Source organism: Providencia sp. PROV116 (genome assembly GCF_028482485.1).
Classification (GTDB): Bacteria; Pseudomonadota; Gammaproteobacteria; order Enterobacterales; family Enterobacteriaceae; genus Providencia; species Providencia rettgeri.
The window spans coordinates 1-57,671 of sequence record NZ_JAMPQO010000014.1; the positions used below are offsets into that span (position 1 = coordinate 1).

54 protein-coding genes, 2 tRNA genes and 1 pseudogene (1 of these 57 running past the window's edge) are annotated in these 57,671 nt (G+C 40.5%); 23 read left to right on the top strand and 34 right to left on the bottom strand.

Translation table 11 applies throughout. The annotated features are described in order from the left end of the window. Positions 1–7: 7 nt before the first annotated feature. The 13 genes from PSE72_RS09830 to gpt all read right to left on the bottom strand — a co-directional run bounded on the left by PSE72_RS09830 (position 8) and on the right by gpt (position 14,561). Positions 8–100: transfer RNA gene (locus PSE72_RS09830), tRNA-Ser, on the bottom strand. Between the two features lie 437 nt (positions 101–537). After that, the gene (gene csrA / locus PSE72_RS09835; protein WP_004264815.1) at positions 538–723 is read right to left on the bottom strand and encodes a carbon storage regulator CsrA; all 186 of its coding nucleotides are present in this window, start codon (positions 721–723) and stop codon (positions 538–540) included. Between the two features lie 228 nt (positions 724–951). Continuing rightward, a complete protein-coding gene (gene alaS / locus PSE72_RS09840) occupies positions 952–3,579 on the bottom strand; it encodes an alanine--tRNA ligase (protein WP_115166713.1) in 2,628 nt (875 codons plus the stop codon). Positions 3,580–3,905: 326 nt separating this feature from the next. Continuing rightward, positions 3,906–4,973, bottom strand: a complete 1,068-nt coding sequence (gene recA, locus PSE72_RS09845; protein WP_004914068.1) for a recombinase RecA — start codon at positions 4,971–4,973, stop codon at positions 3,906–3,908. A 104-nt stretch (positions 4,974–5,077) separates the two neighbouring features. After that, positions 5,078–5,581, bottom strand: coding sequence for a nicotinamide-nucleotide amidase (gene pncC / locus PSE72_RS09850; protein ID WP_196718531.1), 504 nt, complete (start codon positions 5,579–5,581; stop codon positions 5,078–5,080). A gap of 14 nt (positions 5,582–5,595) precedes the next feature. Continuing rightward, positions 5,596–6,798, bottom strand: a complete 1,203-nt coding sequence (gene lplT / locus PSE72_RS09855) for a lysophospholipid transporter LplT (RefSeq protein WP_004914071.1) — start codon at positions 6,796–6,798, stop codon at positions 5,596–5,598. A gap of 1 nt (position 6,799) precedes the next feature. Then, entirely contained in the window at positions 6,800–8,947 is a 2,148-nt protein-coding gene (aas, locus tag PSE72_RS09860; protein ID WP_115166712.1) for a bifunctional acyl-ACP--phospholipid O-acyltransferase/long-chain-fatty-acid--ACP ligase, read from the bottom strand. A 140-nt stretch (positions 8,948–9,087) separates the two neighbouring features. After that, on the bottom strand, positions 9,088–9,585 hold the full coding sequence (gene aroL, locus PSE72_RS09865) for a shikimate kinase AroL (RefSeq protein WP_004914075.1): 498 nt from the start codon (positions 9,583–9,585) through the stop codon (positions 9,088–9,090). A 127-nt stretch (positions 9,586–9,712) separates the two neighbouring features. Next, positions 9,713–10,966 carry a glutamate-5-semialdehyde dehydrogenase gene (gene proA, locus PSE72_RS09870; protein WP_115166711.1) on the bottom strand — a complete coding sequence of 418 codons (1,254 nt, stop codon included), beginning with the start codon at positions 10,964–10,966 and terminating at the stop codon, positions 9,713–9,715. Positions 10,967–10,968: 2 nt separating this feature from the next. Further along, complete coding sequence (proB, locus tag PSE72_RS09875) at positions 10,969–12,072, bottom strand: glutamate 5-kinase (RefSeq protein ID WP_272690961.1); 1,104 nt, start codon at positions 12,070–12,072, stop codon at positions 10,969–10,971. Positions 12,073–12,188: 116 nt separating this feature from the next. Continuing rightward, on the bottom strand, positions 12,189–12,590 hold the full coding sequence (gene crl / locus PSE72_RS09880) for a sigma factor-binding protein Crl (RefSeq protein ID WP_109911974.1): 402 nt from the start codon (positions 12,588–12,590) through the stop codon (positions 12,189–12,191). 71 nt (positions 12,591–12,661) lie between these two features. Beyond that, positions 12,662–13,912 (bottom strand): esterase FrsA, encoded by a 1,251-nt coding sequence (gene frsA / locus PSE72_RS09885; protein WP_004914084.1) that lies wholly within the window; start codon positions 13,910–13,912, stop codon positions 12,662–12,664. 184 nt (positions 13,913–14,096) lie between these two features. After that, complete coding sequence (gpt, locus tag PSE72_RS09890) at positions 14,097–14,561, bottom strand: xanthine phosphoribosyltransferase (protein WP_004914086.1); 465 nt, start codon at positions 14,559–14,561, stop codon at positions 14,097–14,099. A gap of 435 nt (positions 14,562–14,996) precedes the next feature. Between gpt and pepD the strand changes: the two genes are divergently transcribed. Continuing rightward, complete coding sequence (pepD, locus tag PSE72_RS09895; RefSeq protein WP_004914088.1) at positions 14,997–16,457, top strand: beta-Ala-His dipeptidase; 1,461 nt, start codon at positions 14,997–14,999, stop codon at positions 16,455–16,457. A gap of 210 nt (positions 16,458–16,667) precedes the next feature. Here the strand turns inward: pepD and dinB are convergent, their stop codons facing one another. Then, positions 16,668–17,723: a DNA polymerase IV gene (gene dinB, locus PSE72_RS09900; protein WP_115166710.1), complete on the bottom strand. Its 1,056-nt coding sequence runs from the start codon at positions 17,721–17,723 to the stop codon at positions 16,668–16,670. Between the two features lie 284 nt (positions 17,724–18,007). Between dinB and PSE72_RS09905 the strand changes: the two genes are divergently transcribed. Then, positions 18,008–18,922, top strand: a complete 915-nt coding sequence (locus tag PSE72_RS09905) for a glycerophosphodiester phosphodiesterase family protein (protein WP_004914092.1) — start codon at positions 18,008–18,010, stop codon at positions 18,920–18,922. A gap of 574 nt (positions 18,923–19,496) precedes the next feature. Then, complete coding sequence (locus PSE72_RS09910; RefSeq protein WP_217007902.1) at positions 19,497–19,664, top strand: hypothetical protein; 168 nt, start codon at positions 19,497–19,499, stop codon at positions 19,662–19,664. A gap of 335 nt (positions 19,665–19,999) precedes the next feature. Here PSE72_RS09910 and nqrM read toward each other — a convergent pair whose 3' ends face one another. The 8 genes from nqrM to PSE72_RS09950 all read right to left on the bottom strand — a co-directional run bounded on the left by nqrM (position 20,000) and on the right by PSE72_RS09950 (position 27,354). Further along, entirely contained in the window at positions 20,000–20,227 is a 228-nt protein-coding gene (gene nqrM, locus PSE72_RS09915; protein WP_004914094.1) for a (Na+)-NQR maturation NqrM, read from the bottom strand. A 17-nt stretch (positions 20,228–20,244) separates the two neighbouring features. Then, positions 20,245–21,276 (bottom strand): FAD:protein FMN transferase, encoded by a 1,032-nt coding sequence (locus PSE72_RS09920; RefSeq protein WP_042851653.1) that lies wholly within the window; start codon positions 21,274–21,276, stop codon positions 20,245–20,247. 239 nt (positions 21,277–21,515) lie between these two features. Further along, positions 21,516–22,742: an NADH:ubiquinone reductase (Na(+)-transporting) subunit F gene (nqrF, locus tag PSE72_RS09925; protein WP_004264766.1), complete on the bottom strand. Its 1,227-nt coding sequence runs from the start codon at positions 22,740–22,742 to the stop codon at positions 21,516–21,518. A gap of 15 nt (positions 22,743–22,757) precedes the next feature. Beyond that, on the bottom strand, positions 22,758–23,354 hold the full coding sequence (gene nqrE / locus PSE72_RS09930; RefSeq protein WP_115166709.1) for an NADH:ubiquinone reductase (Na(+)-transporting) subunit E: 597 nt from the start codon (positions 23,352–23,354) through the stop codon (positions 22,758–22,760). 4 nt (positions 23,355–23,358) lie between these two features. Further along, positions 23,359–23,988: an NADH:ubiquinone reductase (Na(+)-transporting) subunit D gene (locus PSE72_RS09935; protein ID WP_004914102.1), complete on the bottom strand. Its 630-nt coding sequence runs from the start codon at positions 23,986–23,988 to the stop codon at positions 23,359–23,361. After that, positions 23,981–24,775 (bottom strand): Na(+)-translocating NADH-quinone reductase subunit C, encoded by a 795-nt coding sequence (locus tag PSE72_RS09940; RefSeq protein ID WP_004914104.1) that lies wholly within the window; start codon positions 24,773–24,775, stop codon positions 23,981–23,983. The genes PSE72_RS09935 and PSE72_RS09940 overlap by 8 nt, the downstream gene beginning before the upstream one ends. After that, the gene (locus tag PSE72_RS09945) at positions 24,768–26,006 is read right to left on the bottom strand and encodes an NADH:ubiquinone reductase (Na(+)-transporting) subunit B (RefSeq protein ID WP_004914105.1); all 1,239 of its coding nucleotides are present in this window, start codon (positions 26,004–26,006) and stop codon (positions 24,768–24,770) included. The genes PSE72_RS09940 and PSE72_RS09945 overlap by 8 nt, the downstream gene beginning before the upstream one ends. Positions 26,007–26,010: 4 nt before the next feature. Then, positions 26,011–27,354, bottom strand: a complete 1,344-nt coding sequence (locus tag PSE72_RS09950) for a Na(+)-translocating NADH-quinone reductase subunit A (RefSeq protein WP_115166708.1) — start codon at positions 27,352–27,354, stop codon at positions 26,011–26,013. A 416-nt stretch (positions 27,355–27,770) separates the two neighbouring features. On the opposite strand from PSE72_RS09950, the gene PSE72_RS09955 reads away from it, so the two are divergent. Then, entirely contained in the window at positions 27,771–28,508 is a 738-nt protein-coding gene (locus PSE72_RS09955) for a L,D-transpeptidase family protein (protein WP_109911969.1), read from the top strand. On the opposite strand, the gene PSE72_RS09960 is transcribed toward PSE72_RS09955, so the two are convergent. Together PSE72_RS09960 and lpcA are read right to left on the bottom strand one after the other, a co-directional pair. Then, the gene (locus PSE72_RS09960) at positions 28,479–29,246 is read right to left on the bottom strand and encodes a class II glutamine amidotransferase (RefSeq protein ID WP_004914108.1); all 768 of its coding nucleotides are present in this window, start codon (positions 29,244–29,246) and stop codon (positions 28,479–28,481) included. The genes PSE72_RS09955 and PSE72_RS09960 overlap by 30 nt on opposite strands. A 28-nt stretch (positions 29,247–29,274) precedes the next feature. Then, complete coding sequence (gene lpcA, locus PSE72_RS09965; protein ID WP_004914109.1) at positions 29,275–29,853, bottom strand: D-sedoheptulose 7-phosphate isomerase; 579 nt, start codon at positions 29,851–29,853, stop codon at positions 29,275–29,277. 390 nt (positions 29,854–30,243) lie between these two features. Here lpcA and fadE point away from each other — a divergent pair, with 390 nt between their 5' ends. Continuing rightward, positions 30,244–32,709 (top strand): acyl-CoA dehydrogenase FadE, encoded by a 2,466-nt coding sequence (gene fadE, locus PSE72_RS09970; protein WP_115166707.1) that lies wholly within the window; start codon positions 30,244–30,246, stop codon positions 32,707–32,709. 55 nt (positions 32,710–32,764) lie between these two features. Here the strand turns inward: fadE and PSE72_RS09975 are convergent, their stop codons facing one another. Together PSE72_RS09975 and lysA are read right to left on the bottom strand one after the other, a co-directional pair. Continuing rightward, on the bottom strand, positions 32,765–33,628 hold the full coding sequence (locus tag PSE72_RS09975) for a hypothetical protein (protein WP_238563095.1): 864 nt from the start codon (positions 33,626–33,628) through the stop codon (positions 32,765–32,767). A 152-nt stretch (positions 33,629–33,780) separates the two neighbouring features. After that, complete coding sequence (gene lysA / locus PSE72_RS09980) at positions 33,781–35,040, bottom strand: diaminopimelate decarboxylase (protein ID WP_198641889.1); 1,260 nt, start codon at positions 35,038–35,040, stop codon at positions 33,781–33,783. 126 nt (positions 35,041–35,166) lie between these two features. Here lysA and PSE72_RS09985 point away from each other — a divergent pair, with 126 nt between their 5' ends. Next, positions 35,167–36,102, top strand: a complete 936-nt coding sequence (locus tag PSE72_RS09985) for a LysR family transcriptional regulator (RefSeq protein WP_198641888.1) — start codon at positions 35,167–35,169, stop codon at positions 36,100–36,102. Here PSE72_RS09985 and PSE72_RS09990 read toward each other — a convergent pair. After that, positions 36,076–36,996 carry a LysR family transcriptional regulator gene (locus PSE72_RS09990; protein ID WP_217007900.1) on the bottom strand — a complete coding sequence of 307 codons (921 nt, stop codon included), beginning with the start codon at positions 36,994–36,996 and terminating at the stop codon, positions 36,076–36,078. The two genes, PSE72_RS09985 and PSE72_RS09990, sit on opposite strands and share 27 nt — an antisense overlap. Before the next feature lie 132 nt (positions 36,997–37,128). Here PSE72_RS09990 and PSE72_RS09995 point away from each other — a divergent pair, with 132 nt between their 5' ends. After that, positions 37,129–38,001 (top strand): MBL fold metallo-hydrolase, encoded by an 873-nt coding sequence (locus PSE72_RS09995; protein WP_115166705.1) that lies wholly within the window; start codon positions 37,129–37,131, stop codon positions 37,999–38,001. 172 nt (positions 38,002–38,173) lie between these two features. After that, positions 38,174–38,818, top strand: coding sequence for a DsbA family protein (locus PSE72_RS10000; protein WP_004914127.1), 645 nt, complete (start codon positions 38,174–38,176; stop codon positions 38,816–38,818). A 57-nt stretch (positions 38,819–38,875) separates the two neighbouring features. On the opposite strand, the gene PSE72_RS10005 is transcribed toward PSE72_RS10000, so the two are convergent. Further along, a complete protein-coding gene (locus tag PSE72_RS10005) occupies positions 38,876–39,685 on the bottom strand; it encodes a prepilin peptidase (protein ID WP_254178905.1) in 810 nt (269 codons plus the stop codon). 279 nt (positions 39,686–39,964) lie between these two features. Between PSE72_RS10005 and rsmE the strand changes: the two genes are divergently transcribed. The 9 genes from rsmE to hemW all read left to right on the top strand — a co-directional run bounded on the left by rsmE (position 39,965) and on the right by hemW (position 46,793). Continuing rightward, on the top strand, positions 39,965–40,696 hold the full coding sequence (gene rsmE / locus PSE72_RS10010; protein WP_115166703.1) for a 16S rRNA (uracil(1498)-N(3))-methyltransferase: 732 nt from the start codon (positions 39,965–39,967) through the stop codon (positions 40,694–40,696). Between the two features lie 9 nt (positions 40,697–40,705). Then, positions 40,706–41,653, top strand: coding sequence for a glutathione synthase (gene gshB / locus PSE72_RS10015; RefSeq protein WP_004914137.1), 948 nt, complete (start codon positions 40,706–40,708; stop codon positions 41,651–41,653). Positions 41,654–41,788: 135 nt separating this feature from the next. Further along, complete coding sequence (locus PSE72_RS10020) at positions 41,789–42,352, top strand: YqgE/AlgH family protein (RefSeq protein WP_198641887.1); 564 nt, start codon at positions 41,789–41,791, stop codon at positions 42,350–42,352. Further along, positions 42,352–42,771, top strand: a complete 420-nt coding sequence (ruvX, locus tag PSE72_RS10025; protein WP_004914142.1) for a Holliday junction resolvase RuvX — start codon at positions 42,352–42,354, stop codon at positions 42,769–42,771. The genes PSE72_RS10020 and ruvX overlap by 1 nt, the downstream gene beginning before the upstream one ends. A gap of 147 nt (positions 42,772–42,918) precedes the next feature. Continuing rightward, complete coding sequence (locus tag PSE72_RS10030; protein ID WP_272690954.1) at positions 42,919–43,611, top strand: YggS family pyridoxal phosphate-dependent enzyme; 693 nt, start codon at positions 42,919–42,921, stop codon at positions 43,609–43,611. A gap of 14 nt (positions 43,612–43,625) precedes the next feature. Beyond that, positions 43,626–44,447, top strand: a complete 822-nt coding sequence (proC, locus tag PSE72_RS10035; protein WP_213942808.1) for a pyrroline-5-carboxylate reductase — start codon at positions 43,626–43,628, stop codon at positions 44,445–44,447. Positions 44,448–44,466: 19 nt separating this feature from the next. After that, the gene (locus PSE72_RS10040; protein WP_115166701.1) at positions 44,467–45,051 is read left to right on the top strand and encodes a YggT family protein; all 585 of its coding nucleotides are present in this window, start codon (positions 44,467–44,469) and stop codon (positions 45,049–45,051) included. Between the two features lie 16 nt (positions 45,052–45,067). Then, complete coding sequence (rdgB, locus tag PSE72_RS10045; protein WP_115166700.1) at positions 45,068–45,661, top strand: RdgB/HAM1 family non-canonical purine NTP pyrophosphatase; 594 nt, start codon at positions 45,068–45,070, stop codon at positions 45,659–45,661. Next, positions 45,654–46,793 carry a radical SAM family heme chaperone HemW gene (hemW, locus tag PSE72_RS10050; RefSeq protein WP_217007899.1) on the top strand — a complete coding sequence of 380 codons (1,140 nt, stop codon included), beginning with the start codon at positions 45,654–45,656 and terminating at the stop codon, positions 46,791–46,793. The genes rdgB and hemW overlap by 8 nt, the downstream gene beginning before the upstream one ends. A gap of 160 nt (positions 46,794–46,953) precedes the next feature. Here hemW and PSE72_RS10055 read toward each other — a convergent pair whose 3' ends face one another. The 5 genes from PSE72_RS10055 to trmB form a co-directional block, all read right to left on the bottom strand. After that, the gene (locus tag PSE72_RS10055) at positions 46,954–47,904 is read right to left on the bottom strand and encodes a siderophore ABC transporter substrate-binding protein (protein WP_004914159.1); all 951 of its coding nucleotides are present in this window, start codon (positions 47,902–47,904) and stop codon (positions 46,954–46,956) included. 211 nt (positions 47,905–48,115) lie between these two features. Beyond that, positions 48,116–48,847 carry a DUF2884 domain-containing protein gene (locus tag PSE72_RS10060; protein ID WP_004914162.1) on the bottom strand — a complete coding sequence of 244 codons (732 nt, stop codon included), beginning with the start codon at positions 48,845–48,847 and terminating at the stop codon, positions 48,116–48,118. Between the two features lie 23 nt (positions 48,848–48,870). After that, entirely contained in the window at positions 48,871–49,797 is a 927-nt protein-coding gene (gene glsB, locus PSE72_RS10065) for a glutaminase B (RefSeq protein ID WP_115166699.1), read from the bottom strand. 110 nt (positions 49,798–49,907) lie between these two features. Further along, a complete protein-coding gene (locus PSE72_RS10070) occupies positions 49,908–50,240 on the bottom strand; it encodes a YggL family protein (protein ID WP_115166698.1) in 333 nt (110 codons plus the stop codon). Continuing rightward, positions 50,240–50,959 (bottom strand): tRNA (guanosine(46)-N7)-methyltransferase TrmB, encoded by a 720-nt coding sequence (trmB, locus tag PSE72_RS10075; protein ID WP_109911959.1) that lies wholly within the window; start codon positions 50,957–50,959, stop codon positions 50,240–50,242. The genes PSE72_RS10070 and trmB overlap by 1 nt, the downstream gene beginning before the upstream one ends. A 289-nt stretch (positions 50,960–51,248) precedes the next feature. Between trmB and mutY the strand changes: the two genes are divergently transcribed. The 6 genes and pseudogenes from mutY to PSE72_RS10105 all read left to right on the top strand — a co-directional run bounded on the left by mutY (position 51,249) and on the right by PSE72_RS10105 (position 56,161). After that, on the top strand, positions 51,249–52,301 hold the full coding sequence (gene mutY / locus PSE72_RS10080; RefSeq protein WP_004914178.1) for an A/G-specific adenine glycosylase: 1,053 nt from the start codon (positions 51,249–51,251) through the stop codon (positions 52,299–52,301). 10 nt (positions 52,302–52,311) lie between these two features. Continuing rightward, positions 52,312–52,581: an oxidative damage protection protein gene (locus PSE72_RS10085; RefSeq protein WP_198641881.1), complete on the top strand. Its 270-nt coding sequence runs from the start codon at positions 52,312–52,314 to the stop codon at positions 52,579–52,581. Positions 52,582–52,635: 54 nt separating this feature from the next. Further along, positions 52,636–53,709, top strand: coding sequence for a membrane-bound lytic murein transglycosylase MltC (mltC, locus tag PSE72_RS10090; RefSeq protein ID WP_115166696.1), 1,074 nt, complete (start codon positions 52,636–52,638; stop codon positions 53,707–53,709). Positions 53,710–53,893: 184 nt separating this feature from the next. Beyond that, positions 53,894–53,969: transfer RNA gene (locus PSE72_RS10095), tRNA-Phe, on the top strand. A gap of 296 nt (positions 53,970–54,265) precedes the next feature. Beyond that, positions 54,266–54,918, top strand: a pseudogene (locus PSE72_RS10100) (IS6 family transposase). 226 nt (positions 54,919–55,144) lie between these two features. Then, complete coding sequence (locus PSE72_RS10105; protein WP_004905208.1) at positions 55,145–56,161, top strand: linear amide C-N hydrolase; 1,017 nt, start codon at positions 55,145–55,147, stop codon at positions 56,159–56,161. Positions 56,162–56,212: 51 nt separating this feature from the next. Here the strand turns inward: PSE72_RS10105 and PSE72_RS10110 are convergent, their stop codons facing one another. After that, positions 56,213–57,671, bottom strand: partial view of a TolC family protein gene (locus tag PSE72_RS10110; RefSeq protein WP_004905211.1) — the 3' portion only. The gene runs 26 nt beyond the window's last position; 1,459 of the gene's 1,485 nt are visible here — the last part of the coding sequence; the start codon falls outside the window, past its right edge; the stop codon is at positions 56,213–56,215.

The window sequence follows — 57,671 nt, forward strand, 5'->3', positions numbered from 1 at the left end:
TCTAAAATGGCGGTGAGGGAGGGATTCGAACCCTCGATGCAGCTTTTGACCGCATACTCCCTTAGCAGGGGAGCGCCTTCAGCCTCTCGGCCACCTCACCATATTTTAGTTACACACAATTTGTTTTTTCAAACATCTCGTTGCTGTGTGGCGCACATATTACTTTCCTAGACTTAGAAGTCAAACAATTTTTCCAAACTTTTTGCATTCCGGTGTCTGTTTGCACATTTCACAAGCAAGATGATTAGTTTAACACCGAAAAAGATATATTTCAGCCCCTATGACACTAACTTTATAAACAAAAATACTGGAAAAAAATTATTCTACAAATGAATAAAAATGTGTTCACAGGATTGATTAGCCTATACTTCAAACAAAAGGAAACAAAATTTCAGAACAAGAGAACCGAAAACTAAACAATAATGTGAGTTTGATGCTAGAGAGGTATAAAAATGAAAGGATATTTTTAGAATATAATATGAGTAAGACAAGCGCCCATTCTTGCTGTGTGGTCAATCATTGGACGCTTATTCATTATTATTGATTATCTGGTTGAGTCTTTTCAGCCTGGATCCGTTGATAAATTTCTTCACGGTGAACAGAAACTTCTTTTGGCGCATTAACACCAATACGAACTTGGTTGCCTTTGACACCCAATACAGTAACTGTTACCTCATCGCCTATCATGAGTGTTTCACCAACTCGACGAGTCAGAATAAGCATTCTTTGCTCCTTGAAATATTAAAAGAGTCGGGTCTCTAGGTATCCCCCGCTATTGTCCATCACACACCGTGAAAACGTAAAGCAATGACATTCACCTAAAGCATTGATGCCATCAATACAAGCATTCTAATTATTTACAAGCAAAATATAGCACTACAAACGATACATTAACAATGCCGCAACAGATTAAAGTTGCCTCATCTTTTAATGAGGCAACTTTGTAAGTGCTTACAGGCGTGCTTCAACCCATTCTTCGACACTCGCCATAGCAGTAGGTAATGCGTTAACGTCAGTACCTCCTGCTTGAGCCATGTCTGGGCGGCCACCACCTTTACCACCAACCTGACCTGCAATGTGGGAAATCAAGTCACCTGCTTTAACTTTAGCAGTTAAATCATTAGTCACCCCAACAATCATACTGACTTTATCACCACTTGTTGTTGAAAGCACGATAATCGCTGATTTCAACTGATTTTTAAGGTCATCAACCATAGTTCTCAACAACTTAGGATCAGTATCTCCTAATTGAGTCACTAATAATTTGATGCCTTTCACGTCTTTCGCTTTGCTACTTAGTGAAGCACTTTCTTGAGATGCTTGTTGATCTTTTAGTTGCACAATTTCTTTTTCGAGCTGGCGAGATTTATCTAATGCCGCTTTCACTTTCTCGACAAGGCTATTCATATCACCTTTAACCAAGTGTGCAATTGCTGAAAGTTGCTCTGATTGATTGTGAATACTTTCAATTGCTGTAGTGCCTGTCGTCGCTTCAATACGACGAACACCCGCAGCCGTACCCGATTCACTCAGAATACGGAATAAACCAATATCTCCGGTACGACGCGCATGGGTACCACCACATAATTCGATAGAAAAATCACCCATACTCAGAACACGTACACGCTCTTCATATTTTTCACCAAATAATGCCATAGCGCCTTTTGCTTTTGCACCTTCTAAATCCATTAGTTCGGTTTCAATTTCTGAATTTTTACGGATTTGTGCATTCACAATATCTTCTACTTGGCGTAGTTGGTCTTGTGTCATCGCCTCAAAATGAGAGAAATCAAAACGCAAGTATTTATCATTAACCAATGACCCCTTTTGAGAAACATGGTCACCTAATACTTGGCGTAGTGCCGCATGCAGTAAGTGCGTTGCTGAGTGATTTAAACGTATAGCATCACGTCTAGCGCTATCCACGAAAGCGGTAATTTTATGGTTAACAACGAGTGATCCCGCTTCAACCTTACCAATATGCCCAATCGCTTGACCATATTTTTGCGTGTCAGTAACTTTAAAGCTCGCACTATCATTATTTAAATAACCAGTATCACCGACTTGCCCACCAGACTCTGCGTAAAATGCTGTTTTGTCTAGTATAACTAAGCCTTCTTCACCAGCATTCAAGCTATCTACAGGCTGGCCATCTTTATATAATGCAGTAATAGTAGCTTGTTGCTCATCATATTGATAACCGGAGAATTCACTGCGCTTATCAACTTTAATTAAAGAGTTATAATCTGCCCCAAAACCACTGGATTCGCGCGCACGACGACGTTGGTCCTCCATCGCTCGCTCAAAACCTTCTTCGTCGACTTTAATATTGCGTTCACGGCAAACATCTGCCGTTAAATCGATTGGGAAGCCATAAGTGTCATATAAGCGGAATGCGGCTTCACCGTCCAGAGTATCCCCTTTCAGTGAGGCAAGCTCTTCATCTAATAATTGAAGACCACGTTCTAAAGTACGAGCAAATTGTTCTTCTTCGGTCTTGAGAACTTTTTCGACCATTGCTTGCTGGCGTCCAAGTTCATCAGCCGCGGACCCCATGACGTTAATCAGTGGCGCCACTAATTTATAGAAGAAGGTATCTTTGGCACCAAGCATATAACCGTGACGAACAGCACGACGGATAATGCGACGCAGAACATAACCACGGCCTTCATTTGATGGAATAACACCATCACTAACAAGGAATGCACAAGAACGAATATGGTCAGCAATAACACGTAATGATTTATTTTCTAAATCTGTCGCACCTGTTGCATTAGCAGCAGCAGCGATGAGATCGCGGAAAATATCAATTTCATAGTTTGAATTAACGTGCTGCAATACTGCAGAAATACGCTCTAAGCCCATTCCTGTATCGACTGAAGGTTTTGGCAGAGGCTCCATTGTCCCGTCAGACTGACGGTTAAATTGCATGAAGACCAAGTTCCAAATTTCAATATAACGATCACCGTCTTCTTCTGGGCTTCCTGGAGGTCCACCCCATATGTGGTCACCATGATCATAGAAAATCTCGGTACATGGGCCACAAGGACCGGTATCACCCATCTGCCAGAAGTTATCTGACGCATATGGCGCGCCCTTGTTATCACCGATACGAATAATACGCTCAACTGGAACACCAATTTCTTTGTTCCAAATGTCATAGGCTTCATCATCAGTTGCGTAAACGGTCACCCACAGCCTTTCTTTTGGTAAGTTAAACCATTCTTCGCTAGTCAATAATTCCCAAGCAAAACGGATTGCGTCATGCTTAAAGTAATCGCCAAAGCTAAAATTGCCTAACATTTCAAAAAATGTATGGTGGCGAGCGGTATAGCCCACATTTTCTAAGTCGTTATGTTTACCACCCGCGCGCACACAGCGCTGCGCGGTTGTCGCTCGGGAATATGCTCTTTTATCCAGACCAAGAAATACATCTTTGAACTGGTTCATCCCTGCGTTTGTGAACAATAGTGTAGGGTCATTATTTGGCACTAGTGAACTACTAGAGACCACTTGATGACCTTTTGTATGAAAAAAGTCGAGAAACGCTTGACGGATCTCAGCGGTGCTTTTACTCATATTTATCCCGATATCAAGCTGGAAACAGAATTACGAATTGTTGAGATGGAATGTAACATCACCTCTAATCAACTCTCCGATTAAAAAGTGACTGATAAGATAAAGTCTCTTTGTGCAGAAGTAAAATATAGATACATCCATTCGCAGCTTTCATTGTAAAGCGTCTAGATATTTTCTGAAAGTATGTTTATACCTTGCACTGGTGTATTTTTCCACAGAAAAACTGTTCAATAAACTATTAATGTAATAGGTTTAAAACAAAACAGGCGCAACCACATCAGCGGAGCGCCTATAATTTACTTGCTAATCAATAAACTAGATTGATATTAAAATTCTTCTGGTGTTTCTTCTTCATCAGAATCATTGATAAAATCTGTTGCCGCACTGCTAAATTCACCAGTGTGGTTTAATAACATTTCACGCAGTTTGGTATCAATTTCTTGAGCGACTTCAGGGTGCTCTTTTAAATAATTTGTTGAATTAGCTTTACCTTGGCCAATTTTATCGCCGTTATAGCTATACCAAGCCCCTGCTTTTTCAATTAATTTGTGTTTTACACCCAAATCAATTAACTCGCCGAAGGTATTAATACCTTCACCATACAAAATTTGGAATTCAGCTTGTTTAAATGGTGCTGCAACTTTGTTTTTCACCACTTTAACACGAGTTTCACTACCGACGATTTCCTCGCCATTTTTCACTGCACCAATACGACGGATATCTAAACGAACAGATGCATAAAATTTTAATGCATTACCACCCGTTGTTGTTTCTGGGTTACCAAACATAACACCAATCTTCATACGAATTTGGTTGATAAAGATCAGTAGGGTATTAGATGTTTTTAAGTTACCCGCTAACTTACGCATTGCTTGGCTCATCATACGAGCAGCTAAGCCCATATGTGAATCACCAATTTCACCTTCAATTTCTGCTTTTGGTGTTAACGCAGCAACGGAGTCAACGATGATTACATCAACCGCACCTGAGCGAGTTAATGCATCACAAATTTCTAGCGCTTGTTCACCGGTATCAGGTTGAGAACACAGTAAGTTATCGATATCGACGCCTAATTTTTTAGCATAGATAGGGTCTAAAGCGTGTTCAGCATCGATGAAAGCACACGTTTTACCGCTACGTTGTGCTGCTGCAATAACTTGCAGGGTTAGTGTTGTTTTACCTGAGGATTCAGGGCCGTAGATTTCAACAATACGACCTAGTGGCAAGCCACCAGCACCCAATGCAACATCAAGGGATAAGGAGCCTGTTGAGATAGTTTCAACATCCATAGAGCGGTCTTCACCAAGACGCATAATGGAACCTTTACCAAATTGCTTTTCAATTTGGCCTAATGCTGCTGCAAGTGCTTTTTGTTTGTTTTCATCAATAGCCATGTTTACTCCCTAAGTGCAATGATTTGACCACTGCAAATAAAACGATTGAATTCGGTTTGTTGAAATTGATTATACTGTATAATCATACAGTATCAAGAAAATTTTTAATTTAACTGCTTTAAAAGTGTTTCAAGTATATAAACTGTTGATTGAAAACGAACTTCGTTTCGGTTTCCTTGAAACACTCTATGTTGTGTTGTGACAAATACCGTTTGGTCTGCCTGTTTTTGCGCAAAACCAAACCATACCGTACCAACAGGTTTTTCTATACTACCGCCCCCAGGGCCTGCAATTCCACTAACTGAAACAGCGAAATCTGCACAAGCTTCTAGCAAAGCGCCTTCCGCCATTTCAGTAACAACTTGTTGGCTTACAGCGCCATACCGTTGTAAAGACTCGCTCTTAACACCAATCATTTGATGCTTTGCTTCATTACTGTATGTCACAAAACCGCGCTGAAAGTAATCTGAGCTACCCGAGATATCGGTTAAAACCTTCGCAACCCAGCCCCCAGTACAAGACTCAGCGGTTGTGACTGTTTTACCCTGTTCTTTCAGTTTCAGTCCAATCTGAATACTCAGTGTTTCAAGCCGTTTCTCATCTATCATGATGCTATCTACCTTTATGCCATTTTTTTACGAGCGCGATCCCAAACCCATAAACCCGCAATCGCAATTGCAAATACAGCACCAAAACCAATACCTGCATTCACAACGGATAAACCTGCTTTGATAGCGAGTGAGTACAAGCCTAACATAATCAGCATTGCACTATTTTCACCTAAATTTTGTACGGCGATCGCATTCCCTGCGCCAACGGTTTCCTTCCCTTTTTCTTGCAATAATGCATTCAATGGAACGACAAATAAACCGCCAAAAATCCCAAGGATAATTAAAATAAAATAGGATGGAATAATGTTAGTTTGCAAGGAAAGTAACACTACCATCACACCTATAATAACTCCCGCAGGGATGCATCGATAAACCGTTTTTAAGGTAATAAATTTGGCAGCAAGCCCCGCACCTGCGACTATCCCCACCGCAACCATCGCATTTAGAATGGTTGGTGTGGTGTTGTCTTGTAACCCCAACGCTACAGGCACCCATGCAACGAGCAGAAAACGCAACGTTACCCCGGCTCCCCAGAACAAGCTAGTTCCGACTAGTGAAAAACGACTCTCTTGATTCGCCCATAGCACACGGCAAGCACTGAAAAAAGACGCCATCAACAGCTTAAGATCCCAACCTTTTCCAGGCCTCGCCGCAGCTAAGTGTGGGATGAAAAAATTCGCAATAACGGCTAACGCATACAGTGCAGCGCATGTACCTAACGCTAAGATTAAGTTAATATCGGACAGCATTCCTCCGACAACTGACCCCACTAAAATGGCTGCAATTGTTGAAGCCTCCATCACACCATTGGCCTTAACAAGGTTATCGCCGCCAGTGAGTTCACCGAGAATACCGTATTTAGCCGGTGAATAGGATGCTGCACCAATCCCCACTAACCCATAGCAAAGGAATGGGTTTAGGCCAAAACAAATCCCTAGTGCTCCAATAAATTTAAAGATGTTAGAAAACAACATCACTCGGCCTTTTGAAAACCTATCCGCGATTTGCCCAACAAATGGCGCTAAAATGATGTAAGTAAAAACAAACACCATTTGCAAGATAGGGTGACTCCACTCGGGGTAAAATTCGGCTTTGAGCTGGGCTAATATGGCAAATAATAATGCATTATCCGCAAATGCAGAGAGGAACTGTGAAGCCAGTACTGCTTTCATACCTCGGCTCATTAGCGGTGAATTGGAAGTGCTTTCTTGCATATTATTCATCCTTTAATGCCATTTGCTTTAATGTAACAAAATCCGTTTTACCACTACCTAGCACTGGCAACTCTTTAACAAAACGAATATCGCGTGGAACCGCTAACTCGGTTAACCCTTTGCTTTTGGCTGCACTGGATAATGCGCTACGGTCTAATTCTTTATCTGTTGTGAACAAAACAAGCGCTTCACCTTTACTGCTATCTGGCTTTGTAACCACACCGTGATTTGCATTGGGAGAAAGAGATGCCACCATTTGCTCGATACTTTCGAGGGAAACCATTTCGCCTGCAAGTTTAGCAAAACGTTTAACACGGCCTTTTATAGTACAGAAATTTTTATGGTCTAATTCAACGATATCACCAGTGTCGTACCAACCTTCCTCTATTTCACCTTGTGCATTTTCAGCTTGTGGTGTTTCAAGGACGCCTGGGGCTTCAACGCGCAAATACCCTTTCATAATATTTGGGCCTTTAAGCTGTAATTTGCCACCTTGTTCAATTCCGGAAATTGGAATAATTCGCGCTTCCATTTCAGGTAAAATTTGCCCAACAGAACCTTCTTTCGCGGCCATAGGGACATTGATTGATACAATTGGTGCACATTCAGTGACCCCATAACCTTCAAGAATTCGGATGCCAAATTTATCAAACCAGATTTTTTTCGTTTTATCCGATAATTTTTCTGCACCGGCAACCACATAACGTAAACGTGCGAAATCATACTGATGAGCAAACCGTGCGTAGTTGCCTAAAAAGGTTGATGTTCCGAATAATACGGTGCAGTTTTTGTCATAGACTAATTCAGGAATGACTCGGTAATGCAATGGGCTTGGATAAAGGAAAACTCGGCTTCCTGAAAATAGAGGGATAAATAAACCAACCGTCAAACCAAATGCGTGAAATAACGGCAGTGACGACATAAAACGGTCACGTGGGGTGAAATCAGCGATCGTTTTTATTTGTTCTACGTTTGCCATCAAGCTAGCATGGCTGTGAACAACACCTTTTGGTGTACCTTCAGAACCAGATGTGAATAAAACAACGGCTTCATCAGACGGTTTACGGGGAAGAATGGCTTTTTTAGGGTTGAATAAGTGTTTAATAATCCATAATTTATCTTGCCATGTTACCGTATCTTTTAAATCTTCAAGATAAATCCAACTTGCTTCTGGCACTTGTTCTGGAATATGCGTTAAGTTGCCTTTTTCCAAAAATTGGCGCGAAGTAAAGACTACTTTCGCTGCAGAGGCTTTTAACGCGTTACTAATACCGTGACTGCCCGCTGTGTAATTGAGCATAGCAGGTACTCGGCCTCTCATTAAAGCACCGAAAATTGCAGCCGCGGTGACTGTCGCATTTGGCAATAATAGGCCAACTCTTTCATTTTCATGTGTATAGCGTTCAATAATACGACCAACCCCTAAGGTTTTTTTCAATAGGGATTGATATGAGTCTTCTTTAAATGCGATGTCCTCGATACAAGGCGTACGGCGCCCAAAAAACTGAACACTTTGAATAAATTCTTCAACTAATGTGACTTGTGGTAAACAAGACATACGAGCAGATTTCATGATTTGATACAGGTGTTCACCAGCCAGAGCTCGACGCTCTACAGCCTTAGGTGCTTCAGGCATTGGGATAGCTTGTGCCGGCAAGATATGCAATGTGATCTTCGGAAACCATTTTAATGGAAAAATGCCTTTCAGACGCCCAAAATGGCTATATTGAGCCCCTTCTATACGAATAGGAACAACTTTTGCTCCGGACTTTGCGGCCACAAAAGCCGCTCCTTCGTATATTTTCATTAAAGAGCCATGAACCGAAATTCGGCCTTCTGGAAAAATAACTATCGGGCGCCCTTTTTCTACCTCTTTAACTAGATGACGAATACCTAGAGGGTTGGCAGGATCAAGAGGGACAATATCTGCATAGGGCTTAAGGCGCTTCACCATTTTTGGTGTGGCAAATGTTGAATAAACAGCAAATACAGGTTTAACAGGTAAGAAAAGTGCGATTAATACACCATCAAGGAAAGAAACATGATTAGGTGTAATCAAACATTTATCTTGATTAAACTCTTTCGCATCGCCAATAACTTGCACGCGAAACAAAAATTTAAGTACTGTTTTGACTATCTTTGCCAACATAATGAGTCCCTATACTATGATTATATTTTTATATATTTGTGTGATACAACTATACCTTTAGTGACATCTATCTTACTGAGCTACTCCCTTTGCTCTAATTAGTATATTCCGAAAACACCGCAGGCTTATTAGTCATTAGTTTAAGTTAAATCATTAAGTTGTGCGATGATATCGTCGACAGGCTGCGCAGCATCAATAATATGGTGAGCAGTCGCACGGTAGATAGGTTCCCTTTGTTGCATCACTTCTTCAATTTCTTCAATTAAAGATTTCCCGGTCAAACTTGGTCGTTGATCCGCTTGTGGCTCTGCTGCAAGGCGTTTTGCTAAAACTTCAGGATGGGTATTTAAATAAATAACAGTGCCGTTATTACGCATAATTTGCTGATTTTCTTCTGCGAGAACCAGGCCTCCGCCAGTAGAAACAATCATATTATTTTGCTTAATCGACTTAAGGACGTCAGTTTCTAGCTGACGAAAGTAATCCCAACCGTGCTGTTCAACAATTTCAGCGATACTTTTTCCTGCTTTTTCTAAAACCAATTTATCTGTATCAACAAATTGATAGCCTTTAGATTCTGCAAATTTTTTACCAATTGTGGTTTTACCCGAACCTCTTGGACCGATAATGTAAAACATTAAATTTCATCCCATCATCATGAATACTAAGCAATACTGATTACAAATTTGCTTATGATAAATTGCCTAATTAGACAAATAAAAAAAGAAAGCCACACAAGTGTGGCTATCTCATCATTTTTACTCATTATGGACGACTCAAAAAGTCGCCATATCCGATCCATTTATACGTTGTTAGTGCATCTAACCCCATAGGGCCACGTGAGTGTAATTTCTGCGTACTTACTGCGACCTCTGCACCTAAACCAAACTGCCCACCATCAGTAAAGCGAGTGCTTGCATTAACATATACCGCTGCTGAATCTACACATTGAACAAAATAGCCAGCTTGATGAATAGATTCTGTCAAGATAGCATCAGAATGCGCAGTACCATACTGGCGAATATGGTCAATAGCTGCGTCAATGTCATCCACAATTTCTACGTTAAGATCCAGTGATAACCACTCATCGACAAGGTTTTCAGGTTTTACATCAACAATTTTCGCTGGGCCTTGTTTTAGTAATGGAAGTGCTTTTTTACTCGCATGCAGTGTGACTTGTTGCTGCGCCATTTTTTCACTTAAAAACGGTAGGAACTCAGTCGCAATCTCTTTATGAACTAATAATGTTTCAAGTGAATTACAGGCACTTGGGCGCTGAACTTTCGCATTAATAATCACATCAATGGCTTTATTAAAATCCACCGATTTATCAACAAATGTATGGCAAACGCCAATTCCCCCGGTAATTACCGGGATCGTGGATTGCTCACGACATAATTTATGTAACCCTGCACCGCCACGAGGGATTAGCATATCAATGTAACGATCTAATTTGAGTAATTGTGCAACTAATTCACGGTCCGGATTATTAATAGCTTGTACGGCATCTGCTGGCAAGCCGCTATTTTCCAATGCTTTTTGAATAACTTCCACTACAGCAAGGTTAGTATGATGCGTCTCTTTCCCGCCACGCAAAATGACCGCATTACCTGTTTTTAAACATAACGAAGCCACATCAACGGTAACATTAGGGCGAGCTTCATAAATAACGCCAACAACTCCCAATGGAACACGGCGACGTTGTAAATTTAAACCGCTATCCAATTGGCTTCCATCAATGATTTGCCCAACAGGATCAGCTAATTGACATACTTTTCTGACATCATCAGCAATACTTTTTAAACGCTCTGGCGTCAATAATAATCGGTCTTGTAACGCCTCACTCATACCGCTTGCTTTTGCCTGCGCCATGTCTTTTTGATTCGCTGCCAGTATAACTGCATTATCTTGTTCTAGTAGATCTGCAATTTGTAATAGTGCTGCATTTTTTTGTTTGGTACTTAACTGAGCTAATTGCCATGAAGCAACTCTTGCTGCCTTACCCATTGTCTCTAACATAATTAACTCACTATCATATCATCACGATGAACAGCCACAGAACCGTGTTCATAACCAAGTATTTTACTGATTTCTTGTGAATGGTGCCCAGCAATCATTCTCAGTGCATCACTGTTATAATGGCTGACCCCATGAGCTAGGTCTTTTCCTGCCATATTACGAATACGGATCACTGCGCCTCGAGAGAAATCGCCTTCAATCTTTTTAATTCCTTTTGGCAACAATGAACTCCCTTTTTCCATAATTGCCAGTTGTGCACCATCATCAATGTAGACATCCCCAGCGGCTGGAGCACCGAAAATCCAACGTTTACGATTTTCCATTGGATTTTTTTGCCCATAAAAACGGGTACCAACTGGAAGATTTTCAATAACCGCATTAATAACATCGGGTTTATTGCCTGCTGCAATGATAACATCAATTCCTGCGCGGCCCGCGACATCTGCTGCTTGTAATTTAGTTGCCATTCCACCGGTTCCTAACCCGCTAACGCTTCCCCCCGCCATTTCACGAAGTTCATCATTGATACCATACACTTCGGATATCAATTTTGCATTTGGATTACTGCGTGGGTCAGCATCATATAAGCCTTCTATATCCGTGAGTAATAGCAGTTTGTCGGCATCGCCAAGAATCGCGGCCAAAGCGGATAGATTGTCATTATCACCGACTTTAATTTCTGCGGTAGCAACGGCATCATTTTCATTAATAACTGGAATGATTCCGTTATCTAACAGAGCTTGCAAGGTATCTCGTGCATTTAAGAAACGTTCTCTGTCTTCTAAATCGGCTCGTGTTAGTAACATTTGCCCGATATGAATACCATAAATGGAGAATAACCGTTCCCATAACTGAATTAAACGACTTTGACCGACCGCCGCAAGCAACTGTTTAGATGCTATGGTAGCCGGCAGTTCGGGGTAATTTAAATGTTCGCGACCCGCGGCAATTGCCCCAGAAGTCACAATAATAATGCGATGCCCTTTTTCATATTGCTGCGCGCATTGCCTGACAAGCTCAACAATATGAGCTTGATTTAAACGGCGCGAGCCCCCTGTTAATACACTGGTCCCTAATTTAACTACCAGCGTCTGGCTATTTTTCATCATTTTTCTGCCATTAGGATTAATAAACCAAAAAGTAGGTATCATTTTTATCAGGAGAAGCGCGTTATGCCAACAAGCATAACGCAAAATTCAACAAAAGTTGGTTTAAAACAAATTTATGCGCTTAATTCCAGTTTTAATTCTGCCATTAGCGGGGAGGGAAAGAGGCTTAACTCAAGTTCAGATAATTGTTTTGCAAGGGCTTGGTGAAATGACACTAAATTTTGCTCGGTCGCTTCAATGGTTGCCGCATCTTTTAGTGCTTTGACTTGCCAACTACCATGACTGTTGTATAGGCCAAAATGATAAATAAATTCAAAGCCCTTATCAGTTGCTACCAATTTTAGCCACCACCCCCAAAATTCGCGTTTTTCTGGGGCAATATTTGCATTCACGCAAACAACGAGGCTATCAAATATATAACAGCCATTTAAACATTGTTTTTCACGTAAATAAGGTCCTATCGAAGCAAACTTCTTTAAATACTTTCCATTTGAGTAATCAGTCGGTAAAGCCATGTTAAGGATCTCCTTCTTGGGAAGATCCCTTTTTAACAAATGGGTAAAAATAAGCAAGTTATTAAATAAAATTAAAGTATTTTTGCTTTTAACCAATTAGTAGTTTCACTTAACGCCTTTTCAAAATTAGCAAAAACAGGCTGGCTTGGTAGCATTATCGTATCAGCATCCATCGAAGAGCGTCGAATTAAATCAGATTCGGCTTTAGGGCTATAAATATCATCTTTGAGGCTAACCGATAACATTGGGACTTTACTGCGTCGCCCTAAAAGCCCTTGATTTTTAAGTGAATAACAACTTAACTCATGGCGTAAAGCAGAGCCATCAACTTGATAAATACCCAAACGACTGGCGAACACATCCAGAACCATTCGAGGAATATCCTGCTGATATTTCTCTTCATGCAATAAACTGTGCACAATTGGCCCTATGACAGCGACTGCTTTAATCTTATCTGGACACATATAAGCTAATCTTAATGCTATATTTGCGCCAAAACGCATACCCACGATACCAAAACGCGTGTGGTCAATCCAAGCGATATCCCCAATCTGGCGAACAATTTGCTCATGTAGGGTGCTTGTTTCCTGTGTAAGCTTTTGTTTTACCGAATAACCAATAGATGGCATATCCAGTGTTAGCATCGCAATACCGAGAGGCTCGAGGTAGTCACGAAAATAGCGGCAAAAATCAATTTGTAAGCTATCTAACATGCCGCAAATCATCACGGTCGGGTAAGGCCCTTGACCATGTGAAGGAATATGTAAAAAGCCACAGACTTCTTTTCCACCATCAACTTTAAATGGAATTTTCTTTAAGCGATATTGAGAAAATTTTGCTGCGCTATCATACGCTTTACAAGCCAACAAAATAGCTTGGTCAGCCAGCTCGTCACCTTTAATAAAAGGATAAGCTGCAATGCTGTACAAATTAGCAGAACGCAACCAAGCATCCCCTGCTTCTGCACCTTTTTCAAACTCTAACGCTTTTTGCTGCCAATGCATGGCTTGCTGGGACCATTCAAAACACCAGTTTCCACGACGATTACCAATGACTGTATCCAATAAATTATCATCACTACGCTCAGCATCTGAGATAGCAATACGGCTTAGCACCTCTTCAATTTCTAAGGCGTCTATTCCCCGCCAAATCCACATTAAGCGGTTAATCATACGGTACCACCCCGCATGGTGAGACCCACTTAACACACTATGTTCTTTAATTTGAGAAATTGTTTGAGATGAATAAGAGACTAATGTTGACGTTTCAACTTGTCTGACTTTAGGTTTGAAAAGTTTTTCTGAAAGGTTTTGCTGAGTCATCCCTATTTCCTTGTCTATCAGAGTTGAATTTGGCCAAAAATAAAGGGAATGCAAAAATGCACTCCCCAAATTATATCGTGTTTAGCTTAAAAATTTTAGGTATTAATGTGTTTTTGCAATCAATAAATTCTATAACACTTTATAATTACAATGTTTTTACCTAAAGCTCGCGTAAAACACAGATTTATTTATCTTGTTCACACAATGGTTTAACAAAAACGACGCCCATATCCCATGGCTGTTCGATCCATGTGTCTTGTGGAATATCAACTACGTAGTCATCCACTAATGGACGCCCTGCAGGTTTTGCAAAAATAGTAACAAAGTGGGCTTTAGGGTACATGTTACGGATAGCTTGAGCTGTGCCGCCTGTATCCACCAAATCATCAATGACAATATAGCCTTCACCATCACCTTCAGCACGTTTAATCACGGTTAATTCGCGCTGGTTGTCATGGTCATAGCTAGAAATACAAACGGTGTCAACGTTACGAATACCAAGTTCGCGTGCTAGAAGTGCTCCAGGAACAAGGCCACCACGGCTAACCGCGATAATACCGGTCCATTGCTCTACTGGTAATAAACGTTGTGCGAGTTTACGGGCATGTATTTGCAACATATCCCACGTTACGACATATTTTTCGCTCATAAAATTCGGGTCCCGACTGCTGAGTAAATCTGAAATGTGTCTTGCGGAAAAAAGGTTGCGCGAGATTATAGTGATTTGGCCGGTTAAAAACCAGTAAAAAGCACCATTCGACATTAATTATTATCATTTACACTGTCCATTGCTCAAAAGAAAGTGTTATCCTGAGTTTATCAGCAATGCATCATTTAATTTTGCATATCAAGCTAGTAACTAACATAACTCAACTAAAAATCTCTGAGGTAATTTGAGTTGCTCAGTCAATAAAACTAGTGATGCCATACCCCAAGGAAATTAAATATTTTCCCTAAATAATTTGGGTTGTGGCTAGGCGGCAAATGAGAAAATCCCTAGGAGCATACATAAGTATGTGACTAGGGTTTACGAGTGAAGCCAACAACGCTACAACTCAAAATATGACGGGAAAAGGAGAAAAACGTGTCTGAACTTGCTATATTATCCCCCCAACCACTATGGGACATCTTCGCGAAAATCTGTTCTATCCCGCACCCTTCATACCACGAAGAAGCCTTAGCCGCACATATTGTTGATTGGTCAAAACAAAAAGGCTTTCACGTTGAACGTGATGAAGTGGGTAATATTCTGATCCGTAAACCTGCAACCCCTGGTTATGAAAACCGCAAAGGCGTTGTTTTACAAGCTCACTTAGACATGGTGCCACAGAAAAATAACGACACGGTACATGACTTTAAAACAGATCCAATTCGTCCATATGTTAATGGTGAATGGGTCACCGCTGAAGGAACCACTTTAGGTGCTGATAACGGCATTGGCTTAGCTTCTGCGTTGGCTGTTCTTGCTGATGATAGTGTTGAGCATGGGCCAATGGAAGTTCTTCTGACCATGACTGAAGAAGCCGGCATGGAAGGTGCGTTTGGCTTGAAAGCAGGCTGGTTACAAGCCGATATTCTGATTAACACCGACTCAGAAGAAGAAGGTGAAATTTACATGGGTTGTGCTGGTGGGGTTGACTTTACCTCTACGTTTGACCTGACGCGTGAAGCATTACCACAAGGCTATAAAACCTTCACAATGACCCTAAAAGGCCTAAAAGGTGGGCACTCTGGTGGTGATGTACATTTAGGCTTAGGTAATGCCAATAAGCTGTTAGCACGTTTTCTAGCTGGCCACGCAGAAGATTTAAACCTAAAACTATTAGATTTCAGAGGTGGTACTGTTCGTAACGCCATTCCTCGGGAAGCTTACGCCATTATTGCCGTTCCTGCGAACAAAGTCGCGGAGTTAACTGCCCTAAGAGCTCGTTATGAAGATATTCTGAAAAATGAACTAGCCGTCGTTGAGCCTAACCTTGTTCTGCTACTAGATGAAACGCAAAGCGAATTAAAAGCACTTTCTGATGACTGCCAAAAACGTTTTGTTTTCTTCTTAAATGCGGCGCCAAACGGTGTGATCCGCATGAGTGATGTTGCCATTGGCGTGGTTGAAACGTCACTTAATGAAGGTGTTGTACGCCTAACTGAAGATAAAGCAGAAATTATCTTCCTTGTTCGTTCACTTATCGATAGCGGTAAAAACTACGTTGTTAACATGCTGACATCTATCAGTAAATTAGCACAAGCCCAATACCGTGCAGAGGGTAGCTACCCAGGTTGGCAACCAGATGCAGACTCACCAGTAATGCATTTAGTCAGCGATACCTACAACAAGCTGTTCGGTAAAATCCCTAATGTCATGGTGATCCACGCAGGCCTTGAGTGTGGTCTATTCAAAAAACCTTACCCAGACATGGATATGGTTTCAATTGGGCCAACTATTCGCGGTGCACACTCCCCTGATGAACGTGTACACATTGCAAGCGTTGGAGAGTATTGGAAATTATTAACTGCGGTTTTAAAAGCAATTCCAGTCAAAGAATAAGCAATTAATTGTTATGAAACACCCATCATGCGATGGGTGTTTCACACTGCTGATAAACATATTATGTTTGGCGGCAAGTCTAATAGGTTTTGAAAATAAATGAGGAAAATCAAATCATTGATTTTCGTCTGATAACACAAAGCGGGAAAAACCACGCTTTTATCCCGCTTTGTTAACAACCTCAAACACCCATCATGCGATGGGTGTTTTTTATAATTCAAGTAATAATTGCCTTTCAAGCTGCGGGCTTTGCAGCATCACATGCAAACCAACTAACCGAACACCACGCCCTAAGCGGCGATTATCCCAAACTTGTTTCGCTATCTGGACTAAATCTTGTTTATTAAGAATTGGGTATACGTGTTCTTGTGTTGTTTGCTGAAAGTCTGCAAATTTAAATTTTACACCTTGACGAGCAATACGCAGATCTGGTTTTACCTTCGCTAGACGTAATTGTAGTTCGTCATAGAGTTTATCAAGCAGAGGAAGACAATCGCTCCATTGATATATATCTTCTGCAAGGGTGCGTTCAACCCCTACCGACTTTCTGAGTCTATCAGGGTTAATAGCACGCTCATCGATACCATGGCATCGATCCCAAAGTACCTGCCCGAATTTACCCATGCTTTTAACCAATGTAACAACATCATATTTTTGGACGTCAGCACAAGTGAGTAACCCCATATCCGCTAATTTCTGAGCGGTTACCTTACCCACGCCAGGAATTTTTTTAAGGGGCAAGCTAAGAATAAATTGATCCATATTTTGCGGCGTGATCACGAATTGGCCATTGGGTTTATTCATATCTGAAGCTATTTTCGCCAAAAATTTTATTGGCGCTATCCCCGCTGAAGCGGTTAATTGCAGTTCATCAAAGATTTGCTGGCGAATGGCCTTAGCAATTAGCGTTGCAGAGCCATGTAATTGCGTACAATCAGTGACATCCAAATAAGCTTCATCAAGAGAAAGTGGTTCTATGAGGTCAGTATAGCGAGCAAATATTTTTCGAATATACAGGGAGGTTTCTTTGTAAAGTGCCATATGCCCAGGAACCACTTTCAAGTGAGGGCAAAGCCTAAGTGCAATCGCAGTAGACATCGCACTGTGAACACCGTAGCGACGGGCTTCATAATTTGCAGTACTAATAACGCCTCGGCGATCTGCGCTTCCCCCCACTGCAATGGGGACATTACGAAGGCTTGGGTCGTCACGCATTTCGATCGCTGCATAAAAGCAGTCCATATCAATATGAATAATTTTACGCACGGGTTAACTCTGCCAATCAAACACCTGATTAAATATACAGTATTTTTATTAGCCATGCAATTATTGTCACATCACCATAAAATTGACGAATGAAAAAGCTAACTCCATGATAATTAGGTAATTCATATTATTGCAATAATCATCTGCCAAGCTATCCAACTCTAGATTCGATTTAAAGTTTGTCTTAAAAATAAGTATTACTACTTACTTTTAAACAAAAAAGTAATAAAAAGAGTTGTTTTACCAACAACAATACCTTGAAAAACTATTTATGGATCATCTCTATGGCAATGATATCAACATCAAAATATGTTAAATTTATGGCTCCTCTCATTATGCTGCTTGCTAGCCAAACAGTTTTCGCACTATCCCCTAATTTAGCGCTATCCCCTAAAATTGTAGCTCACCGTGCAGGAACAGCAGATGCACCAGAAAATACAATTTATGCCATTGATTTAGCCAAGCAAAATAATGCCGATGCTATTTGGCTTACCGTTCAACTTAGTAAAGATAATCAATTAGTCCTATATCGTCCGAGTGATCTAGATTCATTGACGGACAAAAAAGGTAACGTATCTGCTTATACAGTAGAACAACTCAATCATGTCAATGCTGCTTATAAGTTTAGTCAAAAACATAATCAGCAATTCCCCTTACAAAAAACAACTATCACTACACTAGAAAATATTCTGCAAAAATACCCAGACACAACTTTCTACGTAGATTTAAAATCCCCTGACGCCAACCCTGATATTCAAGCAAAGGCGATTTTAGCTCTCTTAGATAAAACTAATGCATTTAACCAAGTACGTTTTTATTCCACTAATGATGAATTTTTAAAAGCACTCAAATCCCTTTCTCCAAAGATCCCATTATTTGAAAGTCGTGATGAGACTCGCACCCTGTTGGCAAATGTCGTGATGAACCATCAATGTTCAATAGAAAATGACAAAACAACAACTCGCTGGTATGGCTTTGAACTACATCGTAAAGTTGAAGTAGTCGAAAAATATACATTAGGTGAAGCTCGCTCACCAGCGACCCTTTCATGGGATAAAGAAGCCATCGATTGTTTTAGAAAAAATGGCAATGCTTATATCATTGTCTTTGGCGTTAATAATGAAAGTGACTACCAACTCGCAAAAGAAATTGGTGTGGATGCTGTAATGGTTGACTCACCTGAAGCGTTCAAAAAATAATATTTATTTAACTAAGCTACTTATTTTTTATCTCGTTATTAAAATTAAGTAGCTTATTTGATTTTTAATTAATCAGTTTTATTGTGATTCCTTTCATTAAAAAGTAACAACCTATATTAATTACACCTTCAGTAAAGAAGATCATGATAAATCTTCACTAAATATTATTTTTCATAATTAATATTACAAAGAGGGAGATATGGCTAAATCATCTGGAACTATTTCTATTGAAAATAAGTAGAATCAAGATATTAAAAAAGTAGAAATCATTTATCACTGTACTGAAGATGAATATGATAAATTTTTTTACCTACAATATACCCGATAACCATATAAACAAAAAACACATTCAGTATTTCATATAGTTATACTGGATTAAGTGCTTGGATAGGTAATATCACTACTAAAGATAGGAAAAAATGGAGCAGTGGTAGTTTCTTAAATTGCAATGCAAATAAGGCTTAAAACTGCCAAATCGTTATTAGCTTTGATGGTAATAAAAAAGAAATGACCGTTTGCTACCCGAGCTTTAACATGTGCTCAAAAGAAATAGTTCAAATTGGGAGTGTGTCTGATGAAGAATAAAATTAACGCATCGTTTTTTAAACTAACATTTGAGAATTATTGGGGGGAACATCTAATACAAGTTGGTATTGATATGGACCCAGACCCTTATCATCCTAGTAAAACTTATTTTCAAGATGACGGTGATATATCAATAAAAAACATTGAAAATAAATAACATATAACGTTTAAAGAGCAATTTTATTACTCTTTAGAGGATATACATTACTGGAGAATTTTTTTATCACGAAGTATGGGCAAACTTGGGTATCTGAATATGGTTTCTCATGTCAAATAAAACCCGAAGATAACCACACTGTTATTATTAGGGTTAATGGTGATTCTAAAAGAATGTATGTCTCATTTCCCAATTCAAATTCTTGCTCAACAGCTCTTAGTAAAGCTCAGTAGCTTCATAAAATAAAGAATAAGTGAATTAACCTTCTATTTGTAAAAAGCCTTAATCTCTATCAACTTCGCTAATTGAGATTAAGGCCAAATATAAGTACTAATTTAAATAATACGGTTTTTATCCAGTAATTTTTGACGGGCTTCTTCACGCGCCATACGTTTTTTACGTGCATCACAAGGCTCAGGGCAATCACACACCTTTTCAACACCAATACTGCTTAACCCGCCGCAGCTACCTTGGATACTCTTACGTTTAATAATATACCCAAGTGACATACCTAAAAAGGCCAGCAAAAACAGTGCAAAGGCTGCAATAAAAATATTCAGCATTTTTTATCCTCCTACAACTACTGTTTTTTGGTTAAAAATGGTTCGAATGCCTTAGTATAGCGCTCTTCAAAACCTTTATCTGTCTTAACAATCATAAAAACAGGAATATTCATTTTTTCAGCTAAAGCAAAGCCAACTTCAGGCCCTAAAACATTTAGTCCTGTAGATAAGCCATCAGCACTCATGCAATTTTCTGCAATTACTGTAATAGAGACTAAATTATGTGTGATTGGTTTTCCTGTTTTTGGGTCTATCGTATGAGAAAAACGAACGCCATCTTGCTCGAAGTAATTACGGTAGTCCCCTGATGTAGCGATAGAGCGGTCACCTGGTTCAATAATCTCTTGTGCTGTTTGGCTGACACCATCCGATGCGGGTTTTTCTATTGCGATACGCCATGGCACTTCTTTACCATTTGTTCCTTTCGTACGCACTTCACCACCAATATCAACCATATAATTATTGATACCTAATGATTCTAAATATTCAGCAACAACGTCGACACCATAACCTTTCGCAATGGAGGAAAGATCGACATATAGCTCAGGGATTGTTTTAATTAAGTTATTATCTTGAACAGCGAGTTTTTCGATACCAACCCATGCTCTGCGCTTAGCCAATTCTTCATCCGAAGGTGCTTTAGTGACTCTTCCTTCAGGGCCAAACCCCCATAAATTAACTAAAGGCCCAACCGTTACATCTAATGAACCATCTGTCAGCTTATTAATTTCAATGGCTTTTTTAACTACAGTTGCCGTTGCTGCAGAAACAGGGAACGGTGTATTGACTTCTTTAAACTGATTAAAACGACTTAATTCTGAGTCTGGGCGATATGTTGACATTTGGTCGTTAACTTCTTCCAAACGTTTATCTATTTCGGCTTGAATTGCTTCAGGCTTTGGCTCCGAAGAATCTGTGACATATTTAACCGAATAATACGTACCCATTGTTTGCCCCTGAAGATTCTGTTGTTCAGGTCCACCACAGGCAGTAAGAAACAGTGCTGCAACAAATAGCAGTACCGAGGTATAAATTCTTTTACTTAGCATAATTTTCTCCGCGTCAATCATGAGCGCATTTTGTTAAGGCCGCCCAGACTATTAACACACTTTACATCGTCACCCATGCAGAGAATGTTCCAGTCAAAATAATCATAAACCTACCTATTAACCGTTAACTCATTAGCGCTTAATAGATTTACTAAATCACAAAGAGGGAAAATATTTTCCCTCTTTAAAGTGTTACTGTCTACTGACTTTGATAAGCCTAATAAAATCAGCTAAGTTGCTTAACCACCGAAGTCATCCAATAGGATGTTTTCGTCTTCAACACCAAGGTCTTTCAACATTTTGATCACGGCAGCATTCATCATTGGAGGCCCACACATGTAGAACTCACAATCTTCTGGCGCTGGATGGTCTTTTAAGTAGTTTTCATATAAGACATTATGGATGAAACCGGTATAACCATCCCAATTGTCTTCAGGCATAGGGTCTGAAAGCGCTACATGCCATGTAAAGTTTTCATGTTCTGCTGCAAGTTGGTCAAAATCTTCAGTGTAGAACATTTCACGAACAGAACGCGCACCATACCAGAAACTAATCTTACGTTTAGAATCTAAGCGGCGCAGTTGGTCGAATATATGAGAACGCATTGGTGCCATACCCGCACCACCACCGATAAACACCATTTCCGCTTCCGTTTCTTTAGCGAAAAACTCACCAAACGGCCCAGAAATAGTCACTTTATCCCCTGGCTTTAATGACCAAATATAAGAGGACATAATTCCTGGAGGGACATCAGGATTACGAGGTGGTGGCGTAGCAATACGCACGTTTAGCATGATAATGCCATACTCTTCCGGGTAGTTTGCCATCGAATAGGCGCGAACAGTTGGTTCTTTAACCTCAGACACATAACGGAACAGGTTAAATTTATCCCAATCTTCACGATATTCTTCTGGTACATCAAAATCTTCATATTTGACGACATGTGCCGGGCATTCAATCTGAATAAAGCCACCCGCACGGAAAGGAACGACCTCTCCTTCTGGAATTTTCAATTTCAGCTCTTTAATGAAAGTTGCTTTGTTATCATTAGAAATAACTTCACACTCCCATTTTTTCACGCCAAATATTTCTTCTGGAAGCTCAATTTTTAAATCTTGCTTAACGTTGACCTGACACGCTAATCGGCAGCCTTCTTTTGCTTCACGTTTGTTAATGTGAGAAAGCTCAGTAGGCAGAATATCACCACCACCTTCTTTGATTTTCACACGGCACTGACCACAAGAGCCGCCACCACCGCACGCTGATGAAACAAAAATACCTTGGTTTGATAACATGCCTAATAGCTTGTCACCCGCAGGAGCTTCAAAACTTTTGTCTGGATCGCCATTAACTTCAACTTTGATGTTCCCTGTGTTGACTAGCTTGGATTTTGCAAACAGGATTAAGCCTGTCAGCACCAAGACAATCAGGGTAAACATCACGACACCTAAAATAATAATTTCCATGAATTCTTCTCGCCTTTATAGCTGCACACCGGAGAAGGACATAAAGCCCAATGCCATTAAACCGGTTGTCACAAAGGTGATACCTAACCCTTTTAGACCCGATGGAATATCTGAGTACTTCATCTTCTCTCGAATAGCTGCCATCAATACGATTGCGAGCATCCAACCGATCCCCGAACCGAACCCATACACAATCGATTCGCTAAAGTTATAATCACGCTGAGCCATGAAAGAAACACCACCGAAAATGGCACAGTTAACGGTAATCAATGGCAAAAAGATACCTAACGCGTTATACAGTGACGGGAAGTAGCGGTCTAAAATCATTTCAAGAATCTGAACTAACGCGGCAATAACACCGATAAAAGTGATGAAGTTCAAGAAGGATAAATCGATACCTTCAGCAATCGCACCATCACGCAATACTAAGTTGTATACCAAGTTATTAGCTGGGACAGAAATCCCAAGAACTACCGTTACAGCGATACCCAGTCCAAAAGCAGTTTTTACATTCTTCGATACCGCAAGGAAGGTACACATTCCCAAGAAAAATGCTAATGCCATATTTTCAATAAAAATGGCTTTAACAAACAGGCTAATATAGTGTTCCATGTGATTAGTCCTTCTCTACCTGAGCTGGTTTCAAGGTACGTAACCCCCAAATCAGCATACCGATGATAAAGAATGCACTTGGCGCGAGGAGGAACAGGCCATTTGGCATGTACCAACCACCGGTTTGTAGTGATTCAAAAACTGTGATACCAAACAATTTGCCGGAACCAAATAACTCACGTAAAAAGCCGACTAAAACAAGGATCACACCGTAACCTAGACCATTACCAATACCGTCCATGAAGCTTTCAATTGGTGGTGCTTTCATTGCATAAGCTTCAGCACGCCCCATTACGATACAGTTAGTAATAATCAAGCCAACAAATACAGAAAGTTGTTTTGATATTTCATAGGCATATGCACGTAAAATTTGGTCAACCACAATAACTAAAGAAGCAATGATTGCCATTTGAACGATAATACGTACGCTGCTCGGAATATAATTCCTGATGAGTGAAATAAAGAAGTTAGAAAATGCCGTCACTAAGGTTACAGCAATCGTCATAACGAGTGCTGTTTCTAACTTCGTTGTCACTGCCAGTGCAGAACAAACCCCTAATACCTGTAAAGCAATTGGGTTGTTATCCAATAACGGTCCAAGTAGGACGCGTTTTACTTCTTTTGAATCAGCCATTATTCAGCGCTCCTTCACGTACTTTTTTCAGGAACGGACCAAAACCGTTATCCCCTAACCAGAAATCAAACATATGCTGGATTCCGTTTGATGTTAGAGTCGCACCTGAAAGGCCGTCGATACCGAATGGGTTATCTGTCGCACCACCGCGCACGATTTTAATTGCCGGAACCCCCTGCTCATTGAACAGTTTTTTACCGGGCCATTGGGCTTTCCACTGAGGGTTATCAACCTCACCGCCCAGCCCTGGTGTTTCACCATGTGCATAGTAAGTAATACCACGAGAGGTGACACCATCTACATCTACCGCAATAAAGGCATACATGACAGACCACAAACCAGAGCCGTAAACAGGTAAAATAATTTGTGATACTTTTCCAGCTTCATCTTTAACTAAATAGATTTCAGCGCTATTGGCACGACGGCGAATTTTTGCAATATCTTCTGCAGGAGAGAGTGCAATACTCGTTTCTTCGCTGCGTAGCTCGCTATTTAAGTCATAACGGCTAGTGCTATCAGATAATTCATTAGTTTTAAAATTCAAAAGTTTAGGTTCGATACGATCCTTATATACATCTTGAACTTCCTCAGCGGTCATTTTAGGTTGCAGCAAGCCAGCAACACTTAAAATATTACGTTGAGTATCTAACTGAATCTGTTCTTGCTGCTGTGGTTTTAGACCAACTGCAGCCCCTGCGACGACAATAGAGCAAACTAGGCAAAGAATAAAAACAACTAGAAATGTTCTGCCGACGCTATCGTTATTCATTGGTTTTTCATTAGCCACGAGCTTTTCTCCGCTTAATATTTGCTTGAACGACCAGATAGTCAAACAGAGGAGCAAACAGGTTGGCGAATAGGATCGCCAGCATCATCCCTTCTGGATAAGCTGGGTTAACAACCCTGATAAGAACACACATTACACCGATCAGAATGCCGTACGCCCATTTACCTTTGTCTGTGAAAGACGCTGATACTGGGTCTGTCGCCATAAAAATCATACCAAATGCGAAGCCACCAAGTACCATGTGCCACCACCATGGCATGGCAAATAACGGGTTAGTATCAGAGCCAATAGCATTGAATAGGTAGGACATTGCAATCATACCAACCATCACGCCAGCAACAATACGCCATGATGCGATACGGAAGAACATGATAAGAGCGCCACCAATAAACAACATCAGTGTTGACACTTCACCAATTGAACCTGGCATATTACCTAAAAAGGCTTGCATCCAAGTAATAGGTTCATGAGTCACCGTGTTCATTAGGGCATGCTCACCACCGGTTGCCCATTGTGATAATGGTGTCGCACCAGAGAAGCCATCTGCTGCAGTCCAAACTAAGTCACCTGATATTTGAGCAGGATAAGCAAAGAATAAGAAAGCACGGCCAGCTAATGCTGGGTTTAAGAAGTTACGCCCAGTACCGCCAAAAATTTCTTTCGCAACAACAACCCCGAAAGTGATACCTAATGCAGCCTGCCATAAAGGAATGGTTGGTGGCACAATCAAGGCAAATAGGATCGAGGTAATAAAGAAGCCTTCGTTAATTTCATGGCCGCGGATCATGGCGAATAAGACTTCCCAGAAACCACCGACTAAGAAAACGACAGCATAAATAGGAAGGAAATACACTGCACCTAGCAGCATTTTACTTCCCCACCCTGCATCCATCGAAAGTGATGCACCTAGAAACTGTGCTAAGCTATAATGCCAATCACTCGCGAGAACTTGCTGTAACTCCGCCCCGCTATATAATTGGTGCAAAGCTGGGATGGCTTGGTTACCAACGTTATACATTCCCCAGAACATCGCTGGGAAAACCGCTAGCCACACCAATATCATCATACGTTTCAGGTCGATGGTATCCCTGACATGAGAACGCCCTTTTGTTACCGTACCCGGCGTATAAAAAACAGTCGAAACTGCTTCAAATAACGCATAGTATTTTTCTAACTTTCCACCGGGCTCAAAATGGTGCTCATACTTTTCAAATAAATTTTTCAGACCCATGGAATCACCCTTCTAGCTCAATCTTGGTCAGAACATCACGTAGCACTGGACCATATTCATATTTCGCTGGGCAAACATAGGTACATAAACCTAGATCTTCTTCGTCCAACTCTAAACAGCCCAATTCTTGTGATGTATCAGTGTCTCCAGCGAGGAGATCGCGCAACAAATGAGTGACCATGATATCGAGAGGCATGACTCGCTCGTAATTACCAATTGGTACCATCGAACGCTCACCGCCGTTCATTGTCGTTGTGAAATTAAAACGTTTATTTTTCAGGAAGTGCCCGATTGTGGTACGCGTAATCGTAAACTTATTAACACCAGGCATAATCCAGCCAAATAACTCTTTATTGCGACCTTCGGCTAACACTGAAACTTGATTGTGAAAACGACCAAGATAGTGATGAGTATCATCACATGTCACGCCCCAAAGGACTGAACCAGAAATAATACGATTTTCACCCGCTTTAAGCTGACCTTGTGTTAATTCATATAAATCAGCACCTAGACGAGTACGCAGAAGACGAGGCTTTTCAACTTGTGGCCCTGCTAATGAAATCACGCGGTCTGTATATAGGTGACCCGTAACAAATAGCTTACCAATAGCAATAACGTCTTGGTAATTAAGGCTCCAAACTTTTTTCTTGATGCTAACGGGTTCCAAGAAATGAATATGAGTTCCCACTAAACCTGCAGGATGCGGCCCTATAAATTGGGTATAAGAAATTTGGTTATGAGCCGTATTCTTCGGTAAGTCTCCCTCTCCATGACAAACATGGATTTTACCTTCTGTTAAACGGCTTAGAACCAAAAGCCCATCGTTAAATGCTTGTTCTTGCTCTTGAATAACTAAAATAGGATCCGCTGCAAGTGGATTGGTATCCATTGCAGTAACAAAAATAGCGATAGGTGAAGAACCCGGTTGTGGAGAACGGCTAAATGGACGCGTTCTTAAAGAAGTCCACAAACCCGATTTTATCAAGTTTTCTTCGACTTGCTGTTGCGTTAATGTAGATAGCTCATCACGAGTATAAGCTGAAAAAGTTTCTTGTTCATCGCCATCAATTTCGATGACAACAGATTGAAGCACACGACGCTCACCACGATGAATAGCAACAATTTTACCGCAGGCTGGGCTTGTAAATAAAACCCCTGGGTTCTTTTTATCTTCAAAAAGAACCTGTCCTTTAACTACACGCTCACCTTCTTTAACCAGCATCGAAGGACGCATTCCGACATATTCCTCACCTAGCACAGCTACGTGTTGAATTTTCGGGCCGTCTTCTATCACTTGGGCTGGCTCACCTGCAATAGGAAGGTTGAGGCCTTTTTTAATTTTAATCATAAGATCTGCACAAGTTTATCAGTTAAACCCTAAGCTAACGATTCAGCAATGAATGATAGCGACTCATTAAATAAAAAATAGCTCAAGCAATAGGCATCACTTAAGCAGGTATTCTCACATAATTGTTACTAAATTTTATCTTCTGCCAACCATAATTTTATCAGTTCCCACTCTCTATGTCCGGCTATAGAAGTGACATAGTTCAAGCAAATTGCATTAATATTTAAATTTTTTTGTTAACAATTCGATATTATCGATATTTAAGCTCACATTTATCGATCATTGTTCATTATTTAAACAATAAAGGTTCATTTAAAAACTATTAACAAACTATATTAATTTTCGATTTACTCGTCTAGAATGCATAAAATATGTACTCTTTTTATTCAATAACATTTTCTTGATATGGCTTAGATATGAAATTAAGTAAATTTTTTAGTGCAATTTTCTTATTTGTACTCATATATTCTCCTGTTATTCAGGCGAGTAACTATTCATTTCTACTTAATAATAACGTATCGGATAGCCCAAACTCATCTATTTTTATTCAAATATTTAAGCAAGAAGGTTTATTAGAACTCTATCAAAAAACGCCATCAGGAAAATATAAACTGTCGAAAACTTACCCAATTTGTAAGTTTTCTGGCGGGCTAGGCCCCAAAAAAATTGAAGGTGACCTGAAAAGTCCAGAAGGATTTTATCAAATTACTGCCGAACAGCTCAATCCTAATAGTCGGTATTACCGATCTATCAATATTGGTTTTCCTAATGAGTTTGATAAAGCACAAGGTTATAGTGGCAGCTATCTTATGATCCATGGCAGTTGCGTTTCTGTGGGATGTTATGCCATGACGGACAAATATATGGGTGAGATTTACCAAACAGTAGAAACAGCCTTACTCAGTGGACAGTCCGTCATTAATGTCAGCATTTATCCATTTAAAATGACAAATGAAAATATGCTGCGCTATCGCAATTCCAGCCACTATGCTTTTTGGAAACAATTACAACCGGCCTATGAGTATTTCAACCGCACAGGAAGGCCTGCTGAGGTCTCAGTCTCTTTAGGTAAATATGCGGTTATTGACCAAGCTGAGACCCCAACAAAATTGTTAGGGTCTAAATCACAATATGCGCTCACCAAGATAGAATAAGACAAAATTGCCTGGGTCAATTCGCTGCCAGTTTTCGTTGCCCGTGAGTGGTTGCGTTGCGATCACAGAGACCACATCAGTAGGTGTCGTGCACTGTTCGAAATCGATTTCAATATCTTGGTCAAGTAATTTTGCTTTACCAAACGGTGCCTTACGCGTTAGCCAATGTAAATTCGTCGAGCTAAAGGCCATCATATATTGCCCATCGGACAGCAACATATTAAATACGCCTTTATGACGCAATTGGTCAGCTAGTGTCGCAATAAAACGGAACACACTTTTCCAATTCGATGGCCTACGTGGATACTTTTCACTGAGTTGATGAAGTATCCAGCAAAATGCCCATTCGCTATCGGTTTCACCTATCGGGCAATAGCGCCCAGTTTTTAGTGTACGATAGCCTTTTAACTGCCCATTGTGCGCATAAGTCCAATTACGTCCCCATAACTCCCGTGTAAAGGGGTGAGTGTTCACTAACGACACATCCCCTCGGTTTGCTTGGCGAATATGAGCAACAATACTTTCTGATTTAATCGGATATTCCTGCACAAAGCGAGCGACAGGTGATAAAAAACTAGGTTGAGGATCTTTAAATGTGCGACACCCGAGCCCCTCATAAAAGGTGATTCCCCAGCCATCTTTATGTGGGCCCGTTTGACCTCCTCGGGAAATCAACCCACTGAGGCTAAACGAAATATCAGTTGGAACATTGGCACTCATGCCAAGTAACTCGCACATTTAAAAAACTCCTGAAACAGTAATAACGTTATTTCACCATCTCTTTTTCAATTAACTGAATTAAGATATGAATAACTTTAATATGAATTTCTTGAATACGGTCGGCATAACCAAAGTGTGGGACACGAATTTCAATATCCGCAGTTCCCGCCATTTTCCCGCCATCTTTACCTGTTAATGTGATGACTTTCATACCTTTTTCACGCGCAGCTGCAATCGCTTTAATAATATTTCCAGAATTACCGGAGGTAGAAATTCCAAGTAAAACATCGCCTTTCATACCAACAGCTTCAATAAAACGTGAAAAAACATACTCATAACCGAAGTCATTACTCACACAAGATAAATGACTCACATCTGAGATTGCAATCGCAGGATAGCCCGGACGGTTTTCGCGGTAACGCCCTGTTAATTCTTCAGCGAAATGCATTGCATCACAGTGAGAGCCCCCATTACCACAAGATAATACTTTGCCACCCGCTTTAAAAGAGTCAGCCAGTAAAACGGCAGCCTGTTGGATTGCAGCAATATTGGCGTCATCGCTAAGGAAATTCGATAACGTCTCGGCCGCTTCTGTCAGCTCACCGCGGATTAGGTCTTGATACATGAGATTTCCTCTTAATTAAGAATACGTTATAAAAAACACGATTAATTCAGATTCAAATTATCCTAAAAGAAAAATGGCGCTCCATGGCAAAACTCAGATAGATATCAGTAATTAATCTTTAATAGTCAGATTGTTGCACAGGGATAATTTTGTTTCTACTTTTGATTGTGCTGTCTTGATCCTACCGACAAAATTCATCGTGACTCATAGCCAATAACCTGACTTTTCATAGAGCCGATAATACAAACTACTACGATATTTTCCTTTACATGACGTTTTTGTGAGCTAAGTTGTAATTAGGATGTAAATATATTGCTAATTCTTTATTAATGGGTATAGATTAAAGCAACAAACAGGTCAGACCTCTTACAAGTAGACAGGAGCTTCGCTATGATCCTTCTCAGCATCGTGTTATTTCTCGCCTTAATAGGCGTACTTTGTTATCACAAAACATCTTTGGTTTTTAGCTCAGTATTATTATTGGCTTATACCGCGGTTATGGGAGTCATCGATATTTGGAGCTACTGGATGTTACTGCCAGTTGCCTTGGTATTATTTCCTTTTGTCTTCACTCCTGTACGCCAATCGCTTTTCTCTATCCGCGCGATGAAAATGTTCCAAAAAGTCATGCCTCCTATGTCGAGCACAGAAAAGGAAGCCATTGACGCAGGAACAACGTGGTGGGAAGGCGACCTTTTCCGCGGAGCGCCAGATTGGAATAAATTGCATAACTATCCAAAACCACAGCTAACCGCAGAAGAACAAGCTTTTATTGATGGGCCTGTTGAAACCGTTTGTGGCATGGTCAACGACTTCGAAGTGAGCCATGAACTGGCAGATCTAACACCTGAAGTGTGGCAATACCTGCGTGATCACCGCTTCTTCGCGATGATCATCAAAAAAGAATACGGTGGCTTAGAGTTTTCTGCTTATGCGCAATCTCAGGTTCTACAAAAGCTCGCTGGTGTCTCCGGTATTCTTGCTATCACTGTAGGGGTACCAAATTCATTAGGTCCAGGTGAATTACTGCAACATTATGGCACTGATGAACAAAAACAACGCTATTTACCGGGCTTAGCTACAGGTGAGGAAATCCCTTGTTTTGCATTAACCAGCCCAGAAGCAGGCTCCGATGCCGGTGCTATCCCAGATTCAGGTGTCGTTTGTATGGGTGAATGGCAAGGCGAGCAAGTATTAGGAATGCGTTTAACATGGAACAAACGCTATATTACCTTAGCGCCAATTGCCACTGTATTAGGCCTTGCATTCAAGCTTTCAGACCCTGATAAACTATTAGGTGGTGAGAAAAACCTTGGTATCACCTGTGCACTCATTCCAACTAATACCCCTGGCGTTGAAATTGGTCATCGCCACTTCCCACTTAATATTCCATTTATGAATGGTCCTACACGTGGAAAAGATATTTTTGTTCCAATCGATTACATTATCGGTGGGCCAAAAATGGCAGGCCAAGGTTGGAGAATGTTAGTTGAGTGTCTTTCTGTTGGTCGTGGTATTACATTACCATCAAACTCAACAGGTAGTTTGAAGAGTATTGCTATCGCGACAGGGGCTTACTCTTATATTCGCCGTCAATTCAAATTACCAATTGGTAAAATGGAAGGTATTGAAGAACCACTAGCTCGCATCGCAGGTAATACCTATCTGATGGACGCAGCAGCAACGCTCATCACCTCTGGAATTATGTTAGGTGAGAAACCTGCCGTTTTATCCGCTATTGTTAAATACCACTGTACACACCGTGGCCAGCGCGCCATTATTGATGCCATGGATATTACGGGTGGTAAAGGAATTTGTCTTGGGGATTCAAACTTTGTTGCTAGAGCCTACCAAGGCGCACCTATCGCCATTACGGTTGAAGGGGCAAATATCCTAACCCGTAGTATGATTATCTTCGGTCAAGGGGCTATCCGTTGCCATCCATTTGTATTAGAAGAAATGGCCGCAGCACAGGATAATAACTTACATAAATTCGATAATGCCGTATTTGGGCATATAGGTCATGTGGTTAGTAATCAATTCCGTAGCTTCTGGCTTGGTTTAACCAATGGTCGCGGAAGTCATGCACCAACCAAAGATGAAACGCGCCGTTACTATCAAATGCTAAACCGCCAAAGTGCCAACTTAGCATTACTATCCGATGTTGCCATGGGTGTGTTAGGGGGTAGCTTGAAACGCCGCGAACGTATCTCTGCTCGCTTAGGGGATATTTTAAGCAACTTGTATCTCGCATCTGCAACCTTAAAACGTTATGAAGATGAAGGTCGTCAAAAAGCAGACTTACCATTAGTGAAATGGGCGGTTGAAGATTGTTTATATCAATCAGAAAAAGCGATGGATGATCTCCTGAAAAACTTCCCTAACAAGTTGGTTGCGGGGGTAATGCGCATCACCCTATTCCCTACTGGCCGTGCGATGTCAACACCATCAGACCGACTAGACCATAAACTGGCTCAAATTCTGATGGAACCATCAGAAACACGCGACAGACTGGGCCGTGGGCAGTATTTAACACCTACGGAAAACAACCCTCATGGCTTAGTTAACCAAGCCTTGCTGGATATCATTGCCGCGGAACCAATCTTTGAGCGCATCTGCCGCCTGAAAGAGCGTAAACTCAGCTTTACTCGCTTAGATAAACTTGCTGACCAACTACTTCCTGAAAACGTAATTACTCAAGAAGAAGCTGATATCTTGCGTAAAGCAGAAGCAAGCCGGTTACGGACGATTAACGTCGATGAGTTTGAGTTTGATGATTTGGGTGTACTTCCGACAAAAAAGTCACCAGATGAACCTTCAAATGAAGAAACTAGTAAGAAAAAGAAAGCGGCTTGATTAATTTTAGCTAGTAAATCAAAGGGAACTCAAGAGTTCCCTTTGTCATTTAGATTTAAAGCAAATAATCACTGAAATATTCGGCTACTTTGTCTTCATCAATACCTAAATGCCCCTTCCAGCCAGCCCATGGCATCTCCATATCTGAGCGACCTTTAGTATTGTTTAACTGGGACTCAGTACTCACAAGGTCACCAAAATTAACCCTCGACGCTAATGATAAAGGAATAAACTGATTTGGTATCACACCGATCAATGCTAAAGATTGTAAAACCCCTCTATGTGTATATTTATTACCCGGGATTATTTTGGCTTCAGCCAGACGCTTTTCAAAATGGCCGGGGGTTTCATCATCCTTAGCAGAACGAAATAAATCCAATAACTGGTTAAATTTAATTTTATCGTCCCCAAGCGGTTGTACTGGCTCAACATTAAGTAAGTGTTTTAAATTTAAATAAGCATATGAGGTATTACCTGTATAGGAATTTCCGTAATACAAGCAATATTGAAAGTAACTATCGTTGATGTGAATTTTTCGATTGTAATCACTGCATACCCAGCAACAGGCTAATTGTGGTTTTTCTATATAGTCATGAATCTGTATATTTTGGAGCTTATGAAAAGCACCTAGCACTGAACGTCCTCGTAAATAACTTCCGCCAACACCTGCAATAAAAGTATCAAAACAGCGCTCTTGGCTGAGTTTTTCCTCTTTTTTTAAACTGTTGAACTTGTGCATAATATCAGCATGGTCATTGAAAGACTCAATGTGATTCACTTGCCAATTAATTCGAGCGAGTTCCAATTGTTCTTTGGCTGACAGTGTACTTTGACTATAAACAGAAACCTCACGACCAACGTCATATTGGCTATTTTCGTACTTATACAGTTTACGAAGAACCCTCATCACTTTTTGCACTGATTTTTACCTTCTAGCTTTTATTATGTTGCGTAGAATTTATATAAGGTAGGTAAAGTACATGGGAATATAGATGTGGTGAATCAGAATAACCGCATCTTACAATAATAGCCCTATGAGTAAGATGCAGTTATCTATAATGAAAGGAAGACTTACAGCTCCAGAGCCAATAGCTCTTCAATCGTTTGGCGGCGGCGAATTAATTGTGGTTTACCATTCACAAACATCACTTCGGGTAATAATGGGCGGCTATTGTAGTTTGAAGACATCGAGGCACCATAAGCGCCTGTGTCATGAAAAACCAGAAAATCGCCAACTTTAACCTCAGGTAAAGCACGGGTTACCACTAAACCGCCCTCTAACTGGGTAAATACATCTCCTGATTCACACAGAGGGCCAGCGACAATCGTGTCTTTTAATTGAGCCCCATCAAGGTTACGTCCATCCATAGGTAATACCGAAATATGGTGATAGCTGCCATACATCGCTGGGCGCATTAGGTCATTAAAACCACTGTCTACAAGTACATAGTGGCGACTACCCATATCTTTAACGGCTCGCACTTCTGCTAATAGTACCCCAGACTCAGCAACTAAATAGCGGCCGGGTTCTATTTCAAGTTCAATTTTGTGGCCTAAGTGTTGTTCGATGCGTTGGCGAGCGTTATCCCATAGGCTGTAATAATGCGGTACATCGATTAATTCATCACCTTCACGATAAGGGGTTGATAACCCACCGCCTGCTGAAATGGCATGAAGGTCAACCCCTGCGGTTGTGACTAACGCCACCATAGAATCACACACATCGGCAAGATGTTGATAGTCAACCCCTGAGCCAATATGCATATGGATACCAACTAGCGATAAATTGTAATGGCGAATTTTCTCTAACGCTGCAGGTAAATCTTCATGCCAAATACCGTGCTTACTATTTTCACCACCAGTATTGGTTTTTTGGCTATGGCCGTGACCAAAACCTGGATTGATGCGTAACCAAACAGGATGACCAGCTTTTTGTTCGCCAATTTGCTCAAGCATGTCAATAGAGCCTGCATTCACAGGGATATCTAGCTCAGTCACTTTCGCTAATGTGGCTCTATCGAGCACATCTGCTGTAAATACGATTTCTGAGTTCTCACGTCCAGGCTGGAACCCTGCCACCAGCGCACGTTCTATTTCCCCTAAAGAAACAGAATCGACTTTAACGCCTTGTTGTTTCATTAAGCGCAGAATATGAATATTCGAACATGCTTTTTGTGCAAAGCGGACAGTATCAAAAACTTGTAATTGCTTGATACGCTCAATAATCACCGCGCTATCATAAACCCAAACAGGGCTACCATACTGCTCAGGTAATACACGTAAATATTCAGGTGTTAAATATTGGCTTGTTGTCGTTGCGAATGAAGTCATTGTCTTTCTCGTTTGCAAGTTTTTATTATATTAAAAGCTATTATTCAAAGAATAATACGGGAAAAAAAATATCTATTTTGCTAAAGTCTATTCATATTTGATATAGACTTTATTTAAGGACTTCCTATGCAAGCCATTTCATGGCGGCACATTGAAATATTCCGTGCAGTAATGACAGCCCCCAACCTGACGGAAGCCGCTGCACTGCTAAACACCTCACAACCAACTATCAGCCGTGAACTTGCTCGCTTAGAATACCTTTTACAGTTTAAGTTATTCGATAGGGTCAAAGGACGTCTACAGCCAACAGCACAAGGATTACGGTTTCTTGAAGAAGTCGAACGCTCTTATTATGGTTTGGAACGCATTAAAAACTCAGCGGAAACTATCCGACGCTTCGAACATGCCCAAATCTCGATAACCTGTTTACCTGCTTTCGCGCAATCTTTATTGCCCCATGTTTGCCAATCGTTTATGGAAAATTACCCTGATGTCAGCATCACAGTGATCCCGCAAGAGTCTCCTGTTCTTGAAGAATGGTTGTCCGCTCAGCGTTACGATTTCGGTTTAACAGAACATTTGCAAATGCCTCCGGGCACTGAACAACAAACACTGGGAAGTTTAAATGAAGTGTGTGTCTTACCCGCAAACCACCCTTTAGCCCAAAAAGAAGTCCTAACCCCCAATGATTTTCAAGGCCAACGTTTTATTAGCCTATCATTAACTGACAGCTATCGTCAGTTGATTGACTCAACATTTGCGGAGCACCATATCGAGCGCAAAATGGTCATGGAGACGCATTCAGCATCATCTATTTGCGCTATGGCACTAAAAGGGATTGGGATTTCTATTGTTAACCCTTTAACTGCATTAGATTTTCATCAACAATCTGCTGGGAAGTTGGCTCTGCGCCCACTCAGCTTTTCCATTCCTTTTACCGTTAGCTTGATAAAACCTATTCACCGCCCTTCATCACAATTGACCAATATTTTTACTCAACATTTAAAGGATAACTTTAATCAAATAAAAACCCAGCTAATTTCCGCGCTGTTGCATCAATAACTGCCAGTGAGGTGAAGTTGCAAACCAATTAGCGAGATAATCAATCACCACCCTCAATGCAGTTGGCATTTTTTGCCGACTCGTATACACAGCGTAAATACCTAGAGGCATTGGCGTATATTCAGGTAATAGTTGAACTAACGCCCCTGAGGACAAATGATCAGCAACAGAATAATATGGTTGCATAGAGATACCCGCGCCCTGCAATGTTGCCTCAGCGAGAAATACGGATTCATTCGCACTTAATGGCCCATCAACCAATACACTATGCTGCATACCTGCCTTTTCAAAGACCCATAAGCTACGACCAAAAAAATTGTAGGTTAAGCAATCGAGTAAAACTAAATCTTCTGGTTTTTCGGGATATTTTTTCCCTTTTAAAAAATCAGGTGAAGCACAAATGACAGAATGGCAAGTTGACAATGGTTTTGCGATTAAACTCGGCTCCAGTTGATTAGTGATGCGGATCGCCAAGTCAATTCGTTCCTCTATTAAATTAACTGATTTATTCGATATTTGCATATCTATAGCCATATTTGGATAGAGTTTCATAAACTCAGCAATAGCCACAGAAAGCGCACTTTGGGCAATAGATTGTGAGCAACTAATGCGCACTAAACCAGATAATGCTTTTGCATCAAGCTCTTGCTGCACAGGGACCATTTGGGAAATAGCATTAAGTTGCAAAGATTGTTGATATACCCCTTCCCCCGCTGAAGTTAAACTTAATTTCCGCGTGGTACGATTTAATAAACGCACTCCCGCCCATTGTTCCATTTCCGACAAATAGCGAGTCACCATCGCTCTCGACATCTCTAATTTTTCTGCTGCTCCACTTAGGCTGCCTTGTTCAACGATAGTAATAAATACTTCTGCTGCCTTTAATCTATCCATACCACTCTCATTTGACCGAATTGTGCAACAAACAACACCTAATTATGGGGTTTTTTATCTTATCATTGCAATTTAATATACACGCCATGCAAAAAACAAGCTTTCCTGTATAACTTTATTTTAGGATACAAAATGAAATTTACCTTATTAGCTGCAACCGCGTTATTCGCCACTACGATAAATATGACCCAAGCTGAAACACTAAAATTAGACGTTTATAATCCTGGAAATAACAGCGTATTTCCGGTTTCCTCTGAAATTATTAGCGGTTCAAGTGAAGTGGTGTTAATTGACGCACAATTTCAAAAAAATGATGCACAACAATTGGTTGATAAAATTAAAAAGCTCAACAAGAAATTAACCACGATTTATATTAGCCACTCAGATCCAGATTACTATTTTGGGCTCGATACCCTAACAAACGCCTTCCCTGAAGCTAAAGTGGTCGCGACAGCAAATACAGTTGAAGCCATTAAAGCAACTAAAGATGGCAAACTGGCTTACTGGGGTGGTGTATTAAAAGATGAGGCACCTGCCCATATTATCGTCCCTGAGGTCATTAAAGGAGATAGCTTCACAGTTGATGGTGAACGACTTGAAATTAAAGGCCTTGATAGCGCATCACCAGATAGAACTTATGTCTGGGTTCCATCATTAAAAGCCGTTGTAGGGGGCGTTATTGTTTCTGACAATATTCATGTTTGGGTAGCAGATACACAAACAGAAGAGTCACGTAAAAATTGGCAGCAAACATTAAAAGACATCAAAGCACTGAACCCAATAACCGTTGTTCCCGGTCACTTTACGGGAGCATCTAAATTAGATACAAGCACGGTTTCTTTTACTCAAAAATACTTACAAGATTTTGAAAATGCAGCAAAAACAAGTAAAAACTCAGATGAACTCATCCAAAAAATTGCGGTAAAATATCCACAATTGGATGACAAATCAAGTTTAGAACTTAGTGCAAAAGTTGTTAAAGGCGAAATGCAGTGGCCTCAATAACCAAGTGATACTCACTATTACAGCCATTTTGCGCGGTATGTTCCGTAGCAACTCACTGAATGACTAAAAGCAATTTGGCTGATTTCACCGAATGGTAGTGGTATTAATTTTTTGATGATAATGATACAACTTAACTAAAATTATTTAAAAAGATCAAATAGAGAGAACGATTATGAGCAATATCACCCTACATTATATTTATGACCCTTATTGCGGCTGGTGCTATGCCGCTGCGCCTTTAATCGAAATTGCCAACCAACATCCAAGTATCAACATTGAAATGCATGGTGGTGGTATGTTAGCTGGCAATGCACGCCTACATTTAGATGATAATTTTCGCCAATATATTCTGCAAGCTGATAAGCGCATTGCATCCATGACAGGGCAAGTATTTGGCGATGACTATATAAAAATGCTACACGAACCTAATTTGGTTATGGACTCAACACCACCGCAAACCGCTATATTAGCGGCAACCAAGCAAGGCAAAGGCTTTGAGATGCTTAAAGCCATTCAAAAAACACACTACATTTCAGGACGCCATATTAAAGATACCGCGGTACTTCTTGAGCTCGCCAAAGAAATTGGCCTCGATGTAACCCAGTATGTGTCCGACTACAGTGAGTGTGAGCAACATGAAACTGCGGCCCACATTGAAACAAGTAAGGCTCTGTTAGCGCAGTCAGGTGCATCCGGTTTTCCAACTCTGTTAATACAACAACAGGGGAAATGGTTACGAGTTCCATTACAGAATTACCTCGGTGAGCCGAGTAAATGGCAGCAATTTTTAGATTCTTTGGTAACCGCAGCGTCTTAATAATCACTCTTTTTAATAAGCCACCTTTCAAATATGCGCATAAGGTTGTCATTTAATTTAATATTCAATTATTGATAAATACAACCATGTGCTAGCACTAATAATTAACGCGGGGCCAAATGGAATCGTCTTCGTTGTTTTAGCTATTTGCACCTCAGATAATATCTCGGCGTGGGCTAGATTTACCAGTTGCTTTTTTTGGTATATTTTAGGCCATAGCCCAAAGTTAACCCAGTATTGTAATAGCCCCAACCCTGCAGCGGTGCCCAAAAAGTAAGGTAACTCCCAAACGCCAAGCCAAGCCGAACAAGCGGCAACAAGTTTAAAATCCCCTCTCCCCATTTGTGGTTGATAAGTTTGTCTTTCAACCAATGTAACCACCATTAACATCACTAAGTAGCTGATCAGTACTGCATAAATAGCTGAGACTACATTCCCATTTGGTAAGTGAATTTGATATAGCAACCCCACCCATAATAATGGGTACGTAAGAACATCAGGGAGATAACCTATTTTATTATCAATGATAAATAATGGTATTATTAAATTAATATATAATGTTAAAAATAAAATAATACGTAAATTATTAGATGAATAATATATTATAAAAATTAGTACACTATATATTAGAAGTAAAACAGTATTTTTAATAATAATTTTGGATTTATCAAAATGAACAACGGGTAAATAAATAAGTAGTTTTTTAGTCGTAAAAAAGGATATTAGCAGCATAAAAAAAGAAGAAAAAACACAAATAAAATCAATGATATTTATAGATTTATCATTTTGACATGATAATGTAAATTGCTCAGACGGCGAAATAATAGATATAACCGATGATATTAAAGTACAGAGTAACTCCCTCATATTAACTCCTTATTCCTTTATGGAGATAAAAATAAATATACTGTGAATTTCTGCTATCCCCAACACTTTAATTCCGTTGAGTAGAGTCGGTTTATTCGAATATCATGATCTTCTAGTTTACTTTCATCACTGTTTAAGATGTCACCTATGGCACAGACATACTATAAAAGGTCAGTATTTCGTTATAAACTAGGTAGCAGCGCTTGAGTTTAACAATTCAACCCCCATATTCATCAAAGTTATATTATTTATTAACCCAGTCTGTACTAAGGAAAAGCTATGCGCATTCCACGCATTTATCACCCAGAGCCTCTTCAAATAAACACAACAATTTCTCTTGGTGATGATGCTGCAAACCATGTAGGTCGAGTACTGCGCATGACTGCAGGCCAAAAACTCGAACTTTTTGATGGCAGCAATAAAACCTTTAGTGCTGAAATTACTGAAGCAACTAAAAAAAATGTATTCGTACACATTAAAAATAGCCAAGTTGACGATAGAGAATCCCCTCTCGATTTACACCTCGGGCAGGTCATGTCTCGTGGGGAAAAAATGGAATTTACTATCCAAAAATCTGTCGAACTCGGAGTTAATACAATAACACCTTTGTTATCAGAACGTTGTGGTGTTCGCCTAGATGGCGAACGGCTCGATAAAAAATTACTTCAATGGCAAAAAATTGCGATTGCTGCCTGCGAACAATGTGGCCGCAACCGAATTCCAGAAATTCGCCCAGTACAAACCCTTGAAGCATGGTGCGCGGAAACTGACGGTGCATTTAAAGTCAATTTGCACCCACGAGCAACAGAAAGTATTAATACGTTACCCTCTGAACTGAAGAAAGTACGATTGTTGATTGGCCCGGAAGGTGGCTTGTCAGCAGACGAAATTGCCATGACAGCAAATTATCAATTTACCGATATACTGTTAGGGCCTCGAGTATTACGAACAGAAACGACTGCGCTAACCGCTATCACAGCACTACAAGTGCGCTTAGGTGATCTGGGGTAAGGAGAAAAAATGATCAAGCTCGGTATAGTGATGGATCCTATTTCATCCATCAAAATCAAGAAAGACACCAGTTTTGCAATGATGCTGGAAGCTCAGCGTCGAGGTTATGAAATCCATTATATGGAAATGAATGACCTGTATTTACACCAAGGTGAAGCTCGCGCACAAACAAAAATCGTGACAGTCGAAGAAAACCCAGAAAAATGGTACGAATTTCATGGGGAACAAGATATCCCCCTAAGTTCACTTGATGCCATTTTAATGCGGAAAGACCCGCCTTTTGATACTGAATTTATCTATGCGACTTATATTTTAGAAAGAGCGGAACAAGCTGGCACCTTAATTGTGAATAAACCGCAAAGCTTACGTGACTGCAATGAGAAACTCTTTACTGCTTGGTTTGCTGAGTTAACACCGGACACATTGGTCACGCGCAGCCCACAAAAGTTAAGAGAATTTCACCAAAAACATGGGGATGTCATATTCAAACCACTAGATGGTATGGGTGGCGCTTCGATTTTCCGTCTTAAACAAGATGACCCAAATGTGGGCGTAATTATCGAAACGCTAACGGAACATAGCTCCCGTTACTGCATGGCCCAAAACTTCCTACCAGCAATTAAAGATGGTGATAAACGTGTCTTGGTGGTGGATGGTGAACCTGTTCCTTATTGCTTAGCGCGAATTCCAGCTCAAGGTGAAACCCGAGGTAACCTTGCAGCGGGTGGCCGTGGGGAAGCTCGTCCATTAAGTGAAAGTGACTGGGCCATTGCACGTGCCGTAGCGCCAACATTAAAAGAAAAAGGCTTAATTTTTGTTGGCCTTGATATCATTGGTGACCGTTTAACCGAAATTAACGTGACTAGCCCAACGTGTGCACGGGAAATTGAAGCCGCATTTGATATCTCCATTACAGGTATGTTAATGGATGCCATTGAACGCCGTCTCAATAAATAATTTATAGTGGTGGTTTATCTTCACTGATGGCTTTTATTATTTTCACACAATAAAAGTCATCCATTTTATTTACCACCTATAAGTTTGCCTTTTATTGTGTTCTCTCAATTGTTTTAAATTTGCTGGAGTCTAAGTTTGAATCTGCAAAACCATTTTCTTATCGCCATGCCATCCTTAACAGACCCTTATTTTGAGCAGTCAGTCGTTTATGTGTGTGAGCACAATGAAAAAGGGGCGATGGGGATTGTGATTAACAAGCCTATTGATGATTTTTCTGTCGATAAGATGCTTAAAAAACTCGAAATTACGATTTCAGATAAAATTGATAACCGTAATTTAAAGAAGCCTGTCATTGCGGGTGGTCCCGTGGCTGAAGAGCATGGGTTCATCTTACACACACCGATAAAAGGCTTTTTATCGAGTCTGCACTTAAATGATGAAGTGATGGTGACAACGTCAAAAGATATCTTAGAGACTTTAGGAAGTGAGCACTCCCCCTCAAACTCTTTAGTTGCACTAGGTTATGCAAGCTGGGAACCAGGCCAACTTGAACGTGAAATCATGGAAAATAGCTGGTTGACCGTTGAAGCTTCTCCTGAGCTTATTTTTGATACACCAATTCATGAACGCTGGACTGCTGCAGCTAAATTAATTGGTATTGATATTCATACTATTTCAATGCAAGCGGGGCATGCTTAATGTCTGGAAGAACTTTGTTAGCCTTTGATTTTGGAACCAAAAGCATCGGTGTGGCCGTTGGACAAGAAATTACAGGTACCGCGCGACCATTAACCTCACTAAAAGCCAGTGACGGCCGCCCCGATTGGCAACAAATCGAAAAGTTACTTAAAGAATGGCAACCTCAGTTGGTTATTGTTGGCCTTCCCCTTAATATGGATGGTACGGAACAACTGGTCACAAGCCAAGCCCGTAATTTTGCAAATCGAATTCATGGCCGTTTTGGTGTTAAAGTCGAATTACATGATGAACGTCTTTCCACGGTTGAAGCAAAAGCAGGCCTTTTTGAACAAGGTGGTTATCGAGCTTTGAGTAAAGGAAAAGTAGATTCTGCGTCTGCTGTTGTGATCCTTGAAAGCTGGTTTGAGCAACATATTTAAGCATCGCGTATTTTACGTGGTTATTTTTAGCTTAACCTCATGCAATGGTGCCGTTCTGATGTAATTTGCTTTACACTATGGTCAATAGCCGCTATTCATGTAAGACATGAATAAAATAGTATTGAATAAACCATATTGAATAAAATAATGACCATTCAAAATAATATCTCTGATGTCACCGCGCGTATTGAGCATGCTGCCGCAGAGTGTCAGCGCTCACCACAAGACATTACGCTACTCGCGGTAAGTAAAACCAAGCCTTGTGAAGCTATTTCAGAAGCCATTGAGGCAGGTCAGTGCCAATTTGGTGAGAATTATGTTCAGGAGGGTGTTGAAAAAATTCAATATTTCTCTGATAGAAATGACTTAGTTTGGCATTTTATCGGCCCATTACAATCGAATAAAAGCCGCCTTGTTGCTGAGCACTTTGATTGGTTCCATACCTTAGACAGAGCCAAAATCGCTCAGCGCTTAAATGACCAACGTCCAAGTGGAAAAGCGCCCCTCAATGTGCTAATTCAAATCAATATCAGCGATGAAAACAGTAAATCAGGTATAACACTCGCAGAAGTTGCAGACCTTGCGGCACAAGTCGCTACGATGCCAAACCTTGTGCTACGGGGCCTGATGACGATCCCTGCACCTGAAACGGATTATGAACGCCAATGTGCTGTGTTTCATCAAATGAATGAGGCAGTTAAGCAATTAAAAACCACTTACCCCACTGTTGACACTCTTTCAATGGGGATGACTGACGATATGCGTGCAGCAATCCATTGTGGCTCAACACTTGTTCGCATAGGAACCGCTATTTTTGGCGCTCGCCAATATCACCAATAAGATAGGAGAACAGAATGCAACATCGTAAAATTGCCTTCATCGGCGCCGGAAATATGGCTCACGCCATCATTGCTGGGCTGGTTAACCATGGTTACCCTGCATCGATGATCACGGTGTGCTCTCCTACACCGGTACGTCGAGACAAACTGGCCGAGCAATATGGCATTATCAGCAGTCATGATAACTTAGCTGCGGTCAAAGCCGCTGAGGTCATTATCCTAGCGGTTAAACCACAAATGATGAAAGAAGTGTGTGAACCGCTGCAAAATGCCACAAACTTTGACCAAAAATTAGTGATGACAATCGCCGCGGGGATCCCTGCAGAGCGTTATAATGATTACTTTGCACACCAACTGAATTTAGTACGCATCATGCCAAATACGCCATCGTTGGTGGGTAAAGGTGTTAGCGGGTTATTCGCTCAAGGGAAGGTTTCTGAACCAGACAAACAGTTTGCTCAAGAGCTGATGCAAAGTGTTGGCTCCACGATTTGGTGCCAACAAGAGCAAGACATCAATAAGATTATTGCCATTACCGGTAGCTCCCCTGCCTATTTCTTTCTGTTTATGGAATCAATGCAGCAAAAAGCAGAACAACTCGGTTATGATAAGCAACAAGCTCGCGAGCTCGTTCTGAATGCAATTGAAGGGGCTGTAGAACTGGCTAAGTCACAAAGTGACACGGACTTTTCGGCTTTACGTGAACAAGTCACCTCTAAAGGCGGTACCACCGCGATGGCTTTAGAGCAATTTTATAATGGAAATCTTCCGCAAATTGTTGCCGATGCAATGCAAAGCGCAATAAACAGAGCAGAAGAAATGGAAAAACTTTTTTAAATTAATCGCGGAATTCACCATGCAGACCTTAGTATTCGTCGTTACTACCCTGATCCAACTGTATATTTTTGTATTACTACTGCGCGTATGGATGCAGTGGGTGCGTGCAGATTTTTATAATCCTTTTTCGAAATTTGTCGTTAAAGCAACACAGCCTATCGTCGCACCATTACGCCGAATCATTCCTTCTTTTGGCGCGATAGATACCGCTTCAGTGGTTGTTGCGTTTGCTTTAGCCATTGCAGCCATTATCTTTGGTATGTGGGCAACAAACTTACTCCCTATTTTAGGTATAAGCATTTTACCTATGGGATTGATTTTATTATTAACCTATACCGGTAAATTAATTTTTTGGATGATTTTAATCCGTGCAATTCTAAGCTGGGTTAGCCAAGGCCGTAACCCAGTAGATTATTTATTATACCAATTAACCGAACCTTTAATGGCGCCAATCCGTCGCATCATTCCTGCTATGGGCGGGTTAGATTTCTCTGCAATGATTGTGATGTTTATTTTAATCGCATTGAATTACCTGCGTGTAGATATCTCACTGATGATTGACCCATCATTGACTGCAATGATGTATTCCATTGGTATTATGTAAAAACGAGTTTTAAATAATGCAAAAAGTTGTTTTAGCCACCGGTAACCCCGGAAAAGTGAATGAGTTAGCTGGCCTACTACGTGATTTTGGGATGGATATCGTCGCACAAACCTCATTAGGCGTTGAGTCCGCAGAAGAAACGGGCTTAACTTTTATTGAAAATGCAATCCTAAAAGCGCGTCATGCAGCAGCACAAACCGGGCTACCCGCAATTGCTGATGATTCAGGAATTTCCGTTGATGCCCTTGGTGGCGCGCCGGGGATTTACTCTGCCCGCTACGCAGGTGAAGAAGCAACAGACGAGCAAAACCTAGTTAAGCTATTAGAAGCAATGAAAAATGTGCCTGACGACCAGCGTCAGGCTCAATTCAACTGTGTTCTGGTTTATTTACGCCATGCAGAAGACCCTACACCATTAGTATTCCATGGCCGTTGGCATGGTATCATCACCCGTGAACGCAAAGGCCAAGGCGGCTTTGGTTATGACCCCATATTCTATGTTCCAGAATTAGGTTGCACCTCAGCAGAGCTAACGAAAGCAGAAAAGCAAGCCGTTTCACATCGTGGAAAAGCACTCACAATGATGTTGGATGCGCTAAAGAATGTTTAAATTCCCCCCGCTGAGCCTGTATATCCATATCCCTTGGTGTGTACAAAAGTGCCCTTATTGTGACTTCAATTCACATACGCTTAAAGGTGAGATCCCTCAGCAAGAATATGTGGCGCATTTATTAGCCGATTTAGACACCGATGCAAAATTAGTTGCAGGACGTTCGGTAAAAACTATTTTTATTGGAGGCGGAACACCCAGTTTATTAAGTGCTGAGTCAATGCAAGCTTTAATGGATGGCGTACGTCAGCGAGTTGATTTAGACCCACATGCAGAAGTTACCATGGAAGCAAACCCTGGTACTGTTGAAGCTGGTCGTTTTGCAGGTTACCAAGCCGCAGGAATTAATCGTATTTCTATTGGCGTACAAAGCTTCGGTAACGATAAACTAATCACTTTAGGGCGTATTCATGGCGCTGATGAAGCGAAGCGTGCTGCTCAGTTAGCCGCTAATCTTAATTTAAGAAGCTTTAACCTCGATTTAATGCATGGGTTACCCGCGCAAACTCAGGTTGAAGGTTTATCAGACCTGCGCCAAGCTATTGAACTTGCCCCTCCGCACCTGTCTTGGTACCAACTCACTATTGAACCTAACACTCAATTTGGCTCACGCCCTCCGGTATTACCCGATGACGATACACTGTGGGATATTTACACTGAAGGCCATAAATTATTGAGTGCGGCAGGTTACCAGCAATATGAAACATCCGCCTATGCTAAACCCGGTTACCAATGCCAACACAACCTCAATTACTGGCGCTTTGGTGACTATTTAGGTATCGGTTGCGGCGCTCATGGAAAAATTTCTTTTGAAGATGGTCAAATTTTACGAACCGTAAAAACAAAACATCCTCGAGGTTATATGGAGGGCCGTTATATGCACCAATCCTATGACGTTGGCGCTTCCGATAGACCATTTGAATACTTCATGAACCGCTTTCGCCTTCTTGAAGCCATGCCACGCGCTGAATTTACCCAATATACAGGGTTACCAGAATCAACAGTTAGAGCGGCTATTGATGAAGCTTTAGCTAAAGGCTATATCACAGAAACCGTGAATGAATGGCAGATTACAGAGCATGGAAAGTTGTTTCTCAATTCGCTATTAGAGCTATTTTTAGGTGAAGAATAGCGGCTATTCGGTTCATTTATAAATTACTTCACTGATAAATTAGATGAAAGCCCACTTCAAACGAAGTGGGCTTTTGTTTAGAGATAAAAATGAAATAGACAAGAATAACAATTGAGGTAATACATATTGCCACCATCAATAAGACAGTGGCAGATATCTGTTATAGAGCATTCACCACCGCATTAACTTGCTCTGTTAAGCTAACTAAACCGCCACCTGACAAGTACCATAAGTCAGATTGCAGGTAAGTAATTTTGCCATCTTTATAAGCTTTGGTTTCTTGAATATTGCTATCTTCAAATACTGTTTTATCCAATTTACCTGCACCAATCGCTTCGCTACGGTCAACAATCAGGATCACATCTGGGTTAGCTTGAGCAATAGTTTTGGTATCCACAACACGGCGTTTTGCTTTATCTGCACTTTCATCAACCGGTAGGTCAGCGCGTTTTGCTTTCACAACGTTGTAAACAACGGCTTGGCTATTTGGAATTAATTTGCCGTCATTATGCATCAATACTAAAACTTTTTTATTGGAATCAGCCGCTTTCTTCTGGGCGTCTGCGATGACTTTATCTAATTGGACTAACTGCTCATCAACCGCTTTTTGGTTACCGTAGAGCTCACCAATCACACTAATATTGGCTTTTACAGAATCAATATAGTGTTTGCTATCAGAGCCTAAATTGATAGTGGGTGCAATTTTTGATAACTCATCATAAGACTTACCTTGACGACCTGTGATCACAATCAGATCAGGTTTTAATTGTGCGATTTTGGCTAAATCAGGTTGTTTCATTCCACCTGCGTTTTCCATTGATGCAGGAATACTGCCTTTTATATAAGCAGGAGCATTGCCAGTTGGTAGTGCAACAACCTTGTCACCTAAGCCGAGTTTTTGCATTGAGTCATAAACACCGAAATCAAACAGAACCACTTTTTGTGGTTTTTTCATGACTTCAGTTTCACCTGATAGGTGTTTGATCGTCACTTTTTCAACGCCTTGTGCTGTAACCGCATTTGGAGTGAAAGTGGTAGATTCAGCGCTAAGAGCAAAAGGCGCAGAGAATGACAACACAGAAACAAGCAGAGCAGGAATGAATTTTTTCATTTAAATGATCCCAATTTAGTCATTAAGCCAAACCCGCATTGTAAAGTGAGTGGCTTAGATGTCAATCAAATAAGAATCAATTTCATTTTCATTCCCATTAGTGGAGTTAATATCACACAAATTGATGATAACGATAATATAGATAAATAAAAAAACAGTAATGTACAAAAATACATTACTGTTAATAAGGTTATTATTGATTTTAAATCTATTAGTGACTTTTGATTGAATTAAGTAATGAGACGCGTTGTTGCTCTATTGAAGTCACTTTAGAACAAACTTGTTGGCCGAATTGCTGGAAGCTTTTCTCTTGTTTTTTCCATTCAGATTCGAGTTCTTGTTGTAACCCGCCTAAGTTACCTAGCATACCTTGTAACGCTTTATTGGCATCGCCACCCGATAATAATTGCTTACGTCCCATCTCGTTAATACTGTCTTGTAAAATACCACCTAAGCTTTCATTGACTAACTCGCGCCCTTTCGTTTCAACCGTTTTCATGGCTTTATGGTGAAACACATAACCATTGGGACGAGTCTCAATAATTTGGTTGATTTGCCCATTAAGATCTTTTTCTAATTTTGTTAACCGGTTACGGATATTGCTGTCACTACCAACCACTTTAACGACAACTTTGTCTATCGTTTCCCTTGAAGTTGATAATTTTTTTTCTGATTCTTGTTTTATCCAAGGTAAATCCTGACGAATATCGGCTTGGTAACGAATAGCTTGCTGCTTTTGCGCCTCTGTTGCAGCCACATTTTTACCGTTAAGTGTGATTTCACCGTTTGGCGTAATTTTTAAATCACCACTCGCACCAATGACTTGCACACTTTCGGGTGTCATAAAGATGTCATCCTTTGGTGTTACAGAACAGTTATAATCTGCAGCTTGGCTCGTCGCACAAGCAAGGAGTGAAAAAGCAATTAATGTACGGCGTAACATAAAATCTCCTAGTAGAGCATTAATTAAAAAACAGAACGCCCAATTCGTTTCGATAATAGCTCTAAAGCCGCACATCCGGCTAAAGAGTTCCCCGCCGAGTCTAGCTCAGGTGACCAAACCGCGACCGTAAATTGGTTTGGTACTACGCAGACAATACCCCCGCCAACGCCAGACTTACCGGGCATTCCTATCCGAAATGCAAACTCACCAGAGCCGTCATACATACCACAAGTCATCATTAATGCATTGATTTGTCTTGATTGCAGCGGTGTGATGATGGGGTCAATAGAGCAAGATGACATTCCTTGCGATGTTAAATAGGAAAAACATCTCGCTAATTCAACACAGTTCATACTTAGAGAGCAATAATGAAAATAAGTTTCGAGAACCGTTAAAACATCATTTTCAAAATTCCCAAAGGATTTCATAAGATAAGCAATGGCCGCATTACGGCTGGCGTGTTCCAGTTCTGAGCGAGCGACAACTGTGTCATAGCTAATATCCGGTTCGCAAGACAACTTTCGGACAAACTCCAACATACGCTGTTTTGGTGCGCTAAGGCGTGATTGCAGCATATCAGCGATAACAATGGCTCCCGCATTAATAAACGGGTTTCGAGGTATCCCCTTTTCCATTTCAATTTGAATTAGCGAATTAAATGGTAGCCCGGAGGGTTCTTTACCTACTCGGCTCCAAATTTCCTCTTCCTCATAACGCGTCATTGCAAGCGTAAGGCTTAATACTTTTGAAATAGATTGAATTGAAAAGCGTTGATATGCATCCCCTGCGGTAAAAATATCACCATCGATTGTGGATACAGCAATACCTAAATGGTGGGAAGGCACACAACCTAAAGCAGGAATGTAATTTGCAACACAACCTTGCCCAATCAGTGGGCGAACTTGGTCTAGGATATCGTTGAGTAGCTGGTTAGAAAACATGGCGCTCAAAACGTTGACTCCAGATAGTATTTGCAACAGAAAATAAAGGCACCCAATTTTTGGATGCCTCTTCAAGCGACTGAAAGTTCAGTTTATTTATTGAGGTTGACTCAATAAAATTATTCTTCCCACCAAACATCAAAAAGCTCAGAAACGACGACGTCATTCATACCTTTTGATTTTAACCAGTTTTCAACAATTTGACGGTGCTCTTCGGTACATTTGCCAATTTTTTGTAGGCAAACGATCCCTTCCCAACTCATATAGCCACTTGCTTCAAATGCTAAACCATTCGGTTCAATCGCTTCTGCAATCAGTTGGTCAACGGTGCTGTCAACTTCCTCAATCGGCGTACCTTCTTTAAAGCTCCACTTAACAGTAAAGCCTAACTCTTGGAACTCATCCAAGCGTAATTTTTTACGTAAACGACGACTACGTGGTTGTTTAGCCATTATTTGATCCTCTCAAACATTAAATCCCATACACCGTGCCCTAACCGCTGGCCGCGCTTTTCAAATTTTGTTTCTGGTCTTGTTTCTGGACGAGGAACGTAATCACCTGATGGCGATAAGTTTTTATACCCTTCGACACTCGTCATCACTTCAAGCATGTGCTCTGCATAAGGCTGCCAATCTGTTGCCATATGGAAAACACCACCGATAGCTAGTTTACTACGAATTTTTTCTGCAAACGGAACTTGCACAATACGGCGCTTATTGTGTTTCGCTTTATGCCATGGGTCAGGGAAAAATAACTGAACCATTTCAAGGCTTCCATTTGGGATCATGCAGTCTAAAACTTCTATTGCATCATGGCACATCACCCGTAAATTGGTGACATTTTCTTCTTTTGCTGATGCTAAACATGCGCCAACACCGGGAGCATGAACTTCGATACCTAAAAAGTTTTTATCTGCATTTTGAGATGCCATGGTCACCAATGAGGCGCCCATCCCAAACCCAATTTCCAAGGTAACTGGATTTGAGTTATTAAATACTTTGGCAAAATCAAAAGGCTCATTGATAAAATCGATGCCTTTTTCTGCCCATTCTTTTTCTAATGCGTCTTCCTGACGTTTTGTCAGACGCCCTTGACGGCGGACAAAACTACGGACTCGGCGCATAACCCGCCCATCTTCATTATATTCGGGGGAGATAACATTATTGATCATAATAAAGGTTCTAAAATGAATGCCCAATTAAGTTAGTGTGCCAACAATCAAGTTTATAAGGTGATTGGTTACCAAATTTATCAATTTACAGCCCTAAATGCCCAAGTTACAGTGAGTGCCCTTACCCTTGAAGCATGATGGATATCGGAGTTTAGCAAAACTTCCACAAGGATGCAGTTGATAATTAGCTAACTTTACACTAAACAACACAATAGCGGTTTACAGCCCTCTTCGTCTATGTTGCAATTCCTGCCATGACTGGAAATATCAATAAAAAATAAAATTATCAATGGAAGCTCAACAATTTTCATCTGCAGTGCTTGACTGGTATCACAAATACGGTCGTAAAACGTTGCCATGGCAACAGGAAAAATCGTCCTACCATGTTTGGTTATCAGAAGTCATGCTGCAACAAACCCAAGTGAGTACTGTAATCCCCTATTTTGAGAAGTTTATCTCTCGTTTTGAGGATGTTACCGCCCTTGCCAACGCACCTCTTGATGAAGTTTTACACCTATGGACAGGACTCGGCTATTACGCTCGGGCTCGGAACCTCCATAAAGCGGCACAAGTGATCGCGACTCAATATGATGGCTCGTTTCCCACTACATTTGATGAAGTATTAGCGCTACCCGGTGTTGGCCGGTCTACTGCTGGGGCAATTTTGTCTTTATCGCAAAAACAGCATTATCCTATTTTAGATGGTAATGTTAAACGTGTATTAGCTCGAGCTTATGCGGTTGATGGCTGGCCGGGTAAAAAAGAAGTCGAAAATCGCTTGTGGGAAATCAGTACTGATGTCACGCCAAAAGAGGGAGTTGAATTTTTTAACCAAGCGATGATGGACTTAGGTGCGATGGTCTGTACTCGCAGTAAACCAAAATGTGAGCTGTGCCCACTTAATTTTGGTTGCATGGCCTATGCCAATCATTCATGGCAAAACTACCCGGGCAAAAAGCCTAAACAGAAAATTCCTGAAAAAAGTGCTTGGTTTCTAATTATGCAGCACGGTGACAGTGTGTGGTTAGAACAACGCCCACCATCCGGTATTTGGGGCGGGTTATTTGCCTTCCCACAATTCAATTCTTTAGAGCAACTCAATGATTGGTTGAGAGAATCAGGCCTTGAATATACTCAATTAGAGCAATTAATTTCCTTCCGTCACACATTTAGCCATTTCCATTTAGATATTATCCCTGTAAAAGTTAACATTCAGGCATTTAATTCTGCCATGGATGAAGGCAAAGGACTCTGGTATAACTTACACTTAGGCGCAACTATCGGCCTTGCAGCCCCAGTTGAAAGTTTACTAAAACAGCTCGCCTTACTACCTGATATTTGAGGAAAAATTAATGAGTAGAACCATTTTTTGTACATTTTTACAACGTGATGCAGATGGGCAAGATTTTCAGCTTTACCCAGGTGAGTTAGGAAAACGTATTTTTAACGAGATTTCAAAAGAAGCATGGAGTCAGTGGATGACAAAGCAAACCATGCTTATTAATGAAAAGAAACTCAATACCATGAACCCTGATGACCGTAAAATGTTAGAACAAGAAATGATTAATTTCTTGTTTGAAGGCCATGATATCCATATTGATGGCTATACACCTGAAAAATAATCTGTTTGTCTACCTACTGAGTAGGTAGACTTTTGCCCCAAGACTGTGAATCGTATGAAAAAACTATTTACGCTGAGTTTGTTAATTCCCTTAATTGTTTCTTGTTCTAGCAAGCAAAAATCTGACTTTAACCCTAATTATGTCAAAGATACCAATGGGTTCGATATTTTAATGGGCCAATTTGCCCACAATATTGAAAATATCTGGGGCATTAAAGAAGTGTTAATTGCAGGCCCAAAAGACTACGTTAAATATACCGATGAATACCGAACTCGTAGCCATATTAATTTTGATGCGGGAACCATCACGGTTGAGACAATTTCAGCAATAGAACCTTCACAGCACCTAAAGAAAGCTATTGTCACCACCTTATTAATGGGAGATGACCCTAATTCCATTGACCTCTATTCTGATATTAATGATATTCCTCATAGCAAAGAACCCTTTTTATTTGGCCAAGTGCTAGATAACACAGGAGAAGCTATTCGTTGGGAATGGCGAGCCACAAAGTTTGCTGATTATCTGATAGAAAATAAAATGCAGCGCCGGCAGTCTGGTATGAATATTGTTTGGTCCGTAACTATGCAACTAGTACCAAACCATTTAGATAAACGGGCTCATAAATATTTACCTTATATTAAAAAATCTTCAGCCAAATATGGTGTTGATGAATCATTAATCCTCGCTATCATGCAAATTGAATCGAGTTTCAACCCTTATGCGGTTAGTCGTTCTGATGCACTTGGTTTAATGCAGATAATGCCAAATACAGCAGGGAAAGATGTTTTCCGCTCACAAGGGAAATCCGGTGTTCCTAGCCGTAGCTATTTATTTGACCCAGAGAAAAATATTGATACAGGCACTGCTTACTTAGCTATATTGCAAAACAGCTACTTAGGCGATATTCGCAACCAGACCTCACGCCGCTATGCGGTCATCACTGCCTATAATGGCGGAGCTGGTAGCGTATTACGTGTCTTCCACAGTGATAAAAAACAAGCCGCACAACGTATTAATAATTTAGAGCCTGGAGAAGTGTATGAAACTTTATCCACTAAACACCCAGCGGCTGAGTCACGTAATTATCTTATTAAAGTGAACAAAGCACAGAAAAATTATCTCCGCTAAAATTTTTCCAATATTGCATGCCAGCCAAAATTGGTTTTTAGGCTGGCATTTGTTATTAACCTTAATAATTTTATGTATATTCGATTAAAAACTGGCTAACATGTTGAAAAAAAGCGCATACAGTCAAAAGTTTATTGAAAGCGCCTTGACTCAACCAATGAAATCAGGTTTAATACGCTCCGTTGCCCGGATAGCTCAGTCGGTAGAGCAGGGGATTGAAAATCCCCGTGTCCTTGGTTCGATTCCGAGTCCGGGCACCACTAATTCTCAACAGACGTCAAATGACGTCTGTTTTTGTTTGTAACGCCCGCTAAAATTAACACTCCGCCACAGTTTCACCTCAACTGAATTCTATTCGACTCTACCCACATCAACCCTACTGTACAGGTACAATTGCGGGTATACACTAGTTCGATAGAATCTTGTACCCTCTTTATCTGGCACTATTGCAAAATTTAAGTAATAGGTATGCTAAATTAATTATTTTGTTACTGAGAATTGTTTGGTGAATGCATTTAAAGCTCGTCATTTCACAGGTATTATCATCCTTTGAGCTATGCATTGGTACTGCAAATACGGTATCAGTTATCAAGAACGCCTGGAAATGTTGGCTGATGGCGGTGTAAATTTAGTTCACACGACAATCTATCACTGGATTCAACGTTATGCGCCAAAAATAGAAAAGCGGTTATGTTGGTATAGGTGTAGTCCCTCCGACCTCAACAATTGGCATTTAAACGGAACTTATATCAAAGTGAATGGGAAATGGACGTACCTTTACCGAGCTGTCGATAGCCGAGTGCACAGCATTGAATTTTACCTCTCACCACATCGTAATACCAAAGCTGCCTATCGGTTTTTAAGAAAAATATTCAATCGAGTTAGAAATGGCAAATCCTCAGGGTTATCAATACAGATAAAGCCTCACCTTATAGTCGAGCTCTTAACCCTCTCAAAAAAGAAGGAAAATGCCCTACACATGTAGAGCAACGGCAAATCAAATTTCACAATAATGTCATTGAATGCGGTCATGGAAAATTGAAGCACGTGATAAATCCCACCTTAGAATTTAAATCAATTAAACGACACATGCGACTATTAAAGGTATTGAGGTAATGCATGCACTTAGCAAGGGTTAAGCTGAACATTTGTTACTATGCTCAACCGCTAAGCGAAATGCGCCTAGTGAATCGAGTCTTTGGTATGTAGCCCATTTCGAGTTGAAAAACTCAATCTCACCACTTTATTTGCAACAGTACCCTTAATTGGGATTCTGTTATTATTTTAATGGGTCACCTATTATTGAAAAACAATTTCAATATAAATACCCCTCATTATCAGGTAATATTTATTTGGCTACCTTACGACCCACATTTATTGAAATGAAGTGTAACCTACAAATTCGCGAATACTTCATAAAACGAGGTTAAATGGAATGTGTACGAGTTTATCAATAACAGATAGCCAAAATAATATTTACCAAGGGCGAACATTAGAATTAACGGAAGACCTGCCCTCTTGGATAACATATTATCCTGCGAATACTTTTTTTCAGAAAAAAGCCCCTAACGGGGAAAATGGTATTAATTATACATCTAAATTCGATATTCTTGCGATAACGACCGAAGTTTATTTTGATGGAGATAACCATAATATATTCCAAGGGTTAAATAGTGCAGGATTAACGTTTAGTGCAAATATGATTTCTGAAGCAGAGCTTACGCCAATTAATCCGGAAAACTATTATTTATCATTGCCTGTTACCGCATTAGGCGAATGGGCTTTATCCCTTTTTAGTCATGTTGATGACGTTAAAAAAGCGGTTGAAAATGGTTACTTTTGGTCCCCTATTCTTGTTAATTTTAGGAATTTAACATCACCATTCCACTATGCTTTTTATGATAAACACGGTGGTAGCATTATTGTTGAAGCCGTAAATGGCAAATTACAGGTTTTTGATAACCCTACTCGTGTCATGACTAATGGGCCTGATTTTCAATGGCATTTAAAAAACCTGAATAATTATACTCAGTTATCAAACCTAGATATATCAACAAGTTTACTGGGTAATATTCGAGTTACTCAACCTGATAGTGGTATTGCAACATCAAATCTACCTTCGTCTGATACATCTGTTGGGCGTTTCATTCGAGCGGTTTTTTATAGTACTTATGCGCCAAAAGTTGACAATGCAAAAGACGCTATGATTACACTCGCTCACATTATGAATAATTTTGACCGTACTAAAAATATGACTGTTGATAATATGGGGGAAGGAGAAGGCACTCAAAATAGTTTACTTTCTGAATATACTGTTTGGAGCTGCTTATCTGATTTATCTAATGGTGTAATATATATTAGAGGTTATGGCGAAATGAATTATAACCAATATTCAATTAGCCAATTTAGTAGTGCAGGAAAACCTGTATTTCAACAACTGGACATTTATTAATTTATAATCGCAGAAGATAAATACTAGGTTATCTTCTGCTATCTCATAAACCTATTTTATCGTAGCGTCTTCATATTTTGGTAAAGCCCTTTCAATTTCACCTAATGCAAAAGCTAAATCCACAGCAGCAATAACTGAACCCGTATAAGAATCAATATGAGCAAGCTCGGCTGTTAATAATGCAATTTCTGCGGCATTAATTTCAGTCACTGTTCCTAAACCATTTTTATAAAAATCAACACTGGCGGTATAACTTAATTGAGTTGTTTCGACTAGGTTTTTCGCCGCTTTATTGGCCTCAACCGCTGATTTTAGTGCATTCTCAGTTAAACTCATCTCTCGAATCGCCATTTCTTGGCTTTTCCGCAAATTCTCTTGGGCAATAAGAATATCCGACTGAGCATTCTTCATACGTGCTTGCCTTATTCCCCCTTCATAAAGCGGAATACTGATACCTATCAAAATATTTGAAGATGAAGAACTTTGGTTGATACCCGGTAGTCCTTGCACATCTAAACGGCTGTTTCCCCCCGCGACTGCCCCCGCTAAATAGACTTTAGGGAAATAGTCGGATTCCACAGATTGGGTCGTTTTCATCGCTGCCAGTGTAAGTTCATAGTTAGCAAGCACATCAGGGCGCTGGGCTAACGCATTTCTGATCCGTTCATGGGTCAACGGTGCGATATTATCAGGCAAAACATCGTTATCATTATATTGAATATTAATTGTTTTCAGTGGAGATATACCGATGGTAGAGAGTAATAATTGGTATTGATCTCTTTCTTTCCCTTTAGCTAATACGTTCTGAAACTCTAATTGTGAAACTTGCTGCTTCGCTAATGCAACATCCAGTACGGTTGCTAGCCCACGCGCTTTTTTTTGCTCTACGGCATACAATAAACGCTGGCTTCGCTCCAAAGCTTCATAAGTTATTTTTGTTTTTTTCTGTGCTGCACCATAAGCATAATAAGCAATGGTTACATCATGAATAATTTTTTGGTGAAGTAAATTAAAGTTAAGGTCAGAAGCTAAAGATGCATGTTTGGCTGCATCAGTTAATGCTCCTCGCTGACCAAAATCAAACAATAGCCATTGAAACGTTATCGCAGGGATAAAAACATGGTTAGAAACATCAATTTTATCGACTAAATCATTATGTGGTAACTTCAATGTTCCACGTTGATAGCCACTTAATGCTGTTGCAGTTATAACGGGTAAATAGGTACTTTCAACCATTCCCACATTGGTTGCGGCTTTTTTAGCAAGCTCCCAAGCAATACGTGTTTCAGGATTATTTTTTTGTGCAACATCGATAAGGCTTGCTAGGTCATATTGATCTTTAAATACTTCGTTATGTTCAGCATATAAATTCTCTTCAGGGGAAGAGATATATGTGTCAGTTTCATATTGTAAAGGCTGCGGCGCTTTATCCATAAATGAACGGCTCGTATCGACACAACCGACAAGAAAAATGCTGAATATCGAGATGAGTAAATATCGTTTTTTGTCG

Excerpts from the sequence above, each read along its gene's own strand:
- alaS (WP_115166713.1), bottom strand. The coding sequence starts at position 3,579 with ATGAGTAAAAGCACCGCTGAGATCCGTCAAGCGTTTCTCGACTTTTTT.
- PSE72_RS10105 (WP_004905208.1), top strand. The coding sequence starts at position 55,145 with ATGTGTACGAGTTTATCAATAACAGATAGCCAAAATAATATTTACCAA.
- PSE72_RS09985 (WP_198641888.1), top strand. The coding sequence starts at position 35,167 with ATGCAAGCCATTTCATGGCGGCACATTGAAATATTCCGTGCAGTAATG.
- hemW (WP_217007899.1), top strand. The coding sequence starts at position 45,654 with ATGTTTAAATTCCCCCCGCTGAGCCTGTATATCCATATCCCTTGGTGT.
- ruvX (WP_004914142.1), top strand. The coding sequence starts at position 42,352 with ATGTCTGGAAGAACTTTGTTAGCCTTTGATTTTGGAACCAAAAGCATC.
- mltC (WP_115166696.1), top strand. The coding sequence starts at position 52,636 with ATGAAAAAACTATTTACGCTGAGTTTGTTAATTCCCTTAATTGTTTCT.
- aroL (WP_004914075.1), bottom strand. The coding sequence starts at position 9,585 with ATGTTTTACATTATCGGTCCAAGAGGTTCGGGTAAAACCACAATTGGT.
- PSE72_RS10030 (WP_272690954.1), top strand. The coding sequence starts at position 42,919 with ATGACCATTCAAAATAATATCTCTGATGTCACCGCGCGTATTGAGCAT.
- pncC (WP_196718531.1), bottom strand. The coding sequence starts at position 5,581 with ATGATAGATGAGAAACGGCTTGAAACACTGAGTATTCAGATTGGACTG.
- PSE72_RS09955 (WP_109911969.1), top strand. The coding sequence starts at position 27,771 with ATGAAATTAAGTAAATTTTTTAGTGCAATTTTCTTATTTGTACTCATA.
- rdgB (WP_115166700.1), top strand. The coding sequence starts at position 45,068 with ATGCAAAAAGTTGTTTTAGCCACCGGTAACCCCGGAAAAGTGAATGAG.
- aas (WP_115166712.1), bottom strand. The coding sequence starts at position 8,947 with ATGTTGGCAAAGATAGTCAAAACAGTACTTAAATTTTTGTTTCGCGTG.
- nqrM (WP_004914094.1), bottom strand. The coding sequence starts at position 20,227 with ATGCTGAATATTTTTATTGCAGCCTTTGCACTGTTTTTGCTGGCCTTT.
- PSE72_RS09995 (WP_115166705.1), top strand. The coding sequence starts at position 37,129 with ATGAAATTTACCTTATTAGCTGCAACCGCGTTATTCGCCACTACGATA.
- trmB (WP_109911959.1), bottom strand. The coding sequence starts at position 50,959 with ATGATCAATAATGTTATCTCCCCCGAATATAATGAAGATGGGCGGGTT.
- mutY (WP_004914178.1), top strand. The coding sequence starts at position 51,249 with ATGGAAGCTCAACAATTTTCATCTGCAGTGCTTGACTGGTATCACAAA.
- proB (WP_272690961.1), bottom strand. The coding sequence starts at position 12,072 with ATGAAAAATAGCCAGACGCTGGTAGTTAAATTAGGGACCAGTGTATTA.
- PSE72_RS10085 (WP_198641881.1), top strand. The coding sequence starts at position 52,312 with ATGAGTAGAACCATTTTTTGTACATTTTTACAACGTGATGCAGATGGG.
- PSE72_RS10000 (WP_004914127.1), top strand. The coding sequence starts at position 38,174 with ATGAGCAATATCACCCTACATTATATTTATGACCCTTATTGCGGCTGG.
- nqrF (WP_004264766.1), bottom strand. The coding sequence starts at position 22,742 with ATGGAAATTATTATTTTAGGTGTCGTGATGTTTACCCTGATTGTCTTG.
- PSE72_RS10060 (WP_004914162.1), bottom strand. The coding sequence starts at position 48,847 with ATGTTACGCCGTACATTAATTGCTTTTTCACTCCTTGCTTGTGCGACG.
- lysA (WP_198641889.1), bottom strand. The coding sequence starts at position 35,040 with ATGACTTCATTCGCAACGACAACAAGCCAATATTTAACACCTGAATAT.
- fadE (WP_115166707.1), top strand. The coding sequence starts at position 30,244 with ATGATCCTTCTCAGCATCGTGTTATTTCTCGCCTTAATAGGCGTACTT.
- PSE72_RS09990 (WP_217007900.1), bottom strand. The coding sequence starts at position 36,996 with ATGGATAGATTAAAGGCAGCAGAAGTATTTATTACTATCGTTGAACAA.
- frsA (WP_004914084.1), bottom strand. The coding sequence starts at position 13,912 with ATGACTCAGCAAAACCTTTCAGAAAAACTTTTCAAACCTAAAGTCAGA.
- crl (WP_109911974.1), bottom strand. The coding sequence starts at position 12,590 with ATGGCTTTACCGACTGATTACTCAAATGGAAAGTATTTAAAGAAGTTT.
- PSE72_RS09960 (WP_004914108.1), bottom strand. The coding sequence starts at position 29,246 with ATGTGCGAGTTACTTGGCATGAGTGCCAATGTTCCAACTGATATTTCG.
- PSE72_RS10005 (WP_254178905.1), bottom strand. The coding sequence starts at position 39,685 with ATGAGGGAGTTACTCTGTACTTTAATATCATCGGTTATATCTATTATT.
- PSE72_RS09945 (WP_004914105.1), bottom strand. The coding sequence starts at position 26,006 with ATGGGTCTGAAAAATTTATTTGAAAAGTATGAGCACCATTTTGAGCCC.
- PSE72_RS09920 (WP_042851653.1), bottom strand. The coding sequence starts at position 21,276 with ATGCTAAGTAAAAGAATTTATACCTCGGTACTGCTATTTGTTGCAGCA.
- lplT (WP_004914071.1), bottom strand. The coding sequence starts at position 6,798 with ATGCAAGAAAGCACTTCCAATTCACCGCTAATGAGCCGAGGTATGAAA.
- PSE72_RS09910 (WP_217007902.1), top strand. The coding sequence starts at position 19,497 with ATGAAGAATAAAATTAACGCATCGTTTTTTAAACTAACATTTGAGAAT.
- nqrE (WP_115166709.1), bottom strand. The coding sequence starts at position 23,354 with ATGGAACACTATATTAGCCTGTTTGTTAAAGCCATTTTTATTGAAAAT.
- rsmE (WP_115166703.1), top strand. The coding sequence starts at position 39,965 with ATGCGCATTCCACGCATTTATCACCCAGAGCCTCTTCAAATAAACACA.
- PSE72_RS09935 (WP_004914102.1), bottom strand. The coding sequence starts at position 23,988 with ATGGCTGATTCAAAAGAAGTAAAACGCGTCCTACTTGGACCGTTATTG.
- PSE72_RS10055 (WP_004914159.1), bottom strand. The coding sequence starts at position 47,904 with ATGAAAAAATTCATTCCTGCTCTGCTTGTTTCTGTGTTGTCATTCTCT.
- gpt (WP_004914086.1), bottom strand. The coding sequence starts at position 14,561 with ATGAGCGAAAAATATGTCGTAACGTGGGATATGTTGCAAATACATGCC.
- PSE72_RS10070 (WP_115166698.1), bottom strand. The coding sequence starts at position 50,240 with ATGGCTAAACAACCACGTAGTCGTCGTTTACGTAAAAAATTACGCTTG.
- proA (WP_115166711.1), bottom strand. The coding sequence starts at position 10,966 with ATGTTAGAGACAATGGGTAAGGCAGCAAGAGTTGCTTCATGGCAATTA.
- recA (WP_004914068.1), bottom strand. The coding sequence starts at position 4,973 with ATGGCTATTGATGAAAACAAACAAAAAGCACTTGCAGCAGCATTAGGC.
- lpcA (WP_004914109.1), bottom strand. The coding sequence starts at position 29,853 with ATGTATCAAGACCTAATCCGCGGTGAGCTGACAGAAGCGGCCGAGACG.
- PSE72_RS10040 (WP_115166701.1), top strand. The coding sequence starts at position 44,467 with ATGCAGACCTTAGTATTCGTCGTTACTACCCTGATCCAACTGTATATT.
- PSE72_RS09950 (WP_115166708.1), bottom strand. The coding sequence starts at position 27,354 with ATGATTAAAATTAAAAAAGGCCTCAACCTTCCTATTGCAGGTGAGCCA.
- PSE72_RS09905 (WP_004914092.1), top strand. The coding sequence starts at position 18,008 with ATGGCAATGATATCAACATCAAAATATGTTAAATTTATGGCTCCTCTC.
- gshB (WP_004914137.1), top strand. The coding sequence starts at position 40,706 with ATGATCAAGCTCGGTATAGTGATGGATCCTATTTCATCCATCAAAATC.
- csrA (WP_004264815.1), bottom strand. The coding sequence starts at position 723 with ATGCTTATTCTGACTCGTCGAGTTGGTGAAACACTCATGATAGGCGAT.
- proC (WP_213942808.1), top strand. The coding sequence starts at position 43,626 with ATGCAACATCGTAAAATTGCCTTCATCGGCGCCGGAAATATGGCTCAC.